The organism is Cohnella cellulosilytica (assembly GCF_042431195.1).
In the GTDB taxonomy this organism is placed as follows: Bacteria; Bacillota; Bacilli; order Paenibacillales; family Paenibacillaceae; genus Cohnella; species Cohnella cellulosilytica.
In genome coordinates this window covers 1-52,591 of record NZ_JBHMDN010000036.1, presented here as the reverse complement: position 1 = coordinate 52,591, position 52,591 = coordinate 1, and the positions used below count along the sequence as shown (strand labels likewise).

40 protein-coding genes, 1 rRNA gene and 1 riboswitch are annotated in these 52,591 nt (G+C 59.1%); of the genes, 13 read left to right on the top strand and 28 right to left on the bottom strand.

The window, feature by feature from the left end:
- Positions 1–200: ribosomal RNA gene (locus ACFFT4_RS25480) — 16S ribosomal RNA — on the bottom strand; the annotation flags it as partial.
- A gap of 1,523 nt (positions 201–1,723) precedes the next feature.
- Between ACFFT4_RS25480 and ACFFT4_RS25475 the strand changes: the two genes are divergently transcribed.
- Positions 1,724–3,307, top strand: a complete 1,584-nt coding sequence (locus ACFFT4_RS25475; RefSeq protein ID WP_378051803.1) for an amidase — start codon at positions 1,724–1,726, stop codon at positions 3,305–3,307.
- A gap of 94 nt (positions 3,308–3,401) precedes the next feature.
- Here the strand turns inward: ACFFT4_RS25475 and ACFFT4_RS25470 are convergent, their stop codons facing one another.
- On the bottom strand, positions 3,402–4,361 hold the full coding sequence (locus ACFFT4_RS25470) for a phytanoyl-CoA dioxygenase family protein (protein WP_378051802.1): 960 nt from the start codon (positions 4,359–4,361) through the stop codon (positions 3,402–3,404).
- Positions 4,362–4,491: 130 nt separating this feature from the next.
- On the opposite strand from ACFFT4_RS25470, the gene ACFFT4_RS25465 reads away from it, so the two are divergent.
- Both ACFFT4_RS25465 and ACFFT4_RS25460 read left to right on the top strand, forming a co-directional pair.
- The gene (locus ACFFT4_RS25465; protein WP_378051801.1) at positions 4,492–5,349 is read left to right on the top strand and encodes an AraC family transcriptional regulator; all 858 of its coding nucleotides are present in this window, start codon (positions 4,492–4,494) and stop codon (positions 5,347–5,349) included.
- Positions 5,350–5,419: 70 nt separating this feature from the next.
- On the top strand, positions 5,420–5,836 hold the full coding sequence (locus ACFFT4_RS25460; protein ID WP_378051800.1) for a DUF4395 domain-containing protein: 417 nt from the start codon (positions 5,420–5,422) through the stop codon (positions 5,834–5,836).
- Between the two features lie 211 nt (positions 5,837–6,047).
- Here ACFFT4_RS25460 and ligA read toward each other — a convergent pair whose 3' ends face one another.
- The 10 genes from ligA to ACFFT4_RS25410 all read right to left on the bottom strand — a co-directional run bounded on the left by ligA (position 6,048) and on the right by ACFFT4_RS25410 (position 21,133).
- Positions 6,048–8,066, bottom strand: coding sequence for an NAD-dependent DNA ligase LigA (gene ligA, locus ACFFT4_RS25455; RefSeq protein WP_378051805.1), 2,019 nt, complete (start codon positions 8,064–8,066; stop codon positions 6,048–6,050).
- A 43-nt stretch (positions 8,067–8,109) separates the two neighbouring features.
- A complete protein-coding gene (pcrA, locus tag ACFFT4_RS25450; RefSeq protein ID WP_378051799.1) occupies positions 8,110–10,530 on the bottom strand; it encodes a DNA helicase PcrA in 2,421 nt (806 codons plus the stop codon).
- Positions 10,520–11,239, bottom strand: coding sequence for a heptaprenylglyceryl phosphate synthase (pcrB, locus tag ACFFT4_RS25445; protein WP_378051798.1), 720 nt, complete (start codon positions 11,237–11,239; stop codon positions 10,520–10,522). The genes pcrA and pcrB overlap by 11 nt, the downstream gene beginning before the upstream one ends.
- A gap of 217 nt (positions 11,240–11,456) precedes the next feature.
- Complete coding sequence (locus ACFFT4_RS25440) at positions 11,457–12,383, bottom strand: hypothetical protein (RefSeq protein ID WP_378051796.1); 927 nt, start codon at positions 12,381–12,383, stop codon at positions 11,457–11,459.
- 205 nt (positions 12,384–12,588) lie between these two features.
- On the bottom strand, positions 12,589–15,030 hold the full coding sequence (locus tag ACFFT4_RS25435; protein ID WP_378051795.1) for a glycoside hydrolase family 95 protein: 2,442 nt from the start codon (positions 15,028–15,030) through the stop codon (positions 12,589–12,591).
- A complete protein-coding gene (locus ACFFT4_RS25430) occupies positions 15,014–15,745 on the bottom strand; it encodes a response regulator transcription factor (protein ID WP_378051794.1) in 732 nt (243 codons plus the stop codon). The genes ACFFT4_RS25435 and ACFFT4_RS25430 overlap by 17 nt, the downstream gene beginning before the upstream one ends.
- A complete protein-coding gene (locus ACFFT4_RS25425) occupies positions 15,723–17,477 on the bottom strand; it encodes a sensor histidine kinase (protein WP_378051792.1) in 1,755 nt (584 codons plus the stop codon). Before ACFFT4_RS25425 ends, ACFFT4_RS25430 begins: the two co-directional genes overlap by 23 nt.
- Positions 17,478–17,609: 132 nt before the next feature.
- Complete coding sequence (locus ACFFT4_RS25420; protein ID WP_378051790.1) at positions 17,610–19,190, bottom strand: extracellular solute-binding protein; 1,581 nt, start codon at positions 19,188–19,190, stop codon at positions 17,610–17,612.
- Positions 19,191–19,259: 69 nt separating this feature from the next.
- Positions 19,260–20,135 (bottom strand): carbohydrate ABC transporter permease, encoded by an 876-nt coding sequence (locus ACFFT4_RS25415; protein ID WP_378051789.1) that lies wholly within the window; start codon positions 20,133–20,135, stop codon positions 19,260–19,262.
- 23 nt (positions 20,136–20,158) lie between these two features.
- Complete coding sequence (locus ACFFT4_RS25410) at positions 20,159–21,133, bottom strand: ABC transporter permease (RefSeq protein ID WP_378051788.1); 975 nt, start codon at positions 21,131–21,133, stop codon at positions 20,159–20,161.
- A gap of 199 nt (positions 21,134–21,332) precedes the next feature.
- On the opposite strand from ACFFT4_RS25410, the gene ACFFT4_RS25405 reads away from it, so the two are divergent.
- Positions 21,333–21,704, top strand: a complete 372-nt coding sequence (locus ACFFT4_RS25405; protein ID WP_378051787.1) for a hypothetical protein — start codon at positions 21,333–21,335, stop codon at positions 21,702–21,704.
- 289 nt (positions 21,705–21,993) lie between these two features.
- Here ACFFT4_RS25405 and ACFFT4_RS25400 read toward each other — a convergent pair whose 3' ends face one another.
- Positions 21,994–23,013 (bottom strand): Gfo/Idh/MocA family protein, encoded by a 1,020-nt coding sequence (locus tag ACFFT4_RS25400; RefSeq protein WP_378051785.1) that lies wholly within the window; start codon positions 23,011–23,013, stop codon positions 21,994–21,996.
- A gap of 433 nt (positions 23,014–23,446) precedes the next feature.
- Between ACFFT4_RS25400 and ACFFT4_RS25395 the strand changes: the two genes are divergently transcribed.
- Positions 23,447–24,310, top strand: a complete 864-nt coding sequence (locus tag ACFFT4_RS25395; RefSeq protein ID WP_378051783.1) for a helix-turn-helix domain-containing protein — start codon at positions 23,447–23,449, stop codon at positions 24,308–24,310.
- A 301-nt stretch (positions 24,311–24,611) separates the two neighbouring features.
- Here the strand turns inward: ACFFT4_RS25395 and galU are convergent, their stop codons facing one another.
- The 4 genes from galU to ACFFT4_RS25375 all read right to left on the bottom strand — a co-directional run bounded on the left by galU (position 24,612) and on the right by ACFFT4_RS25375 (position 29,984).
- A complete protein-coding gene (galU, locus tag ACFFT4_RS25390; RefSeq protein ID WP_378051782.1) occupies positions 24,612–25,487 on the bottom strand; it encodes a UTP--glucose-1-phosphate uridylyltransferase GalU in 876 nt (291 codons plus the stop codon).
- Positions 25,488–25,509: 22 nt separating this feature from the next.
- Complete coding sequence (locus ACFFT4_RS25385; protein ID WP_378051781.1) at positions 25,510–26,865, bottom strand: UDP-glucose dehydrogenase family protein; 1,356 nt, start codon at positions 26,863–26,865, stop codon at positions 25,510–25,512.
- Positions 26,866–27,057: 192 nt separating this feature from the next.
- On the bottom strand, positions 27,058–29,583 hold the full coding sequence (locus ACFFT4_RS25380) for a U32 family peptidase (protein ID WP_378051780.1): 2,526 nt from the start codon (positions 29,581–29,583) through the stop codon (positions 27,058–27,060).
- Between the two features lie 191 nt (positions 29,584–29,774).
- Positions 29,775–29,984 carry a hypothetical protein gene (locus ACFFT4_RS25375; RefSeq protein ID WP_378051779.1) on the bottom strand — a complete coding sequence of 70 codons (210 nt, stop codon included), beginning with the start codon at positions 29,982–29,984 and terminating at the stop codon, positions 29,775–29,777.
- Positions 29,985–30,384: 400 nt separating this feature from the next.
- On the opposite strand from ACFFT4_RS25375, the gene ACFFT4_RS25370 reads away from it, so the two are divergent.
- Positions 30,385–30,537: a hypothetical protein gene (locus tag ACFFT4_RS25370; RefSeq protein WP_378051778.1), complete on the top strand. Its 153-nt coding sequence runs from the start codon at positions 30,385–30,387 to the stop codon at positions 30,535–30,537.
- 82 nt (positions 30,538–30,619) lie between these two features.
- Positions 30,620–31,144 carry a hypothetical protein gene (locus tag ACFFT4_RS25365; RefSeq protein WP_378051776.1) on the top strand — a complete coding sequence of 175 codons (525 nt, stop codon included), beginning with the start codon at positions 30,620–30,622 and terminating at the stop codon, positions 31,142–31,144.
- Positions 31,145–31,342: 198 nt separating this feature from the next.
- Here the strand turns inward: ACFFT4_RS25365 and uvrA are convergent, their stop codons facing one another.
- Positions 31,343–34,201 (bottom strand): excinuclease ABC subunit UvrA, encoded by a 2,859-nt coding sequence (gene uvrA, locus ACFFT4_RS25360; RefSeq protein WP_378051775.1) that lies wholly within the window; start codon positions 34,199–34,201, stop codon positions 31,343–31,345.
- A 157-nt stretch (positions 34,202–34,358) separates the two neighbouring features.
- A complete protein-coding gene (gene uvrB / locus ACFFT4_RS25355) occupies positions 34,359–36,359 on the bottom strand; it encodes an excinuclease ABC subunit UvrB (RefSeq protein WP_378051774.1) in 2,001 nt (666 codons plus the stop codon).
- 344 nt (positions 36,360–36,703) lie between these two features.
- Here uvrB and ACFFT4_RS25350 point away from each other — a divergent pair, with 344 nt between their 5' ends.
- From ACFFT4_RS25350 to ACFFT4_RS25330, 5 genes are all read left to right on the top strand, one after another.
- Positions 36,704–37,855 carry an SPFH domain-containing protein gene (locus tag ACFFT4_RS25350; RefSeq protein WP_378051773.1) on the top strand — a complete coding sequence of 384 codons (1,152 nt, stop codon included), beginning with the start codon at positions 36,704–36,706 and terminating at the stop codon, positions 37,853–37,855.
- Between the two features lie 177 nt (positions 37,856–38,032).
- Positions 38,033–39,154, top strand: coding sequence for a TFIIB-type zinc ribbon-containing protein (locus tag ACFFT4_RS25345; protein WP_378051772.1), 1,122 nt, complete (start codon positions 38,033–38,035; stop codon positions 39,152–39,154).
- Positions 39,155–39,493: 339 nt separating this feature from the next.
- Positions 39,494–39,781, top strand: a complete 288-nt coding sequence (locus ACFFT4_RS25340; RefSeq protein ID WP_378051771.1) for an autorepressor SdpR family transcription factor — start codon at positions 39,494–39,496, stop codon at positions 39,779–39,781.
- A complete protein-coding gene (locus ACFFT4_RS25335; RefSeq protein WP_378051770.1) occupies positions 39,765–40,454 on the top strand; it encodes an SdpI family protein in 690 nt (229 codons plus the stop codon). Before ACFFT4_RS25340 ends, ACFFT4_RS25335 begins: the two co-directional genes overlap by 17 nt.
- Before the next feature lie 45 nt (positions 40,455–40,499).
- Positions 40,500–42,164, top strand: a complete 1,665-nt coding sequence (locus ACFFT4_RS25330) for an alpha/beta fold hydrolase (protein WP_378051769.1) — start codon at positions 40,500–40,502, stop codon at positions 42,162–42,164.
- An 18-nt stretch (positions 42,165–42,182) separates the two neighbouring features.
- Here the strand turns inward: ACFFT4_RS25330 and ACFFT4_RS25325 are convergent, their stop codons facing one another.
- The 7 genes from ACFFT4_RS25325 to ftsE form a co-directional block, all read right to left on the bottom strand.
- The gene (locus tag ACFFT4_RS25325) at positions 42,183–42,503 is read right to left on the bottom strand and encodes a DMT family transporter (RefSeq protein WP_378051768.1); all 321 of its coding nucleotides are present in this window, start codon (positions 42,501–42,503) and stop codon (positions 42,183–42,185) included.
- Positions 42,503–42,841, bottom strand: a complete 339-nt coding sequence (locus ACFFT4_RS25320; protein ID WP_378051766.1) for a DMT family transporter — start codon at positions 42,839–42,841, stop codon at positions 42,503–42,505. Before ACFFT4_RS25320 ends, ACFFT4_RS25325 begins: the two co-directional genes overlap by 1 nt.
- A 125-nt stretch (positions 42,842–42,966) precedes the next feature.
- A riboswitch (guanidine-I (ykkC/yxkD leader) is annotated at positions 42,967–43,076 on the bottom strand.
- A gap of 46 nt (positions 43,077–43,122) precedes the next feature.
- Positions 43,123–44,544, bottom strand: coding sequence for a PDZ domain-containing protein (locus ACFFT4_RS25315; RefSeq protein ID WP_378051765.1), 1,422 nt, complete (start codon positions 44,542–44,544; stop codon positions 43,123–43,125).
- A gap of 222 nt (positions 44,545–44,766) precedes the next feature.
- Complete coding sequence (locus tag ACFFT4_RS25310) at positions 44,767–46,242, bottom strand: S41 family peptidase (RefSeq protein WP_378051763.1); 1,476 nt, start codon at positions 46,240–46,242, stop codon at positions 44,767–44,769.
- Positions 46,243–46,418: 176 nt separating this feature from the next.
- Positions 46,419–47,588 carry a murein hydrolase activator EnvC family protein gene (locus ACFFT4_RS25305; protein ID WP_378051761.1) on the bottom strand — a complete coding sequence of 390 codons (1,170 nt, stop codon included), beginning with the start codon at positions 47,586–47,588 and terminating at the stop codon, positions 46,419–46,421.
- A gap of 45 nt (positions 47,589–47,633) precedes the next feature.
- Positions 47,634–48,551: a permease-like cell division protein FtsX gene (gene ftsX / locus ACFFT4_RS25300; RefSeq protein ID WP_378051759.1), complete on the bottom strand. Its 918-nt coding sequence runs from the start codon at positions 48,549–48,551 to the stop codon at positions 47,634–47,636.
- Complete coding sequence (ftsE, locus tag ACFFT4_RS25295) at positions 48,541–49,227, bottom strand: cell division ATP-binding protein FtsE (RefSeq protein ID WP_378051758.1); 687 nt, start codon at positions 49,225–49,227, stop codon at positions 48,541–48,543. The genes ftsX and ftsE overlap by 11 nt, the downstream gene beginning before the upstream one ends.
- A 423-nt stretch (positions 49,228–49,650) precedes the next feature.
- Here ftsE and ACFFT4_RS25290 point away from each other — a divergent pair, with 423 nt between their 5' ends.
- Positions 49,651–51,189, top strand: a complete 1,539-nt coding sequence (locus ACFFT4_RS25290) for a VanW family protein (protein WP_378051757.1) — start codon at positions 49,651–49,653, stop codon at positions 51,187–51,189.
- 105 nt (positions 51,190–51,294) lie between these two features.
- On the opposite strand, the gene ACFFT4_RS25285 is transcribed toward ACFFT4_RS25290, so the two are convergent.
- Both ACFFT4_RS25285 and ACFFT4_RS25280 read right to left on the bottom strand, forming a co-directional pair.
- Entirely contained in the window at positions 51,295–51,993 is a 699-nt protein-coding gene (locus ACFFT4_RS25285; protein WP_378051755.1) for an SDR family oxidoreductase, read from the bottom strand.
- Positions 51,994–52,072: 79 nt separating this feature from the next.
- The gene (locus ACFFT4_RS25280; protein WP_378051754.1) at positions 52,073–52,567 is read right to left on the bottom strand and encodes an RpnC/YadD family protein; all 495 of its coding nucleotides are present in this window, start codon (positions 52,565–52,567) and stop codon (positions 52,073–52,075) included.
- Between the last annotated feature and the right edge of the window lie 24 nt (positions 52,568–52,591).

Sequence of the window (52,591 nt, the reverse complement as noted above, 5' to 3'; positions counted from 1 at the left end):
TCATGCGACCAAACCGTTTATCCGGTCTTAGCATCCGTTTCCGAATGTTATCCCGATCTTGAGGGCAGGTTGCCTACGTGTTACTCACCCGTCCGCCGCTAAGTATCAGAGGTGCAAGCACCTCATCAACTCCGCTCGACTTGCATGTATTAGGCACGCCGCCAGCGTTCGTCCTGAGCCAGGATCAAACTCTCCATGAAAGGAGCTTTCACGGCAGGGCTTCCGGAGGAAGTCCCGAGAGTGAAAGTCTCCACAAGAAGTTGATTCGCTCATTTCTTGCTGGTTTTGCTTGTTGTTTCTTACGCTCAATGTTCAGTTTTCAAAGAACAATCGGTGTTGCTTGTCCCGCCCCGTTTCCGACGCAAGGATTTCATCTTACCTCATCCCGCGCCCTCTTGCAACCCTCAATTTTTACCAGAACCATTTTACCAGATTCGATAGTAATCAAGTTTGCCCGACGTATGCAACTTTATTGATTGCGCTCCGTTTCGGCGACAGGAATTAGAATATACCACGGCTCATACCTACTATGCAACAGTTAAATTATTCCATGCAGAACCCTTTACAGCTAAAGCAAATCGGACGACCTGGATACGGTCATCGACGTACATAGCCATCGCTGTTTGAACACCCTCATCTCGATCCTCAGAGCTAGGAAACGCTCGATAGCTTACACGCCTCCATCGCCCCGGAATTCAACCCGGCAGCCATTTGTCGATAACCCCTTCTTAGAGAAGTCGTGCTTTTCGTTCCATTTGCAGGTATCCCCCTCGTTCAGAGAAGTGGCGTTTCCGTCCGATTTGTCGGTATCCCGTTTACTCAGAGAAATGGCGGTTATCACTCTATTTGCCGGTATCCCCTTCGATCAGAGAATGTTCAGATCTTCCAGATTAGAATGAACGTGCCTGAGCGAACGGGATAATGGCTATAAGCGAGGCGAAGGAACAGTACGTACAAAGGGAGAGGAAACTGAGTAATCGGGATAATGACTATAAGTGAGACGGAGGGACAGCGTGTACGAAAAGAGATGAAACTGAGCGAACGGGATAATGGCCATAAGTGAGACGGAAGAACGGTGCATACAAAACGCTGAGGAAACTGAGCGAACGGGATAATGGCCATAAGTGAGACGGAAGAACGGTGCATACAAAACGCAGAGGAAACTGAGGGAGCGGGATAATGATAATAGGAAGAGACTGAGTGAACGGGATAGCGGCAAAAGCGTTGAGGATAAGCATGTTAAGTGGCGAGGCAACGACGACAATGGTAGACAACCGGACAAAGGACAGTACCAAAGAGGCAATGACATGAAGGGACTGCATGGCAAGGGGGACTGACACGATGAGGAAATGAGATCAAGAGACAACATGATAACAGCGATGACATAAGTCCCTTATCGTGCGGCCCTCGCTCCTACCTTCGAAACAAACTCAAATATTTTCCCATGATCCATAATTTAATGTTATTTAACATTACTTATAACTTACATAAATATGAAGTTTTCTGCTTATAAAATCCTTAAAATCCCACTTAACCCTAATTTATATCTTCTAAACGGCATATTTAAGTTATATTATTTAACATAAAGTTATTTCTATTCCCATTTTCAAACTCGTAAAGAAAGGAGGATCGTTCCCGAATTCTGTTCGCCCCTCTCGATCGTACCTCTCATTCGTCTGGCAGCCGTCTATTTCATCCATTAAAAAATAAGGGAGCTGTTACGATGTCCTTATCCGCTTTTTCCCGTCGTACGCTTGCATTGGCGCTTGCCCTCATCGTCGCTTCGACTGCGTTCGCCTCGTTGCCTTACGCCGCAGCCGCTACAAAGTTCAAATTCGAAGAAATTACGCTGTCCGAACTGCAGGCCGGATACAAAAACGGCCAGTATACCGCTGAAGAAGTCGTTAAAGCCTATCTGGATCGCATCGATCAGTACGAGCCGAACTATAATGCATTTACCGTAATGAACGCTCAAGCTCTGGAAAAAGCGCGCGAGATCGATAAACGCAGAGCGGCCGGAGAGCCGCTGGGCGCCCTCGCCGGCGTGCCTATCGTCATTAAAGAAGCAGTGGATATGGCCGGCTTCCCTTCGACGATGGGCTGGGCCCCGCTCAGCAAGGAAAAAGGCGGAATCGAGCTGATTCCCGAATTCGACGCTCCGGTTGTCGCCCGGCTTAAGGAGGCCGATGCGATTATATTGGGCCGCACGAACATTCCCGCCTTCAGCTCTTCCGGAACCCGGGCGACGACAAGCTGGGACGGAGATACTTACAATGCCGTCGATCGCAAGCTGGTGCCGGGAGCGAGCAGCAGCGGCACCGCGACGGCCATTTCCGGAAATATGGCGATTCTCGGAATCGCGGAGGAAACCGGCGGTTCGATCCAAAATCCCGCGGCCGCCCAAGCGATCGTCGGAATCAAGCCGACCTTCGGCCTCGTCCCCAACGCCGGAGTCGTTCCTCTTGGGGGAAGCACCCGCGACGTTATCGGGACGCACGCCCGAACGGTTCGGGACGCGGCCGCCATGCTGGACGTCATTGCCGGCTACAGCTTCGAAGATCCGAAAACGGTCGCCGCGATCGGCAATATCCCGCGCAACGGCTATACTTCCAAGCTCAGCAAGAGCGCTCTGCAGGGCAAGCGCATAGGTCTGTACGGCCCGGGCTGGCGCGATCAGGATTTGACCGAGGAAACGCAGGCGCTGTACGACCGCGCGATCGAAGAGTTGAAGAAACAGGGAGCCGTCGTTGTTCCGGATCCTTTTGCCGGAACGGAATTCGCGGAGTATTTCAAGGCTTCGGGCTCCGTCGGCATCGAATCCGTCATCTACGATATGGAGGCTTATTTGAAACGGCTCGGCAAAAACGCCGCGATCACCTCGGTAGCGGAGCTTCTGGAGAAAACGAACGAGAAGCCGTCCGTTTTCAACCGTTACAACGACGATCTGCCCGATCCGACCTCCGTCGCCGACCTCTCGAACTTCGTTGCCGTCAGGACCAAGCTTCTTCGAATCATTGGCGACGTGATGGACAAAAACGATCTGGACGGCTTCGCCTTCCCTCAGATGTTCAAGGAAACGCCGCTGCTTTCCAGCGAGGACAACATCGGGGCGACGACGGTTTCCGAGATCAACGTGGCCGGCGTACCGCTCGTGACCGTGCCTGCCGGCTACTATAAGAGCGGCTCGCCGTTCGCGCTCGCCTTCTTCGGAAAGATGTGGAGCGAAGCCGACTTGCTCGGCATGGCTTACGACTACGAGCAGGCCACGAAATTCCGGAAAGCGCCCGTCTTGACAGAAAAACGGTAAACGCGGTTTCCGACCGAATAAACGAAGGGGCCGTTCCGAAAGGTCGCAGACCGACCCGGAGCAGCCCCTTCGTTTGGCATCCGCAGCATAAACCTTAACAAATCTTTTCTTTCTGCCAACGGATGGTTTCGTCAAATTCCGTATAACGAAATCCGGCATCCTCCCAATAATGCTGCAGCTCCTTGCGAGTCCAGCCTTCGTACAACTCCTCCCAAGCAAACGGGCCGTGCGGCAGCAGCGAACGAGGCTCGATCGCCGCGCCCGGCTTCAGAGCCTGGTAGCGGAAATCGCAAGACAGCCGTATTTGTCCCGGCACCTGATTGGGCATCGACTTGTGAACGGTGAGACTGTTAAAGGTAAGCACGTCGCCGGCCTCGTAATCGATCGTCTGCCATTCGTAATCCAGCCCGCACAGAATCGTCTCCAGTCCTCCCGCTCCCGGCGCTTCCGTTACGCCCAGCAGTCCGGCCTTGTGGCTGCCCTTCAGAACGGCAAGGCCCCCAATCTGCCGGGGAACGTCGCCGAGCGGAATCCAGGCCGTCCAAGTTTCGGTTTCGCCCTGAATATGAAGAAAATCCTGATGGGAAGGCGTAACCTTGGTGTCGCGATGGGGCAGCATTACTCGGGCGATGTTTCTCGGATGAGGAAAAGGCTCGTAACCGAACAGCTCGCGATACATGGACAGCAGCCGCTCATGATGGGCCAACGCGTGAAAAACCTCCAGCTTCTGAATCGCGAGATAAATGTCGCGCGTGACTCCGACGCCGTTCCAGCGAATGTCCTCGTCGGAAATCCGATTGACCGCCTCCACGTCGGCCATGCCGTCGATCGGCGCGTAACGAGAATCGGTCAAGCCGCGGCTCTCCAGAATTTTTATAACCTCCATCCTCAGCTCCAGCACGCTTTCCCGCGGAATAAGACCTTTGAAGAACAGCAGGCCGTCCTTCTCCGCGCGTTCGCGAAGAGCCTCGGGCGCGGCAAGCAGCGGCGAAGAGTCTTGAAACGTCCCTGCGACCGGACTTAAATTGTTGTCCTTAACCGGTAATCCCGACATGGATCATCTCTCCTTATGCTATCGATTTGAAGCCATGTTATCATAGGAAAAGAAAGAAGGATTTAGCGGCAGCCGGGTCGTATTTGTCATTTATCGGTATTGCCGCTTTATCTGCCGGGAGGAATACGCTATGTCCGACAACGAGCGCAGCTTTAATCCGATCGTTCATTACGCGAACCGGCTCGCCTGCCGGCCGGGGGAAACTTTTGGACCTCGGGTGATCGACGATTATCAGTGGCTGTACGTGGAAAAAGGAAAGGGCGAAATTATGATCAACGGCCGGACGCATTCCGTGGAGTCCGGCTGCCTGCTCGGATACGGCCCGGAGGTCCCGCACCGGATCGCCGCCGATCTCGACGATCCCTTCGTCCTGTTCGGCCTGCACTTCGCTCCCGATGAATCCGAATACGTCGCCCGGCCGCAGCATCCTTCCGTTCGCAATATCGAGTTTCCTCTGCAGTACGACCAAAGCCTCGTCGCCCCGGACGACGTTCCGAACGCCTTGATCCCCGCCTGCTCGCTTGTCGGGTCATGGGCGCTCCCTTTTTTCGAAGAGCTGGTTAAAGAATTCAACGTTCAGGACGAGTTGGCGCCGCTCGGCCTCCGCGCCGCGATGATCCGGCTCTATGTGCGTCTACGGAGAACGACCGTGACCAGTAGCGCCCCAACGATGGTCGAACGGATTCGTTCCGCGCTCGAAGCGCGGGCGGAAGCCGACTATCGCATGGAATGGCTGGAGGAGTGTACGGGCTATAGTCACGATTACGCATCCAAAACCTACAAGGAGGCCGTCGGGCGTTCTCCCCATGCCGATCATCAGAGGATGAGACTGCAGGCGGCGCAGCGCTATCTTGAAACGACGGGGATGACGGTCACGGAGATCGCGGAAACGCTCCAATTCGGCAGCATTCACTATTTCTGCAAATGGTTTCGCCGCATGTCCGGCCAGTCTCCGAGCGCGTATCGTTCGCGGAAGCGGATGATCTAACCTATTGCTTATGGAGCTCCGATCGATTACGATTAATTACAAGTAAATTCATCGACATTGGGGTGATTGAATGCGCGAAATTCCCATGCGGTATGTGAAGGCCAATCAAGCCGGAATCGTGCTGTCGGTTATTTTGTTTTTCTTGTTCCATCAATTTTGGATTTTGGCGGTTCTGTGGGCGATCCAGTTGGGCGGTCTGCTTACGGAGGGAAAGCTGAACGTGTTCGTGCAAATCGCCAAGCGCGCGCTTAAAAATAAAGGAGAAGAAACGCAGGCGATTGAGCTTCAGCGCTTCAACAACCTGCTGGCCGTCCTGTTCCTGACGCTGGCCCTCGTCTCCTTCGCGCTCGGCTGGGAAATCGCCGGTTACGCCTTGTCGGCGATGCTGCTGCTGGCGGCCGGAGCCGCGCTGGTCGGCTTCTGCATCGGCTGCACGGTCTATTTCTGGATCAAGCAAATTCGCGCGGGCCGGTTTCGCCGGACATGATCGCAATTCCGGACATGATGGCAATTAAGGAAGGACGGTGAGACGCAGTCCGGCGCAATGGCTCACTTGGCCCCTCCCTCGCTTCAAGCGCAAACCCTTAGGCTTATGAAAATATAATTATGCGCGAATATGCACCGTGTACCGCAGCGAAAACAGGGAAGGAGCGTCCCGCGAGTCATCCTGGATGACGGCGGGAACGCTCCTTGATTTTTTATTCCGCGCCGCCGAGCAGACGCACCAATTCTTCCTCGTCCTCCAGTACGGGGACGCCGAGATCGCGCGCCTTGGTCAGCTTGCTGCCGGCGCTCTCGCCCGCGATGACGAGATCGGTCTTCTTGGAGACGCTGCCCGACACCTTCGCGCCGAGCGTCTCCAGCTTCTTCGCGGCTTCATCGCGCGTCATCCGCGTCAGCGTGCCGGTCAGCACGACCGTCTTGCCGAACAGCGGATGATTCGTATCCATGGCAGAAGCAGTCGGGGCGGAGGCTTCCGGCTTCACGCCAAGCTCGCGCATCCGGGCGATGCTCGCCTGGTTAAGCGGATCGCGGAAATATTGATAGATGCTCTCGGCGACAATGCCGCCGACGTCCGGCAACCCGACCAGCTCCTCCACTTCCGCGGCCATCAGACGGTCCAAATCTCCGAAGTAATCGGCCAACATTTTCGTCGTCGCCTTGCCCGTATTCGGAATGCCAAGCGCGTTCAGGAACGAGGCGAGCCCGCGCGACTTCGACTTCTCCAGCGCGTCGAGCAGGTTGGACGCCTTTTTCTCTCCGAACCGCTGCAGTCCGACCAGCTGCTCGAGGGCCAGAGCGTACAGATCCGCCGGCTCGCGAACGCCGAGCTCCTCGTATAGCTGCTCCGCCGTCTTGCCGCTGAACGTCTCGATGTCCATGCAATCGCGCGAAGCAAAATGGGTGATCCGCCCGATGATCTGCGGCTTGCAGCCGAGCCGGTTGTTGCAGAACAGATGGGCGCCGCGCATCTCCAGCGGAGATCCGCAGCCCGGACATACGGTCGGCGCGACGATCGCTCCGCCCTCCTCGTCGTCCGCCTTGCCCAGAATTTCCGGAATGACGTCGTTGGAGCGGCGGATGAAAACCCGCGTTCCGAGAGCGTTCAGCAGGTTCTTCCGCTCGATATCGCCGATGTTGTTGAGCGTGCAGTTCTGCACCGTCACGCCGGCCAGCTCGACCGGTTCGACGCGGGCGAGCGGCGTTACCTTGCCCGTGCGGCCCAGCTCCCAGGACACGGACTCGAGCACCGTTGTCGTCTCCTCCGCCTCGAACTTGAAGGCGACGGCCCAGCGAGGAAACTTGTCCGTATAGCCGAGCACCTCGCGCGTCCTCATGTCGGTCAGCTTGACGACCGCTCCGTCGATCAGGTAATCCAGCCCGGTTCGGCGCGCGACGATCGCCTCCAGCTCCCGGAAAAGCTCCTCGACATTCGAGAAATAAGCGATATAAGGATTCACGGGGAACTTGTTCTCCCGCAGGAACGCCATCATCTCGCGGTGATTGGCGAACGCGATGCCGTCCGAATAGCCGACGTTGTAGAAGAACGCGTCCAGCTTGCGCGACGCCGTCACCTTCGGATCGAGGTTGCGCAGCGCTCCCGCCGCGCCGTTGCGCGCGTTCTTGAGCGGCTCGGCGGCGGTCACGTTGTACTTCTCCAGCACGGACAGCCTCATGAAGCCTTCGCCCTGCACCTCGATCGTTCCGCCGGCATAACCGATCGTCAGCGGCACGGTGCGAATCGTCCGGACCTGCGCCAGAATGCCTTCGCCGACTTCGCCGTTCCCCCGGGTAGCGGCTTGCGCCAGCTCTCCTCCGCTGTAGGTCAGGTTCAAGGACAGGCCGTCGAACTTCAGCTCGACGACATACTCGGGATCGGGCAGCGGCTGCTCCGGATTTTTGGCGTTGTAGTCGGCGATCAGCTTGTTCGCGCGCGCGACCCAGGCCGCCAAGGCCTCGACGTTCTGCGCCTTGTCCAAGCTCCACAGCCGGGACAGGTGGCGATGCGGCTCAAAGCCTTTCAGAATGTCGCCGCCGACTCTGCGCGTCGGAGAGTCCTGCAGCACGATGGCGCTCGCCGCCTCGAGAGCGATCAGCTCGTCGTAGAGGGCGTCGTATTCCTGATCGCTTATCGTCGGATTATCCTCGGTATAGTAACGGTGTCCATGCGCGTTCAGCTCTTCGACGAGCTTCCGCATCCGTTCCAACGAATCCATTTGCGCCATGCACGTTAACCTCGCTTTAATTGATAATCCCAACCTAGATTTTGGTCACGGGGGCGAACGCCGCGAGCAGCCGCTTGACGCCGACCGGCGCCGGGAACGCGATCTGCAGCTCGGCGTCGTTGCCCGTTCCCTTCACCGAGACGACGGTTCCGACGCCCCACTTGGCGTGCTGCACCTTGTCGCCGGCGGCGATCTCCATGCCGTCTCCGACCGGCTTGGCCGCGGAAGGCGTCTGCGGCCGGACGACCGGCGAGACGCCTCCCGCCGCTCCGTTCATCGGCGAGACGGTCGGACGCGCTCCGAAGCCCGACGGAGGATAGCCTCCTCCGCTGCCCGCCGCCGAACCGGAACCGCCGTAGGAGGAGCCGCGCGGATTGCCGTAGCCCGATCCACCATAGGAAGCTCCGCCGCCCAGCCGCGAGCCGTACCCTCCGTAAGAGCCCGGACGAGCGCCGCCCGCCGGGGCGAGCGCTTCCTTCAGCTCGTTCGGAATTTCTCCGAGAAACCGCGAAGGCGCGTTGGAGCTCGTGCGTCCGTACAGCAGCCGCATCCGCGCGCAGGTGAGATACAGCTTCTTCTCCGCGCGGGTAATGCCGACGTAAGCCAGTCTCCGCTCCTCCTCCATCTCCTCGTTGTCCATCAGGGAACGGGTGCCCGGGAAGACGCCCTCCTCCATGCCGACGATGAAGACGATCGGGAACTCCAGCCCCTTGGCGCTGTGCATCGTCATGAGCACGACGGCGTCTCCGGCATCCTCCGCGTCGTCGTCCATCGAATCGATATCCGCGACAAGCGCCAGCTCCGTCAGGAAGCTGAGCAGCGACTTGTCGTCGTTGCGCTTCTCGAACTCCTGCGTTACGGACAGGAACTCCTCGATGTTTTCCAGCCGGGCTTTCGATTCGAGCGTATTCTCGCGCTGCAGCTCCAGCCGGTATTCCGACATCTCCAGCAGCTTCTCGGTGAGCTCCGTCACCGACAGGTAGTCGGTCATCGCGCTTAGGTTGCGAATCAAGTCCCGGAAGCCGCCGAGCGCGATCTTGGCCCGGCCTTGAACGTCGAGATGGTACAGACCGTCGCCGAGCAGCCCGTCCCCTTCGTTCAGCAGGCGGAGAATCGAGATGCCCTTGCGCGTCGCTTCCTCCTGAACCTTGGCCATCGTCGTGTCGCCCAGCCCCCGCTTCGGCACGTTAACGACCCGCAGCAGGCTGTTGTCGTCGTCCGGATTGGAGATTAACCGCAGGTAGGACAGGATGTCCTTGATTTCTTTGCGGTCGTAGAACTTGATGCCGCCGACGATCTGGTACGGAATTTCCGACTTGATCAGAATTTCCTCCATGACCCGGGACTGCGCGTTCGTCCGATACAGGATGGCGTGATCGGAGTAGCGGCGGCCGTTCTGACGGTTTTTGCGGATTTCCCCGGCGACGAAGTATCCTTCCTCATGCTCCGAATCTCCTTGGTACACCGTAATCTTTTCCCCGCCGGATTGGTCCGTCCATAGATTTTTCGCTTTGCGGCCGATATTATTCTTGATGACCGAGTTGGCGGCGTCCAGAATGTTCGAGGTCGACCGATAGTTCTGCTCCAGCAAAATGCTGCGCGCCTCGGGGTAGTCCTTCTCGAAGTTGAGAATGTTCGTAATGTCCGCGCCCCGCCAGCGGTAGATCGACTGGTCGCTGTCGCCGACGACGCAGATGTTGTGATGCTTGTCGGCCATCATTTTACAGAGGGTATATTGCGCTTTGTTCGTATCCTGGTATTCGTCGACATGGATATATTTGAATTTGTTTTGGTAAAAGTCCAATACATCCGGAGCGTCCTTGAACAGCTGGATCGTCAGCAGCAGCAGGTCGTCGAAGTCGAGCGAATTGTTCGCCTTCAGCCGCTTCTGGTACTGCATGTAGACCTTGGCGACGATCGATTCGAAGTAGTCTCCCTGCCGCTGGTCGTACTGCTCCGGGGAGATCAGTTCGTTCTTCGCCGCTCCGATGGCGGCTTGAACGCCTTTCGGCTCGAATCTCTTCACGTCGAGGTTGTTGTCCTTCATGACGTTGCGGATGACCGACAGCTGATCGCCGGAATCGAGAATGCTGAAGTTGGAGCCGAAGCCGATCTTGTCGATGTCCCTGCGCAGAATGCGCACGCACATCGAGTGGAACGTGCTGACCCAGATGTCCCGGCCGGACGGACCGACAAGCTTGGACACCCGCTCCTGCATCTCGCGCGCCGCCTTGTTCGTAAACGTGATGGCGAGTATGCTCCACGGCGCCGCCAGACGTTTGGAGATGATGTAGGCGATGCGGTGCGTCAGCACGCGCGTCTTGCCGCTTCCCGCTCCGGCCATGATCAGCAGCGGGCCGTCGGTCGCGACCGCCGCTTCCTTCTGCCTCGGATTCAATCTGTTGATGGATTCGTCGATATCGATCGAGCTTGCGTTATCTCTTTCAAAGAACATAATTCCGCTCCTTTGCCGCTTGGTTAACCGCCTGAACCGTCGTCAACGCGGCTGCCAAATTATCGTAAATGACGTTGCCTACGACAACCGTATCTGCCCGGAGCGCCGCCTGCGCCGCCTTCTCCGGACCGTCGATGCCTCCTCCGTAGAAGAGATGGGCTTGCTGCAGCCTGCCGCGGATCTTGCCCAGCAGCTCCATATCGCCGAACGTTCCGCTGTACTCCACGTACAGCACCGGCACGTTCCACAGCCGGTCCGCGACCTGCGCGTAAGCGACGGCTTCTTCCGCCCCGATGCGGGCGTCCGCTTCCGTCAGCCGGGCCGCGGTCGAGTCCGGATTAAGCACCAAATACGCTTCGCCGACGATCGATTCCCAAGGCATCAGATGCCCGAAATCCTTGATCGCCGCCGCGTGGTGCCCGATCAGCCATTCGGAACCCCTGGCGTTCAGCACGCTCGGAATAAAATAGCCGTCGAATCCCGGTACTCCGCACGCCGGATCGGACAGCTCGAACGCGCAAGGCACCTCGTACCGGCGGATGCGGGACATCAGTTCAACCGTATTGTCGAAAGTCACCCCGCTCGAGCCGCCGACGAGAATCGCATCCGTGCCCGAGCCGCATACCGCTTCCAGCGCTTCGTCGCCGATCTCCCTGTCGGGATCGAGCTTGAACACATGTTTCCATTCGCTATAAAATGAGGGGCGCATGATGCCTCCGTGATTCCCGAATTGTAAATGTCCGGACAGACGATCCCGCTCTAACGGAGCCCGCCCGACTAGTTAATAGTCTACAGGAAATCGGCGGCTCTTCCAACCTGGAAAAAAGAACTTGTTCCGCCTCGTTAGTCCGGATATAAACGAAACTCCGCCGACAGAAAAAATCCGCGGCGGAGCCAAGAGAAATGCGATCGGTAAAATGGGATCATTACATCATATCATATGCATAGTCGGCTATCTTCTTATATTTCTGGGCTTTGGACGAAGCGTGCTTCACGATTAATTCCTTGTTCTTGATCTCAAACGTATAGTCGTCGCCAACAAGCCGCCCGTCCTTCAAAGCCGCCTTCACGTATATATAATTGTACTTGGGCGTCCTCAAGCCAGTCTCAGTCACTATCCGACCATTCCAACCGTAAAACATAACCTGTACTTTTTGATCCTTGCTCTCCCATACGCCTGAAAAATCAATCATTAACTGTGCGTTTTCCAGATATTCCTCGGTCCTCTTATCATCGTCAATTCTTGTTAACAGCAGCTTCGCATGACGAAATTTTCCGGCTTCATATTGAGCGACGCAGTAAGCGAAATTGACTTCCTTGAGAAACTCCGCGGCCTCTTTATGATCTTGCAGCTCCTTGAGAATGCTGATTGCTTTCGTATATTCGTTGGAAGCCAGATAATTTTTGCTTATATTGAGCTTTGCACGGTAGATCTGCTGTTCATTCTCCGAAGAAGCTCCCAATTCCTCGTATAAGCGTATAGCCTCGACATAATTTCCCTCTTCCATTTGCTGCGTTGCCGCTGCGTATTTCCGCTCCATTTGCTCCGTTTCTCCCTCTGGGAAAAGCCGCATTTCAATAGCAGCGCGATATTTGCCGAAGACTTCCAAGATCTTGGTATCCTTCGACGCGGTATAATCTTGTATCCACGAGACCGCAACGGCAAGCACGGTCACAAGCAGGAACAGGGACACCCCTATGCTTAACTGCCCCGCGTTTGCCGAAGCCGATTGGATATCTCCATAGCTTGTCTCTTCTTCCGCCGCCTCTTCAAGCTCCTCGATACGCGTTCCGCAGAAACTGCAATAGCGGCTCCCATCGGCAACAGGCTGCCTGCATTGGATGCAATTCAACATAGTCCCCCCTACTCAAACATCTATAGAGTAACACGCGCTTCCAATTTCAGACAATGAAAAAGTCGCGATGAGAAACGAACAGTCCATGCGGTGCGATAGCGACAGTGCCGATACGTCCATACCGTTTATAATCCGATACGCAAGCAAACCGCCAGGGAAGCCTCCCCGGCGGTTCGCGGCCTATTCCCGCAATCCTCGCGCATTAAAAGCTAAACGTATACCCGGCTCCCGCTTCCGCCATCCATTCGTACACTCCCGGCTCCGGGGAACCGAAGGGCACGCCCGCGCCGTTCTCCACGCGGACGATCCCCTTCGCCTTGCCGGCCGAAGCGGGCAGACGCACCCGGCACGGACCGGCGCGCTCGGCGCGCAAGCGCACCTGAACCGCTCCGTCCGCGCGCCATTCGATATCGACCTCCCGGCCGCCCCGGGCCCGCAATCCCGATACAGCTCCCGAGGTCCAGGCGGGCGGAAGCGCCGGCAGTATGCCGATCTCGCCGTCATGGCTTTGCAGCAGCATCTCGGCGATACCCGAGGTCAATCCGAAGTTGCCGTCAATCTGAAACACGCCGAAGCCGTTAAACAAATTCGCGTACATCCGCTTGCGAACCTCGTTCACGTAACGCCCCGCTTCCGGCGCGTCGCCCAGACGGGCCCGGAAGTGGATCGCCCAGGCGCCGACCCAGCCCGCCTGGCCCTGGCCGTGATCCCGCCGCCGGTCCAGCGATCTCCGGTAGGCCTCCGCCCGCTCGGCATCTCCCCGCATGTCTACCAGATTGCCCGGAAAAAGTCCGATCAGATGGGAGAAATGACGATGGCCCGGCTCGATCTCGTCGAAATCGATCGACCATTCCTGCAGCTGGCCGTGCCGCCCGATCCTCATCGGAAGCAGGCGCAGATAAGCTCGCCCGATTTCCTCGCGAAAATCGCGGTCCGCGTCCAGCACGCGCGAAGCCTCCATCACATTGAGGAACAATTGGCGAATAAGCGACATATCCATCGTCGCGCCCGGGCTGACGGCCGACTCCGCGCCTTCCGGAGACAGAAACGTATTTTCAGGAGAAGTCGAAGGAGAAGTGACGAGCCAGCCGTCCGCGTCCTCGATCAGCCAGTCGAGACAGAACAGCGCAGCCTCTTTCATAATCGGATACGCCCGATCTTCCAGGAAAGCCCGATCCAGCGTAAAAGCGTACCGGTCCCACAGGTGGAGCGTCAGCCATACGCCGCCCATCGGCCACAGCGACCAGCAGGCTTTGCCTTTGGCCGGCACGGTCGTCCGCCAGAAATCGACGTTGTGGTGAGCCGTCCAGCCTCGGGCTCCGTAGTGAATACGCGCCGTATCCCGTCCGTTCCGGCTGATCTGGTCGATCAGATCGAACAGGGGCTCGTGGCACTCGCTCAGATTGCACGCTTCGGCAACCCAGTAATTCATCTGCGTGTTGATGTTGATCGTGTAATTGCTGCTCCAGGGCGCGCGAACCTCCCGATTCCACACTCCTTGCAGGTTTGCGGGCTCGCTTCCCGGGCGCGAGCTGGCGATGAGCAGATAACGCCCGTACTGGAACAGCAGCGCCGTCAGGTCCGGATCTTCGGCTCCTTCTTCGCGGACGCGCCTCATCCGTTCGTCCGTCGGCAGATCCGCCGTCGATACTGTTCCCTCAGCGTTCGCGGCCACGGAGCTCGGATCGTCCAGCCTCAAGCTTACCCGGCGGAACAGGCCGCGATGATCCTCCAGATGGCGCTCCAGCAGCGTCTCGTACGCGATGCCCCGAATGGCGTCCAGCCTCGCCCGGCAGCGGTCCGCCGGCGTGTCCGCTTCGGCGGTTCCGGCCCTGCGGCTTCGCCCGTCGCTGTCCGCGGCCAGCACGATCGTAACGGAGTCGGCTCCCCGCACGGAGATCCCGCCGTCCGCCGCGCCGATCTCGCCTCCTTCGGCCGTCACTTCGGCGATGGCGCCGAATTTAGTGCTGCTGCCATCGCCGTCGAAATAGACGACCGGCTCGTCGCATTCGGCGTAGTTCGGCTCCACGTGGTCGGGACAGCGTCCCGTCATCTCGATGCGGGCCGGGCCGGACACGCCGCCCGCCGTCGGGAAGGACGCGTGCCGCAGCGGACTGTCGAGCCTCGCCCGCAAGCCGATCGCTCCCGGCCGGCTGGCCGTCAGCCGAACGACGATCGCCCCGGCCGGCGCGGAGGCGAAAACCTCCCGCCGATACGAGACGCCGCCCGCCTCGAACTCCGTCCGAACGCACGCGGAGTCCAGGTCCAGCTCCCGCCGGTAGCCGGACGTGTCGCCGGCAATGTCCAGCGACAGCCGCAAATGCCCGAGCGGCACGTACGATTCGTTCCATTCGCCGAGCAGCTTCTCTTCCGCCAGCGTCTGCGCGGCGACATAACGCCCTTCGGCCGCCAGCCGCCGCGTCTCCTGCAAATTTTCAAGCGCTTGCGGCCGGTTCAATTCCCGGAACGATCCGGACCAGAGACTGTCCTCGTTCAGCTGCAGAACCTCCTCGTCCGTCCCGCCGTAGACCATCGCCCCCAACCGGCCGCTGCCGATCGGCAGCGCCTCCTCCCAGCTTGCCGCCGGACGGCGGTACCAGAGCTTTAACCGTTCCGAATGCCCGCCTTTATTTCGTTCCGTCATCGCGATTCTCCTCTCGGTAAGCTCCCGGGGTCATGCCCGTTTCCTTTTTGAACACCTTGATAAAATGCTGCGGATTCTCGAATCCGACCTGCTGGCCGATACGGTTAACCGACGTTCTGCGCTGCGAGACGAGCAGCTCGCAGGCTTTGCGAACGCGCAGCGAATTCAAATAATGGACGAACGTGTCCCCGGTCTCCTTGCGGAACAGTCCGCTGATATAATTGGGATGAAGACCGGTCAAGGAAGTCAGCGTATCCAGCGACAAGTCTTCGCGATAATTCGCTTCGATATATGGCTTGATCCGGCTCATGTGGCAGTCGGATTCCGCCGCCTCCGCTCCGGAAGCTTCCAGCTGCTCGGCGACGCCGCGGAGCAGCCGCAGCACCTCCGTCTCGTCGATCGGCTTGAGCAGATAGTCGAGCACCCCGGTGCGCACCGCTTGGCGGGCGTATTCGAATTCGTCGTAACCGGTCAAAATGATAAAGCGGTCGCAGTACATCGCCTTGCGCGCGTTGGCGATCAATTCGAAGCCCGATTGCTCCGGCATGTTCAAATCCGTGATCGTAACGTCGGGCATAAATTCCCCCATGATCTCGAGCGCTTCGAACGCGTCCGCCGCTTTCCGGATCCGGACGCGCGACAGATCGGAGCGCTCCACGAGCTTGGCCAGACCGTCCAAAATCAAAGGCTCGTCATCCACCAGCAGCAGATTCACGCCCCATCACCCCGCCTTTGTCTAGATACAGAACGCACGCCGTCCCCGCGCCTTCCTTGCCGTCGATCTCAAGCCGCGAGTTTCCCTTGAAGAACGACTTGATCCGTTCGCTCACGTTAATCAGCCCGATGCCTTCCGTATCCGCCGCGGACGAGGCTCCGCCGCCCGGCTTGCGAAGCTCGGAACGAATCGCCTGCAGCCGTTCCCCGGGAATGCCCGCCCCGTCGTCCGCGATCTCGACGACGATCTCGGACGGCGTCTCCCGCACGGCAATCCGAATGAAGACCGGTCTTCTGACCTTGGACAATCCGTGCACGACGCAATTTTCCACCAGGGGCTGAAGCATAAACCTCGGACAGTAAACGTTTGCAATATCGGCCTGAACGTCGAGCTCGTAATGCAGTCTATCGCGGAACCTCACCTTGTGCACCTTGAGGAAATTGGCGACGATGTCAAGCTCCGCGGCCAATTCCGTGTCCTCCCGCCGGGAGCCGAGACTGTATCTCATGAGCTGCCCGAACGCGAACGAAACTTCGGCCACTTCGGTATCGTCGTTGGCGACGGCCAGCATCCGAATCGATTCGAGCGTATTGTACAGAAAATGCGGCTTTACCTGCGCCTGCAGCACCTTGTACGCAGCTTCCTTATGGCGCAGCTCCGCGCGGTGAACGTTGTTGATCAGCTCGTCGATCCGCCGGATCATCGCGTTGTAGGAGCCGTAGAGCGAGCCGATCTCGTCCTGCTTGCGCGGAACGTCCACCAGACGCAGGCTGTCTTCCCCGACATAGCGCATATGCCGCGACAAGCGGCTGATCCGCCTGCCGATGGACAGGAACATCGTATAATAGATGACCGACAGCGTGAGCAGCAGCAGGACGATGCCGCCGATCAGCAGCACCTCCCGCTCGTTGATCGAACGGAACAGCTCGTTCCCCCGTCCGACGACAACAACCTTCATGTCCAGCTCCTCGAGCGCGAGTCCGTTGGCGATGAAATCTCCGTTGAACAGCACGGCATTGTCGGACGAATCCTTGAGCCGCGCCAGGTCGAACGAAGGGCGCTTCGGATCGGCGTTGCGCGCCTGCAGCGGCTCCCCCGCCCCGGACAGCAGATAGATCTCCCATCCGTCCCTGCTCCCCAGCGCTTCGAAAAATTGATCCAGCATGCCCGGGCGAACCCGAACCTCCATCAAGCCCAGCTTCTCGGTAAACCGGTCGTTATAAATAGGCTGGACGTAGAGCAGCTCCAGCGATTCCGGACTTGCCGCATCGCGAAACCACATGCCCTTGCCGGGAGGCAGGGAACTCGTCTCGATCGCGCGCCGTTCGTCCAACTCCGACAGGTCGATGACCTGATCCACGATCGGGAACACTTCCGGCTTGTTCTTGTACAGCCGGATCGACTGAATTTCCGAGCGCCCCAACATCGGATACGCGAGCAGAGGCCGAATATACTTCAAGAAAGAATAGACGCTGTCGCCTTCCTTCGCATACGTTCCGTCCAGGTACTCGACGACATAAGCGTTGTACTGCAGCAATTGATAGATCGATTCGATGTTGGTCATCTCGACCTGCAGGTTGGAGTAGGCTTGGCGAATAATCTGTTGGCGGCTCTCCCCGAACCGCTGCAGCATATTGTCGTACACCTGGTTATAAAAATAAATCCCGAAAGAGAGGACGGGAACGAATACGATGACAAAGTAGCCGACGACCATTTTTTTCACGATGCTCATGTCGGTTATGCTCCTTCCGGCCGGGGCGTTCCTCATGGCCCACCTTCCTCAGCATAACATGGCGGCAAGCGCGCCGACAGAGGGGGAAGCTTGACGCTTCGCCCCTCCCGGGCGCCGGCTCGGAACGTTCAATTACTTGAACAGTACCTTCTTCTTCGCGTACTCCTCGTTCGCCCACGCGTTTAACCGATCCAGGCCGATCTTCCTGGCGTTGTCCAGCATCGCGTTGTAGTTTTTCTCCACCTGCTCCGGCGAATCGGACAAAATGATCTTGACCCGCTCGTTCTTGATCAGCTCTTCGATCTTCGTCTTGATCGTGCGCTCCTCCGTATCCGCTTTTACTTGAATGAGGCCGAGCTCGGGCTTATACTGCGTGATCTCCTTCGTCTCGATGAGCGCCTGCGTCGTCTGCGTGCCGGGAACGTAGCCCCACAGCCCTTCTACGATGGCGTCGGAGTACAAATACCACCATTTGATGCCGTTCTTGGTAACGAAGTCCGTATCCGCAGGGTTGTACTTCAAGTTCGGATAGCCTTCCTCGTTCCAGGTCCAATGCTCGCCTTCGATGCCGAACATGGTCAGCTTCTTGCCCTCGTCGCTGGCCAGAAACTGCATCAGCTTGATCGATTCCTCGGGATGCTTGTTGTTCTTCGTAATGAATACCCCGGAGAAGCCGACGCCGTCGTTGATGCGCAGCGCGTCGGGCGACAGCTTGGTGGGCAATTGCTTAAAGCGGAACGTCTCGCTTGTCTTCTCCAGAGCCAGGTTGTCGCGATCCGCGATGCTGACCGTGTGCATATGCGCGAAGGCTTTGCCGCTCGTCGCGTACTGATCGTCGATCTGGTCGTTGGCGTAAGCGAAGTTCTCGGCCAAGATCAGCCCTTTGCGGTACAGCTCGTTCATGAACCGATAGTAGTCGAGAATTCGCGGATCGCCGATGCCAAGCTGCACTTGGCCGTCCTGCTCGTGCCACAGATCGGCCGGCGTAACGCCGAATTGCGCCTGGAAGTAAGCCTCCGTCCAGTTGATGTCCAGCACCAGCGGAATCATGTCGGGATGCTTGCTCTTCACCGCTTCCAACAGGGCGACGAAATCGTCGAGCGTCTCGACTTGCGGGTTGCCCAGCTCCTGCAAAATGTCTTCGCGCACGGCGACTCCCGGATTGCCGTCGTTGCCCAGCGCGTATTTGCTCGCGTCCCACTCCTCCTGGGTGGCGAACGCGTTGCGCACCGTGTAGAAATGACCGTCGTCGACCGTATTGATCGCGATTCGGGTCGGATCGATCTGGAAGTCCGGCGCGTACTGGGCGATCAATTCGTCCCACGCGTAGGAGATGTCCGGATTGGACAGCCGGTCGAGCTCCGAAGACGAGAAGATCAGATCCGGAAGATCTCCGGAAGCGATTGCCAGCGGAAGCTGCTTCTCGTCCGTCGCGACGTTCACCTTCAGCTTGACCCCCGTGCGCTTCGTAATCTCGTCGGCGATCGGACCGACCCATTGGTTGATCGGATACCAGGAATGGTTGATGAACAGCGACAGCTCGATCGGTTCGCCGTCCGTCGCCGCCTGCGAGCCCCCCACGCTTGGCGCCAGACTCCCGCTCGCCGCGCCGCCGTTATCGCCGTTGCCGCCGCATGCCGCGAGCAGCCCGCCTATCAGCGTCAAGGACGCCGCGGCCGCAGCCCCTTTTTTCCACGTAAAACGCTTTTCCATGCGATACCCCTCCGTTGCTTGTCGTTTTTTTATATTAAAGCTTAGCGCTCTAATAACCTTCGAAAACTTCTACTCCTTCACCGATCCCAGCATCATGCCGCCGACGAAATGCCGCTGGAGAAAAGGATAGACGCATACGATCGGCACGATCGAGACGACCATCGACGTTACCTGCAGGGAATAGCTCGTCACGTTCGAGGCGCCCGTCGCGAAGGCGACCGCATCGGTCGGAATCTGGCTCTTGTTGATAATCTCCATCATTCGGTAGGTCAGCGTCCTTAACGCGTCGGATTGCACGAAATAGGCGGAATCGAGCCAGGAATTCCACTGTCCGACGCCGACGAACAGCGCCATCGTCGCCAGAAGCGGCGCCGAAACGGGCAGAATGATCCGGCCGAACACTTTAAGCTCGCCGGCTCCGTCGATGTGCGCGGATTCCCTCAGCTCCTGCGGAATTTCGCGGAAGAAGGAAACGGCGATCAGCAGGAAAAACGTGCTGAGCATCGTCGGAACGACGTACACCGCGAACGAGTTCAGCAGCTTCAGCGAACGAAGCACGACGTAATAAGGGATCAATCCTCCGGAAAAATACATCGCGACGATGACGATCGCAAAGTACGTCCGCTTGAACAGCAATTGCCTTTGGGAAAGCCCGTAGGCGACAAGAGCGGTGAGCAGCACGCTCAGCCCGGCTCCGACGACCGTTCTTGCGGCCGTGACGCCCAGCGCCCGGTACCAGTTCGAGTCGGACAGGAAAATGTCGTAATTCTCGAACGTGAGCTTCCGCGGCCAGAAATAAACGCCGCCCAGCACGGAATCCTTGCCTTCGTTAAACGAGATAACGAGCACGTAATAAAATGGATACAACGTGACGCATAAGACGAGGAGCAGCAGGCCGTATACGACGACATCCACCGCAGTATCCTCCGCGCTTCTTCTTAACATGTCGGCCCTCCTTTCCGGGCGAATCAGAACAGACTGGAACCGGACGTTCGCCTGGCGATCGCGTTGCTGGCGAAAATCAGCGTCACAGAGATGATCGACTGAATCAGATCAATCGCGGCGGCATACGAGTACCTGCCGTCGGCGAGCCCGACCTTGAACGCGTACGTCTGCACGATCTCCGACGTCGAATTGTTCAGGTCATTTCCGAGCAAGTAAGCCTGCTCGAAGTTCGAGCCGACCAATCCCCCGCCGAGAATGCTGCCGATCGTCAAAATCATAACCACGACGACCGTTCCCCGGATGCCGGGAAGCGTAATGTGCCAGATGCGCGCCAGCCGGCCGGCGCCGTCGATCTGCGCGGCTTCGTACAGGGAGGGATTGATGCCCGCGATCGCCGCCAGGAAGATGATCGCCCACCAGCCCATCTCCTTCCATACGGCGCTGCCGACGGCCAAGCCCCAGAAGTAATTGGCGCCCGTCAGAATAGCGAGCGGCTTGTCCGTCCAGCCCCAACCAACGAGCAGCTTGTTGACGATGCCGATGTCCGTGGAGAAGAACGAGAAGGACAGACCCACGACGACGACCCAGGAGATGAAGTGAGGCAAGTAGCTGACGGTCTGGACGAAACGCTTGAACAGCATATGCCGCGCCTCGTTCAGCAGAATGGCGAACAGAATCGGCGCCGGGAACGTAAAGACGACCTTCAACAGGCTGAGCGCGATCGTGTTGCGGACGATTTCCCCGAAACGGTAATCGCTTACAAATTCCTTGAAATGAGCGAGGCCGGCCCACGGGCTGGTGAATATTCCGGGAATTCCGCTGACGATGGAATATTTCTTGAACGCCATCAGAATGCCGAACATCGGAATATAGTTGAACACCAGCAGGAACGCGATGCCCAGTCCGACGAACAGATGCATCGCCCTTTCCTTTTTGAAACGCTTTCGAAACGCGGCGAAGGCCGTTAAGGGGCTATCCGCCTTCCTCTCCAGTTCCATGTCCGTCATCCCTCCTGCTTCTCATCTTACCTCCGCCGGCAGGAGGCAGATAGACAACATTCTTAAGATCGGATTGTCATTTTTTAAGCCCGCGTCCGCTCCATTCCAACTGACTCTCTCTATGAACCGACGCGCTGTTGCGGAAGCCAACTCGTACGACCTCCTGCCTCCGACAGACCGTTATCCCGGGGATTCCTCCATGACCGACCCTTTAACGGTCTGGCGGACCGTTATCCCGGGGATTCCTCCGATGATCGGTCCTTTAACGGTCTGGTGGACCGTTATCCCGGGGATTCCTCCGATGATCGGCCCTTTAACGGTCTGGCGGACCGTTATCCCGGGGATTCCTCCGATGACCGGCCCTTTAACGGTCTGGTGGACCGTTATTCCGGGGATTCCCCCGATGATCGGCCTTTTAACGGTCTGGCGGACCGTTATTCCGGCTGTTCCTCCGGTGATCGGTCTTTTAACGGTCTGGCGGACCGTTATTCCGAGGATTCCTCCGATGATCGGCCGTTTAACGGTCTGGCGGACCGTTATTCCGACGTTTCCGTTGACGAGTGGGCTGTAAATAGGCGGCTTCGACTGACTTTGGCGCTCGAAAAGCGGGGAAAAGCACGAAAAAATCGCACATTGGCGCACGGGGCAGAGAGAGCGAAAGAAGAATCTAGAATCTATTTCGTACAGGGGTTACTCCAAGAGGGTTACTCCAAGAGAGGAACTGACGAGTTCATGTACGCCCTGGTCAACCATAGAAAAAACGACGGAGACCGGAGCTCTGCTCCGGCTGCCGCCGTTTTCGCTTATTTCGATATCGGACACTCCATCGTTCCTCGGCCGTATCGCCGTATCGTATCGGATTACAGCATGACCTTCTTGCCCGTTCTCGCGCTCTCCACCGCTCCGAACACCATCTTCATGCTCTTGATGTTATCGCGGCAGTCCGTCTCCGCGGGACGATCCTCCTCGAGGCTGGCGAACATTTCGTCCAGGCAGCCGTCGTGCCCGCTGCGCCCTTCGTAGGCTGCCGGAACGTCCAGCCGCTTAAACGCGTTCATGAAGCCGCCGATTTCCGTCTCATCGACCGCCTCGCCGACAGGCAAATTCGTTCCGTCCCAGACGGCGCTCCCCTTGCTCCCGGTCACCCGCCAATCGGCCTCCCACGAGGTGTTCAGCCCTTCCGCGCACCATGAGCCGTTGTAGCTGAACACGATGCCGTTGTCCATCTCGAAAATACAGACGGCCGAAGCGTCCCCCTTGTACCAGGAGCCGGGCGGATTGTACTCGTGGCAGTAGACGGACACCGGGTCGGCTCCGGTAATGAACCGGGCCTGGTCGAACGTATGGATCGCCATGTCGACGATCAGCGGACTGTCCATCGCGTCCCGGAATCCGCCGAAGTGCGGCCCGAGGAAAAAATCGGCATGGATCGAGCCGATGTCGCCCAGCTTCCCCGACCGGACCAGGTCGCGGTACGCGCGGATCGGCTTCATGTACCGGCGATTCTGCATAACCGCGTACCGCCTGCCGGTCTCCTCGCTGACGCGCACGATCTCCTCGGCGTCCGCGAGCGATTCCGCCATCGGCTTCTCGCCCAGCACGTGAACCCCGGCCCGCAGCGCGGTCGTCACGATCTGCTTGTGGCTGGCCGGAATCGTCACGTCGAACACCAGATTCGCGTCGGTCGCCGCCAGCGCGGCCTCCAGATCGGCGAAGATCGGCACGGTTAACCCGTGGCGTTCGGCCGCCGCCTTGGCTGTATTTTCGAACAAGTCGACCAGCGCCACGATTTCGGCGTTCTCCCGCGCGACCGCGTCCGCGATCCACGCCTGCGACATGCCGCCGCAGCCGGCTACGATAATTTTGTGCGATTTGACCATGCTCCGTCTCCCCCGATTCGACGATCTCGTCCTAGGGCGTGTATGCAAACCCGCTCAGGGGCATCTTTCACCGCCTTTTCGCCCCCTGCTTCGTCATTTTTGCTTGACGTACCTCCGGTGCGCCTTCACAAAAGTTCCATGCATGGAACGATAATTCGGCAATATCTGCTGTCCTCGGAGTAGGCATACACGCCCTGGCCGCGACGGCTTCGCAGCGAAATGTCCTTCTCCGCCCGTCGCGCCGCCAAGTTGGCTGCTGCTCTTATCGTAGCGTAATCCCGCGGACGCCGCCAGAAACGAAATTACCCTCTATTCGTACGATCTTACGCCGTTTATAATCAGATTGTCGCCGTGATGGCGCCGTAGATCCGCTTTTGCGAGAATATCGTGCGAATCCGGCCAGCGGGCCTCGAGGAGGAAGGAGAGCTTCGAAATGACGAGCAGTCCCCACAAAGAGAATACCTGGATTCCCGACCGCACGTTCCCGATCAATATTTTCTTTGTCCGCAACGTGCCGCTTCATTGGCACGATCATATCGAATGGATTTTCGTCAAGGCCGGACAAGCCCGCATCCAGATCGACGCCGATTATCGGGTGCTCGGGCAAGGCGAGGCGGCTTTCGTCAACTCCAGGCAGCTGCACGGAGCCGCCGTGCTCGCGCCGGACTCGGAGCTGGTCTGCATCGTCTTCAACGAAGCGCTCGTACGCGGAAGCGGACTGGATATTACGGAAAGCAACTACTTCCAGCCTTATTTGATCCAGCGTCAGAAATGGCCCGGCTTTATGCGCGCGGACGAGCCGGAGATGAAGGAGATCGGGGCCGCCTTCGAACGGCTCGTGCTGGAATTCGGGCAGAAACGGCCCGGCTACGAGCTGATCGTCAAGGCCGAGCTGCTGCGCGTCTTCGGCCAATATTTCCGCAACGCCAAGCAGTCCGCCGCCATGCAGCGCGCCGCCCCGCCGCCACAGGCCTACGACTTCTCCGGCCTGCTCCACGACTTGCGCAGCCGCTATCGGGAGACGATCACGGTAGAGCAGGCGGCAAAAATCGTCAACCTGAGCCCGAACTACTTCTGCCGCATGTTTAAGCGGGTGACCGGCAGAACGTTGATCGAGTACGTGCATCTGCTGCGCGTCCGGGAAGCCGAGCGGCTGCTGCTCGAGACCGCCAGTCCGGTCACGGAGATCGCCTCGCAGGTCGGATTCTCCAACATGACCTATTTCGGACGGGTATTCAAAAAAATCCGCAACGCCACTCCTACGCAAATTCGCGCCCGGGCGAGCGGCCGTTCGTGAGTCTGTCGGCTCTTCGATGTCCCATAAGCAAAAGAGGCGTACCGAACAATGATCGATGGAAGGTTGCAAGCCGCATCTATCTCCTTCCGATGCTATACGATCCTGAAATCTGATAAGGTTAACCCGTTAAGCGGTGATTTCAGGAACGTATGAGGCAGTCTCCAGGAGACAGATGCTTCTTCTTTTTCATCGATCATCTTGTACGCCCCTGCTGATGGGACAGTCTATCTATAGGCATGGATAATGTCTCGGTCGGTGCTGTTCCACTGAGCCTTGGAGCTTCGTCATACGCGCCGGTCGGTCAACGTCCCAGCTTCTCTTCGAGATAAGCACGGATGTCGTCCTTCAGGTCCGGCCGCTCCAGCGCGAAGTCGATGATCGTCTTCAAGTAGCCGAGCTTCTCTCCCGTATCGTACCTCGTGCCCTGGAACTTGTACGCATAGACGGATTCGTCGCGCATGAGCCGGTAGATCGCGTCGGTCAACTGGATCTCTCCTCCGGCCCCGACGTCCTGCGTCTCCAAAATATCGAAGATCGCCGGCGTCAAAATATACCGTCCGATAATCGCCACGTTGGATGGCGCGCTCTCGGGCGCCGGCTTCTCCACAACGCCGCGAACCTTCATGATCCGGTCCCCGTCGCCTCCGGACGGATCGGGATCGACGATGCCGTACCGCGACACCTCGTCGTCCGGCACCTTCTTCACGGCGAGCACCGAACCTTGAACCCGGTCGTACACCTCGATCATCTGCTTCAGGCACGGCACCTCCGACTGGACGATATCGTCGCCGAGCAGCACGGCGAAGGGCTCGTTCCCGATGAACTTGCGGGCGCACCAGATGGCGTGCCCGAGCCCTCTCGGCTCCTTCTGCCGAATATAGTGAATATCGATCAGCTCGGACGGCTTCTGCACCTCCGACAGCAAATCCAGCTTGCCCTTGCTCAGCAGGTTCTGCTCCAGCTCGTAGGAGCTGTCGAAATGATCCTCGATGGCGCGTTTGCCTTTACCCGTCACGATCAAAATATCTTCGATGCCGGCCGCGACCGCTTCTTCCACGATGTATTGAATCCCGGGCTTGTCGATGATGGGCAGCATCTCCTTCGGCATCGCTTTCGTTGCCGGAAGGAAACGGGTCCCCAACCCCGCCGCGGGAATAATCGCCTTGCGAATCTTCATCTTGCAGGCATCCTCTCTACGGTTACAATGCGAGCTCGCCCGCCTTGCGAGAGGACGGCCCGGGAATGGACGGCAGCCGCCCGACCCCGATGCAGACAACTCCCTGCGCATTCAGGCCCGCGGCGTCCAGAACGTTTCTTCCATCCATAATTATAGGTCGGCTCATCCAATTTTTAAAGTCCTGCGCCTGAATCTGCCTGAACTCGCTCCAACCCGTCACGACAATCGCGGCGTCCGCTCCGCGCAAAGCCGCTTCGGCCGACTCGCATATCGCGACCGCGGCGGGCAGCAGCCTGCGGGCGGCGGCTCCGGCTTCGGGATCGTACGCGGTCAGCGCAATGCCGGGATGGCGGCGGTTCAGTTCCGCGATCAGACGCAGCGACGGTGCGTCCCGCATATCGTCGGTTCCCGGCTTGCAGGACAGGCCGAGCAGCGCCACCTTGCGGCGGGCCGGGTCGGACAGCGCGGCTTCCAGCTTGCGGACCATGCGCAGCGGCAGCATCGCGTTCGCGCGCACCGCGGCTTCCACGAGCGTCTGCGGAGCGCCCGCGTCGTCGGCCATGCGGACGAGCGCATGCGTATCCCGCGGCATGCTGGAGCCGCCGAAGCCGAGACCCGCTTCGAGAAAATAAGGCCCGATCCGCGGGTCCAGCCCCAGCGATTGCGCCACCGAAGGATAGTCCGCGCCGACCTGCTCCGCGAAAGCGGCCATCTCGTTCGCGAACGAGATTTTGACCGCCAGGCACGCGTTGGCGGCCAGCTTGGCCAGTTCGGCGCTTCTGCGGTCGGTGGCCAGAATCGGACCGGGCAGTCTGCGATGCAGCTGCGTCAGTGTGTCCGCGGCCTCGTCGGTCGCCGTTCCGATCACAATCCGCGCCGGCTCGAAGAAATCGCGAACGGCCCTCCCCTCCCGCATGAATTCCGGGATGGCCGCCACCTCCACCTCGCAGCTTGCCGGCAGCCGGGCGCGCAGGCGCGACTCCGCCCTCTCCGCCGTGCCGACCGGCACGGTGCTGGCGATGGCGATCAGCCGCTTGCGGCCGTCGGCCGGCCACGCTTCGATGCGCTCGATCGTCTTCCACAACGCGGCCAGCGACATGTCTCCCCGCTCGTCCGCGGGCGTGGCGACGGCAATGAACAGCAATTCCGCTTCATTCATGACTCCCGACGGATCGTTGCCGAAGCCCAGACGCCCCGCGGCGACGTTCCGCAGCACGAGCGATTCCAGCCCCGGCTCGCGATAAGGAACGAGCCCTTGCGACAGCAACGCCATTTTCCCCGAATCTCCGTCCACGCAGCGCACCGTATGCCCCAGCTCCGCGAATCCCGCGCTTATCGTCAGCCCGGTTACTCCCGCTCCCGCAACCGCTATTTTCATGCTCCGAGCCTCCTCTATTTTCATCGCGCCCATGCGCGTCAAATGTTCTTGAAAACGATTGTAGCATCGAATTGAAAACGAAATTTCGCGTTTGTGTTAAGGGAGTGTAAATTTGTATGGATGCGCGATTTCCAGATACAAGAAAAAAGCCCCGCCCCGCACGAAGCGGGAACGGAGCTTGGTATAATTCGTCTATTTCACCAGTTGGCCGCGCGTAACGCCGAGCTGGTTGATCGCCTTGAGCTTGCGCCATACCTCGGAGCCGGAAATGCGGCCGTCGATGGCGGCGCGGTAAAGGGTAAGCACCTCGTGCACCTTGTCGGCGCTCTCCTCGAGGAATTCGACGCGGTAGGAGCGGACGCCCAGCTCCATGAACAGGTCCAGATATTCCGAGCCGGACTGTTCGATCGCGTTGTACACCGTATTGCGGCAGCCCTCGTCCACGCGCACCGGATGCGACATGCCGATTCGATCCTGCAGCGACGCCCGCTTCTCCTCGCAAGGGCGGCCGCAGTTCGTATAGTTCGTGCCTTCGCTCATGAACGTGCAGTAGACGCAGTGCTCGGTATGGAACATCGGCATATGCTGATGGATGACGACCTCCAGGCGGGACGTATCGGCCCGGCGCAGCATGTCGACCATCTGCTGAATGTTCAGGTCGTAGGAAGGCGTCACCCAGTCGAGGCCCGCTTCGCGGAAAAGATTGACCGTCTTGTGGTTCGCCACGTTCAGCGAGAAGTCCCCGATCAGCAGCGGATGAGCCTCGCCCGGGTTCTCCATCCGATTCTTCATATAATAGTACAGCGCGCCCGTATTGCGGACGAGCACGGCATCCGGCTTCAGGTTCAGAATGTTGCGGTGGTAGCCGTTCTCGCCCGGCATGTGGATGCGCGGCGTGACAAGCGCGATCCGCTTGCCCGCCTCGCGGCACGCTTGAATCGCATCCGGGAACTGCTTGATGAACTCGAAGTCGGCATAGATCAGCTCGACCTCCGTCTGCGCGACCGCCTTCACCTGCTCCAGCGTCCGGCACAGCGCCGTCAGCTTCACCTCGCTCGGCTTTACGCCGACATCGGCCGCATCGGAATCGAACGCGTCGGCGAACTCGTCGATCTGCCGCTTGATATATCGGGGCGGCAGCTCCCGCATCGCCTCCAACTGCTCGACCGCTTCGCGCCGCATCCGGTTCAGCTCGCTCTTGGGCACGATGACGTCGCCCTTCAGCCCGACTTCGAGCTGATCGAGCCGGTACAGCGTCCCGCCGAGACGGCCGAGCTGCTCACTCAGCACCTCATGACCGAGCGGGCGCTTCTCCGCGCGCTCCAGCTGCATCTCCGACTCGACGGCCACGGTCGTCTCCTTGCGAACGTCGGTCCAGATCGTCCGCAGCGGCACGCCCTCCTGGCCGAATACGGAGACGGCGAGCGGGAACGTCCGGTACGGCTTCTCCGTCTCGAAGCTGGCGCGCAGACGCCGGTCCAGCGCCGGATCGCTCGTTTTCCAGATGCGGTCGCCCTCGTGCACGCGGTTGAGATCGATGTCGTTGCGACCCGGCACGATCTCGATCCGCAGCCCTTCCGCCGCTTCCCCCTCCAGCTTGGCTCCGGACACCCGCACGTCGTAGACGCGTCCGCCTTCTTCCTTCTTCGTCGGATCGCCCGCGTCAAAGACGATGCCGTCGCCGCGCTTCAGCGGAGCCTCCAGCTTGCAGATCACCGCGTCGCGCAATATTTTCTCCACCTTGCCCAAGTATACGCCGCGGCTCTTCGGGAACGTTCCTTCCACAAGCTGCTTGTTGTTCGTCCCTTCCAGAAAGCCGTGCGTAAAGCCGCGCGAGAAGCTCTGCTGCAGCTCCCGAACCTCCTCCTTCGAAGGCCCGTTCTCGTCTCCGGCGAAATATTTGTCAATCTCTTTAGTGTACTTGCTGACGACGTTAGCCACATACTCGGGGCTCTTCAGCCGCCCTTCGATCTTAAACGAGGCGACGCCCGCCTCGATCAGCTCGGGCACGATGTCGATCGCGGCCAAGTCCTTGGGGGAGAGCAGGTACGCGATATCGCCCATCGGCTGCTGCACACCGTCGACCATCAGATCGTACGGCAGGCGGCAGGCCTGCGCGCATTCGCCCCGATTCGCGGAACGGCCGCCCCACACCTCGGAGGTAAGACATTGCCCGGAATAGGACACGCACAAGGCGCCATGCACGAAAACCTCCATCGGAAGCTTCGCCTGCTCGCCGATCTTGCGAATCTGCTTCAGATTGTTCTCGCGGCCGAGCACAACCCGTTCCATCCCGAACGGCTTCGTAAATTCAACCGCCTCGGGAGAGGTGATCGTCATCTGCGTCGAGCCATGAATCGGAAAATCGGGCGAAATCTCACGGATCATTTTCACCAGGCCCAAATCCTGAACGATCACCGCATCCACCCCGGCGTCGATGCACGCTTCAATCAGCTTGCGCGCTTCCGGCAGCTCGTCCTCGAATACGAGAATATTAAAGGTAAGAAAACCTTTCACACCGTACTTATGCAGGAAAGCCATAATTTCCGGCAGCTCGTTCGTCTGAAAATTGTGCGCTCGGGCCCGCGCGTTAAACTTCTCCACACCGAAGAATACCGCGTCGGCCCCGTTGGCCACCGCGGCCCTCATACATTCCCAGTCGCCTGCCGGCGCCAGCAGCTCGATATCTTCACGCCGCAAGGCGGCTTTGTCCACCATAGCTGTTCATCCTCCAAACCGCTTCTGTCAAGCGGTATTCGCTGTTCTCATTATTGCGCTTAAGACGGGACAGGTCAAGGAAATTGGGTTTCCATCTCCGCTGCGCGGCCGTTCGCGGGCTTGCCGGCGGCAGCACAAAAAAACAAGCCCAAGGCATGGCCCCGAGCTCGTTTATGTATAGTCGTATCCTCTTACCAGCCGCTAATCATCTTATAATCCGCCGCAAGGAATACGAGAAGACAGACCGTGGCAAATCCGATTGCAAGCACGTTTTTACGAGGCCTCTGCATCAGCAGACGCACTAAACCGATTGCAATGAGAACCGTGAACACCAGCATGAAAATATCGAAGTGCGAGTATGTGCTCTCCACAGCTTCCGTTGCCGCTTCGGCTAGAAACATAAAGGGGACCTCCTTTATCTGACCTAATGAACCCATCTTTACCTATGTTAGCTTCTGAACGCCGCGGTTGCAAGTCCGAAGTTGCTGTCGTAACAACTTTGTCACACATTCGTAGAACGAGTTCGTTCAGCATAGCCTCCCCCAGGGCGTGTATGCATACTCCGAGGACAGCAGATATTGCCGAATTTTCGTTCCATGCCAGGAACTTTTGTGAAGGCGTACCGGGGGTACGTCAAAGGGTCGCAGCAGGGGGCGAAAAGGCGGTGATAGATGCCCCTGAGCGGGTTTGTATACACGCCCTAGTATCCGTAAGCGACCGGGATCGTATTCCCCTGTTCGGACGGCGATTGGAGCGGCCCGCGTTGTCCCATACTATACGAAAAGGAGAGGAGGTCCTCGCATGGAGCAGCCGAATTTTACCCTCGCCGTCCTGAAGCCCGAGGAACTTGAAGAGGTCAGAAAGACGGAACGCAAGCTGTCCGATAGCGTCGGCCACACGATCAGCCTGATCGCATACGAAGCCGATCCGGAGAGCCCGGAATCGAAAAGCTGACGTTTTTTGCCCGGTTCCAAAGAATGGAAAGCTTCGTTTTGACCATACTAAAGGAGAATCCATGAACTGGGAGGACCACAAGATGAGACGTTTCCTGTACGCATTGCTGACGCTTACCGCCCTGGCCGTTGCCGTTCCGACGCTTGCCTCCGCCCATCCCGGCGAGCCTCACCGCCATGAGCGGTCGGACAAGCCGAGCATCGATTGGAGCGCGCTGCCTGCAGATATTCAAGCGCTGAAGACGCAGCTCGATCAGATCAGAACGGAGCAGAAAAATCTGTTCCGGCAGATGAAATCCCAGAACGAGCAGATCAGGGAAGCACGCAAGACTCTGACGACGGAGAAGCGCAATTCGCTGAAAAAGCCGGCCAAGCAGCTGATCGACAAAATGAGGGTGTCCAAGGAAGCGATCCACGACATGCGGGACCGCAAACGCGAATCCTGGGACAGCTTTCGGGAGCATTCGGAGAACAAGCAATGGGTCGACGCCAAAAGCGATCTGGAGGCGATCGTAAAGCAGAAGCGGCAAATTCTCCAGAACCAGCAAAATATCGTCAGGCTGCAAAAGCAGCTTCTGACGCTGATCAGCCCTTCGGCTCAATCCTAGTCGTTGGTCGGCAAGCAAAAACGCCTGCGGCGTCCATAGGACGGCGCACGCGTTTTTGTCGGAGACGCTACAGACAAGGATAAGGGTGAAACTTATACATTCTGTATCGTGGACAAAAGAGAGCAGGCGCGCGGCCTGCTCTCTTTTGTGTTCTCTCCATTCCATGCGCTTTGCTCTCTATTTCCATAAAACATGGGCTCAAGCCTTCGACATAGCCGCTTCCGTGCGGGCGCGGTCCCGCTCCAGAACCGGGCCTAGATACTTGCCCGTGTACGACTTCTCGACCTTGGCCACCTCCTCCGGCGTGCCGGTGGCGATGATGGTGCCGCCGCCGCTGCCGCCTTCGGGGCCGAGGTCGACGAGATAGTCCGCCGTCTTGATGACGTCGAGGTTGTGCTCGATGACGAGCACGCTCTCCCCGGAATCGACGAGGCGGTGCAGCACCTGCAGCAGCCGGTCGATGTCGTCGACGTGAAGTCCCGTCGTCGGCTCGTCGAGAATGTACAGCGTCTTGCCGGTGCTGCGGCGGTACAGCTCGGCCGCGAGCTTGACGCGCTGCGCTTCGCCGCCCGACAGCGTCGTCGCCGGCTGGCCGAGATCCATGTAGCCGAGACCGACGTCCATCAGCGTCTGCAGCTTGCGGTGGATGCGCGGAAGATTGACGAAAAACTCCGTCGCGTCCTCGATCGTCATCTCCAGCACATCGGCGATGTTCTTGCCCTTGTACTTGACTTCCAGCGTCTCGCGGTTATAGCGCTTGCCCTTGCAAATCTCGCACGGCACGTAGACGTCCGGCAGAAAATGCATCTCGATCTTGATGATCCCGTCGCCCTTGCACGCCTCGCAGCGTCCGCCCTTGACGTTAAAGCTGAAGCGGCCTTTCTTGTAGCCGCGAACCTTGGCCTCGTTCGTCATCGCGAACACGTCGCGGATGTCGTCGAATACGCCGGTGTACGTCGCCGGATTGGACCGCGGCGTCCGTCCGATCGGGGACTGGTCGATATCGATCACCTTGTCCAGATGCTCCAAACCGACGATTTCCTTGTATTGACCGGGACGCACTCTCGCCTTGTTCAAGTCGCGCGCCAGCGTCTTGTACAAAATCTCGTTGACGAGCGTCGACTTCCCGGACCCGGACACGCCGGTGACCGCCGTGAATACGCCGAGCGGGAACTTGGCGTTCAAATTCTTCAGGTTGTTCTCCTTCGCGCCCTTGATCTCGACCCACTTGCCGTTCGGCTGGCGGCGGTTCAGGGGAACGGGAATAAACTTGCGGCCGCTCAGATAAGCGCCCGTCAGCGAGTTCTCGATCTCCATCACCTCCGAAGGCGTTCCTTCGGCGATGACGACTCCTCCGTGCTTGCCCGCTCCCGGTCCGATGTCGATGATCCAGTCGGCGGCCATCATCGTGTCTTCGTCGTGCTCGACAACGATCAGCGTGTTGCCCAGATCGCGCATATGGTTCAGCGTCTGAATGAGCCGATCGTTGTCCCGCTGATGCAGGCCGATGCTCGGTTCGTCCAAAATATACAGCACGCCCATCAGACTGGAACCGATCTGCGTCGCAAGCCGAATCCGCTGGGCTTCGCCGCCGGACAGCGTGCCGGCCGCGCGCGACAGCGTCAAATATTCGAGACCGACGTTAACGAGGAAGCCGAGCCGATTGTTAATCTCCTTAAGAATCAGGTTGGCGATCGACAGCTCCTTCTCGGTCAGCTCGAGACCGGTGAAGAAGCGCTGCGCCTCGCCGATGGACAACGAGGTGACGTGGGCGATGTTCTCCCCGCCGACCGTTACCGCCAGCACTTCCTTCTTCAGACGGTGGCCGCGGCACTTGCCGCAAGGCTTGGCGGACATATAAGCCTCGATAAACTCGCGGATTCCTTCCGAACCGGTCTCGCGATATCTGCGCTCCAGATTGTGGACGATGCCCTCGAACGGAACCTGGGCATCGCGCGTGTGGCCGAATTCATTCTCGTAGCGGAAGCGGATGCGCTCCCCGCCCGTTCCGTACAGAATGAGCTGCATGTGCTTGTCCTGCAATTGCTCGACCGGTACGTCGGTCGGAATGCCATAGTGCGCGCACACCGCGCCCAGAAACTGCGGGTAGTAGTTGGACGTGCTGCCCGCCCAGGCTTCGAAAGCCCCTTCCTCGATGCTCTTCGAGCGGTCGGGAACGAGCAGCTCGGGGTCGACGATCATCTTGACGCCGAGACCGTCGCACTCCGGACACGCGCCGAACGGCGAGTTAAAGGAGAACATCCGCGGAGCCAGCTCATCCATCGAGAAGCCGCACACCGGGCAGGCAAGATTGGAGTTGAACATCAGCTCTTCCTTGTCCATGACGTCCACGAGCACCTGACCGCCGGACAGCTTCAGCGCCATCTCCAGCGAGTCGGCGAGCCGCGTCTGCACGTCTTCCTTCACGACGATCCGGTCGACGACGACCTCGATCGAATGCTTCTTGTTCTTCTCCAGCTCGATCTTCTCGGAGAGATCGCGGATCTCTCCGTTCACGCGAACGCGCACGAAGCCCTGCTTCTGAACGTCGGCCAGCAGCTTCGTATGCTCGCCCTTGCGGCCCGATACGATTGGCGCAAGAATCTGCAGGCGGGTGCGCTCGGGATATTCCATAATGCGGTCGACCATCTGCTCGACCGTCTGGGATGTAATCTCGATGCCGTGATCCGGGCAATGCGGCTTGCCGACCCTGGCGTACATGAGACGCAGGTAGTCGTAAATCTCCGTCACCGTGCCCACGGTCGAACGGGGGTTGCGGCTTGTCGTCTTCTGGTCGATGGAAATCGCCGGAGACAGGCCGTCGATGGAATCCACGTCGGGTTTGTCCATCTGGCCGAGAAACTGGCGGGCATAAGCGGACAACGACTCGACGTATCTGCGCTGCCCCTCGGCATAGATGGTGTCGAAAGCGAGCGAGGACTTGCCCGAACCGGACAGCCCGGTCAGCACGACGAACTTGTCGCGTGGAATCGTAACGTCGATATTCTTCAAGTTATGGGCGCGGGCGCCCTTGATGACGATCTTCTCGTTAGCCAAAACGAAAAAGCCCCTTTCGCGACAAGGCGGGGGCTGCTCTTCCAGCTTGGCCGTCCGCAGTCGCACTCCGAATAGGAATATACGTTCCCGTATATTATACCGGACTGCGGGCAGCCTTGCAAATAGATTTGTAAGGAAATTGCAGGAGCGGCTTCTCCTACATCGAGGCCTTCAGCTCGAGCAGCGCGTCGCGAAGCTCTGCCGCGCGTTCGAACTGCAGGCTCTTCGCCGCCTCCTTCATCTCGAATTCCAGGCGTTCGATGACCGATGCGCGATCCTTCTTCGACAGCTTGCTCAGATCCTCGGCGCCGGCCAGATAAGAACGCTTCGATTCCACGGCTCTCGTAGCCTCGATAAGGTCCCGCACCTTCTTCACGACCGTCTGCGGCGTAATGCCGTGCCGCTCGTTGTACTCGAGCTGGATCGCGCGGCGGCGTTCGGTCTCGCTGATCGCCCGATCCATCGAATCGGTGATCTGATCGCCGTACATAATGACCCGGCCTTCCGCGTTCCGCGCCGCGCGTCCGATCGTCTGGATCAGGGAGCGCTCCGAGCGCAGGAAGCCTTCCTTGTCGGCGTCGAGAATCGCGACAAGGCTGACCTCCGGCAAGTCGAGACCTTCCCGAAGCAGGTTGATGCCGACGACGACGTCGAACGTGCCGAGACGCAGGTCGCGCAGGATCGCCATCCGCTCCAGCGTCTTGATGTCGGAGTGCAGATAATTGACCTTGATGCCGACTTCCTTCATATAGTCAGTCAAATCCTCGGACATTTTCTTGGTGAGTGTCGTCACGAGCACGCGCTCGTCCTTGGCGATCCGGTCGCGGATCTCGCCGAGCAGGTCGTCGATCTGCCCCTTGGTCGGGCGCACCTCGATGATCGGATCGATCAGCCCCGTCGGCCGGATGATCTGCTCGACGACGGTCGGACAATGCTCCAGCTCGTACGGTCCCGGCGTCGCGGAAACGTAGATCAGCTGCTTCGCCTTCTGCTCGAATTCCTCGAAGCGAAGCGGCCGGTTGTCCTTGGCCGAAGGCAGGCGGAAGCCGTGGTCGACGAGCACCGTCTTGCGGGCCTGGTCGCCGTTGTACATCGCCCGGATCTGCGGCAGCGTCACGTGCGACTCGTCGATAACGACGACGAAATCGTCCGGGAAGAAGTCCATCAGCGTATACGGCGTCGCTCCGCGTTCGCGGAACGTCATCGGTCCGGAATAGTTCTCGATGCCGGAGCAGAAGCCCATCTCGGACATCATCTCCAGATCGTAGCGCGTGCGCTGCTCCAGCCGCTGCGCCTCCAGCAGCTTGCCCTGCTCCCTCAGCTCGACCAGCCGCTCCTCCAGTTCGCGCTCGATGTTGACGAGCGCGCGCTTCATTTTCTCCTCGCCGGTTACGAAGTGAGAACCCGGGAAAATGACGACGTGCTCCCGCTCGCCCGTAATCTCGCCCGTCAGCACGTCGATCTCCGTGATGCGCTCGATCTCGTCGCCGAACATCTCGACGCGGATGGCCGAATCTCCCCGCGACACGGGGAAAATCTCGATAACGTCGCCGCGCACGCGGAACGTGCCCCGAACGAAGTTGAGATCGTTGCGCTCGTATTGAATATCGATCAGCTTGTGCAAAATCGCGTTGCGCGACTTCTCCATTCCCACCCGCAGGCTGAGCCGGAGATCCCGGTACTCCTCGGGCGAACCGAGACCGTAAATGCAGGACACGCTGGCCACGATAATGACGTCTCTTCTCTCGAACAGCGACGCCGTAGAGGAGTGCCGCATTTTATCGATCTCGTCGTTGATGCTGGAGTCCTTCTCGATATACGTATCGGTGGACGGAATATAAGCTTCGGGTTGGTAGTAATCATAGTAACTGACGAAATATTCCACCGAGTTTTCCGGAAAAAATTCCTTGAATTCGCTGCACAGCTGCATCGCCAGCGTCTTGTTGTGCGCGATCACGAGCGTCGGACGGTTCACCTTGGCGATCGTCTGGGCGATCGTATACGTCTTCCCCGTGCCCGTCGCCCCGAGCAGCGTCTGATGCCTCTTGCCCGCCAGAACGCCTTCCGCCAGCTGTCCGATCGCTACCGGCTGGTCGCCGGAAGGCGAATATTCCGATACCAGCTTAAACGGTTTGTTCAACAGCTCCGTTTCTGCCATCTGCTTGTTGCTCCTTTCGCATCCGCAGCCGTGCCCGACCGGACGTTCCGCTCGCTCGGCTGTTCGAATCGTTTGCCTGCCCGTTCCGTCATCAGAATGTGTGTTCCCATCCATTATATCGGTTTGCCCGCGCACCGTCAAAAGGGACCGAAGCCCCTCCTCGCGGACGCGCATTTTGACGATTTTGCGACAGAAGTCCGCTTATTTATGATAGGATAAAAGCATATGCATAGACGGCTCGCGCCTCTTTACGATCGGGCGCCGCGACGTTTATGACCGCTAACGATTCGCATCGTTAAAGATATCGCCGCCCGCGCGTCGGGGGCAGATTGGGAGTGTGGCGCATGGGTTTGTTTGATTTCATTAAAGGACAATTTATCGAAGTGATCGAGTGGCTGGACGACAGGGGAATTCTCGTCTACCGCTTTCCCGCCTACGATAACGCGATCAAGATGGGCGCGAAGCTCATCGTCCGCGAATCCCAGGCCGCGATCTTCGTCAACGAAGGGCAGATCGCCGACGTGTTCGGTCCGGGCACCTATACGCTAAGCACGCAAAACCTGCCGGTGCTCACCGCGCTCAATTCGTGGAAGCACGGCTTTAACTCTCCGTTCAAATCGGACGTATATTTCCTTAATATGACGACCTTTACCGATCAGAAATGGGGCACGACGAATCCCGTCATTATGCGCGATCCCGAGTTCGGGATGATCCGGATGCGCGGCTTTGGCAACTACTCGTTCCGGGTTCAGGACCCGGTCGTGTTTCTACGGGATATTTTCGGTACGAAAAAAGAGTTCACGACCGCGGGCATTACCGGCTTCCTGAAAGCGGCGGTCGTGTCCGGCATCAGCGATCTGGTCGGCGAAGCGCGCATTCCGGTGCTGGATCTGGCCAGCTCCTACGACGAGCTCGGACGGATGGCGGCGGAGAAGCTGCAGCCAAATTTCGCGGCGATCGGGCTCGCGTTGACGAACGTGACGATCGAGAACCTGTCGCTGCCGCCGGAGGTCGAACAGATGATCGATCGCAGGTCGTCGATGAACATCGCCGGCAACCTCGATCAATATATGAAGTACCAGACGGCGGAAGCGCTCCGCGAAGCCGCCAACAATCCGGGCGGCGGCGCGGCCGGAGCCGGCGCCGAATTGGGCGCGGGCATGGCGATGGGGCAGATGATGGGACAGATGTTCCAGCAGATGAACAACCGTCCGGCGGAGCAGCAGCAGGGCTCGGGCGGCGGCGCGGCATCGTCGGGAGCTTCGGCGGCATCGTCGGCGGGTCAGGGCCCGACAGGGCAAGGCTCGGGAGCTGGGGCTTCGGGGCAAGGCTCTATGGGGCAAGGCTCGGCGGCTTCGGGAGCCGGAGGGTCGGATCAAGGTCCGGCGGGGGAAGCTGAGGGGCAAACGTCGGGCGGCAAGAAATTCTGCTCGGAATGCGGCAGCCGGCTGAACGAAAACGCGAAATTCTGTTCCGAATGCGGAAGTAAAATCTAGGGCGTGTATGCAACCTCCGAGGACAGCAGATATTGCCGAATTTTCGTTCCATGCAAGGAACTTTTGTGAAGGCGTACCGGAGGTACGTCAAGCAAAAGTGACGCAGCAGGGGGCGAAAAGGCGGTGAAAGATGCCCCTAAGCGGGTTTGCATACACGCCCGAGCCGGAGGCGCACCGATGAGCGACGCAACGACTGCAATCCGCTTCCCTTGCGCGAACTGCGCGGGGCCGATGGTCTTCGACGCGGAAAGCCAAAACCTGAAATGCCAATACTGCGGCGCAACGCAGCAGATCGAGAAGGTGCTCGACGAGCCGGTGGAGCATCCTTTTCGCGATGGCCGCGAGGAGGACCTGGACCGCTTGCAGGATTGGGGCACCCGGCAGCAGGCGATTCACTGCGAGACGTGCGGAGGGGAAACGCTGATTCCGGCGGGACAGACGACCTCCACGTGCGTCTTCTGCGGTTCCCCCAAGGTGCTGAGCCAGGAGAACGTCCGCAGCATCCGTCCGGAATCGCTCGTCCCGTTCCAGGTGTCGCGCGACGCGGCTCTCTCCTCTTTTGCCCGCTGGAAGAAAAAGAAGCTGTTTATGCCCAACGATTTCAAGAGAGCGGACGTCGATTCGCAGCTGAACGGAATCTACATCCCCTACTGGACCTACGATACCGACACTTACTCCGTCTACTCCGCGGAGGTCGGCATTTACCATTACCGCCAGGTGACCCGGACAAGGGTCGTGAACGGCAAGAGAGAAACGTATACCGCCACCGAGAGATATACCGTCTGGCATCCGACTCGCGGCGATTACGGCAGAAGCTTCGACGACATTCTCATCCCGGCGTCGGGGCACTACAACTCGGACTTGCTGAAGAAGCTGGGGGATTTCAGACTGAAGGAGCTGGAGGGCTACAAGCCGGAGTACCTGAGCGGGTACATCTCGGAGCGATATTCCGTCACCCGCGAGGAAGGCTGGGAGAAGGCGCAGAGCCGGGCCGACTCGACGATCCAATCGGAGATCCGGACGGTAATCGGCGGCGACGAGATTCGCAACCTTCGCATACGGACGACCTACGACGCCATCACGTATAAGCATCTTTTGCTGCCGGTGTGGAACGCCAACTATATCTACAAATCGAAGACTTACTATTATATGGTGAACGGCCAGACCGGCACCGTCTCCGGACGCGTTCCGCGCAGCGCCTTCAAAATCACCCTGTTCACGCTGCTCTGCCTGGGCGTCGCCGGCGTCGTCATCTGGTTCATCGCAAGCCACCCGGAAATATTCGCTTCAACCTCATAGTGACCTCGGGCAACGCCCGCAAAACGCGAATTCGGCTCAAACGCCGAGCCTCGCGTTTTTTTGATGTGCCTGGAAAAAGATGTGACAGCGGGAAGTTTGCCGAAGATTAGCTCGTGGGGCGGTGCTATGGCGGCTCGACTTTATCTCATTCCAGTCCCTTCCCCTTCCCCCTTCACCCATCTGCACTTCACTCAGGGAGACGGAATTTGCGATACTTTTGCGCCGGACGGTTGACTCATTTTAATATTTAGCTTATCATCTAAATATAAGATTTAGATAATGGTCTAAATATCGATCCACACACACCCACATGCCCTTCACGGAAGGAGGGAACCGCCCATGAACGACGCCTTCAAGGCGCTGTCGGACCCGACACGACGGAAAATTTTGCAGCTGTTGAAGGACCGCGACCTGTCGGCCGGCGATATCGCCGAACATTTCGACATCTCGAAGCCGAGCATCTCGCATCACTTGAACATTCTGAAGCAGGCTCGACTCGTACAGGACGAACGGCAAGGCCAGAGCATCATCTACTCCATCAATATGACCGTAATGCAGGAAGCCATGGGTTGGTTTCTCGGCATGATCGGCGCTAAAGGAGAGAATCCCCATGACGAATCTCACTGACAACAACGACAACAAACCGGGCATCTGGTCGAAAAACGACTGGATTCTGCTCGCGGCCAACGCCGCGATCTTCATCGCGCTGTTCCTGGCGTTTAACCACAGGCTTCCCGAGATCGTAGCGTCCCACTACAATGTAAACGGCGAAGCCGACCGCACGATGGCCAAATGGAGCTTCTGGCTCCTGAACGCCGCGCTGACGATCGCGCTGCCGGCGCTGCTGTCCGTCATGCGATACGTGGACCCCCGCAAACGCAACTATGCCCGGTTCGAGAGCTACTATTACGTGATGCGCTGGGCGATCAGCCTTTTCCTCCACTCCGTGCTGGTACTCATGATTTTGGACAATATCGGGTATACGCTGCCGATGCTCAATCTGCTCGTTGGCGGAATGGGTCTGCTGTGGATCGTCATCGGCAATCGGATGGGGCAGGTGCGCAGCAACTTTTTTATCGGAATCCGCACGCCTTGGGCATTGATGGACGAACGCAACTGGCGCTTGACCCATCGGCTGGGAGGGCGCATCTGGTTCGTCGCCGGCATCGTCATGTTTCTGTCGGCCTGGCTGGCACCGGAAGGCTGGTCGATCGGAATTCTGCTGACGTGCGCCCTGGTCAGCGCGCTGGTGCCCGCTTTCTACTCTTACCTGATCTTTCGCAAGAATTCCCGGGATTAAGCTGGACCGCACGCCAAATCCACTATACGGAGGGTACGATAAACCATGAAGAAAACCGCCTTGCTCGCAACCGCAGCCGCCCTGATTCTGTCCTCGATGCCGTTGTCGGCATCCGCGGCGGAGACCGCCGCCTACAAGTTGAGCATCGACAATCGGACGATCTCATTCCCCGATGCCCAGCCGTATAAGCTCGGCAGCGATGTGATGCTGCCGCTCCGTCAGACGGCGCAGGCGCTCGGCCTCAAGGTCGAATACCTTCCCGCTTCCAAGGAAGCCGCGCTTTATGGCCCCGCCGGAACGGCAATCGTTAAGTCCGGCAGCAACCAAGCGCGCCTCGCGGACGGAAGCCCGATTGAATTCGGCGCCGATGCGGCCGTCAAGTCGAACCGCATGTTCGTCCCGCTATCCTTCTTCGAACGCGCTCTCGGCTTGCGCACCGCCGTTCAGGAAGATACCGCGACCGCCGCTATTTTCACCCCCGAGCAAACAGAAGCCGTCGTGCGCGCGATCGTCGAACGGCTCGTCGCGGGCGAATATCAGCAGTTATCGGATCTTTACTTCGACGATACGATGAAACAATCCGTACCGGTCGAAGCGCTGAAAGCCGGCTGGGAGCAGACGACGGCGACCTCCGGAGAGCTGACCGGAACGCAGGTGAACCAGGCAACCTCCGAAACTCCCGACCAGCAACAATTCGTCGTTCAGCTCTCGTTCGCCAAGGCGAAAGCGATTCTGAGCCTTAACCTTAACGCCGACAACCAGGTATCCGGCTTATGGTTGAAGCCTATAGCGGAACAAGCCGAGACTCCGGCCAGTCTGATCGAGGAAGAGGTTATCGTCGGAGAAGGCACGAAATATCCGCTGCCCGGCACGCTGACGCTGCCGAAAGGCGCTTCCGGCCCTCTGCCGGCCGTCGTCCTCGTACATGGCTCCGGCCCGAACGACCGCGACGAAACCGTCGGACTGGCCAAGCCGTTCCGCGATCTCGCATGGGGACTTGCCGAGCAGGGCATCGCCGTTCTCCGTTACGACAAGAGAACCTACGTTCACGGACAGAGCCTGACTCCGGACATGCTCGCGTCGTTCACTGTGAAAGACGAGACGATTGACGACGCCGTCGCGGCGGCAAAGCTGCTGAAGGCCGACAGCCGGATCGACGCGTCGAAGGTGTACGTGGTCGGACACAGCCTGGGCGGCATGCTGGCGCCCCGCATCGACGCCGACGGCGGAGATTTCGCCGGGCTCGCCATTCTCGCCGGTTCTCCGCGGACGTTATGGGAAATCATCGCGGATCAGAACGCGGCGTTAATCGCCGCGATGGACGACGGCGATCCGGCGAAGGCCGCCAACGAAGCGCTGGTCGCCGCCGAATTCGAGAAGGCGCTGGCCCTGGCCGGCCTAACCGACGAAGAGGCCAAAGCGCAAACCGTGTTCGGCATTCCGGCCTACTATTTCAAGGAAATGGACAGCCGCGGTGCCGACCAGATCGCCGCCAAGCTGACCAAACCGGTGCTCGTGCTGCAAGGAGAAGCCGATGTTCAAGTATACGCGGATAAGGATTACGTTCAGTGGCAGGAAGCTTTGAAGAATAACGATAAAGCCTCGTTTAAGCTGTATCCGGGCTTGAACCACTTCTTCGCCAAGAGCGCGGACGGCAAGGTCGAAGCGCAGGTCGTTCAGGATATCGCCGATTGGATCAACCGCCCTTAACCTTAACGGAACGGATTGCTATTCGTCGCCAAGCACCTTTAATCCGACGACGGCAACGACGACCACCGCGAGAAAAAAGATTCTCCGGGCCTGGCGGGACTCTCCGTACAGCAGCATGCCGACGAGCGTCCCGCCGACCGTGCCGATCGCGGTCCATACCGCGTAGGCGGTGCCCATCGATATCGTCCTCATCGCCACGGACAGCAATCCGAAGCTGACGATGAAGCCCAAGACAAGCAGGAGGAAGCTCAGCTTGTCTTTTTTCTCTTTTAACCGATTCATGGCCAGCACGCCGACCACCTCGAACAAACCCGCGAAAACAAGCGCGATCCAGGCCATTATTCGCTCGCCTCCTTCGGTTTGGCATCCGTCGTCATTTTCAGCCCGCCGATGCCGACGATCAGCACGGCGATCAAGACCAGCTTGATCGCATTCCATTCGGCCCCGAAAAACAAAGATTCGGCCAGCACCGTACCCGCCGCGCCGATGCCGGTGAACACGGCGTATACCGTGCCTACGGGCAAGTCTCTCGTTGCCCGCAGCAGCCCCGCGAAGCTAAGCACGATTCCGAGAGCGGTCAAAGCCCATTCTCCCGCGTTCGACGCGTGCTTCAAGCCGGACACCCATCCGACCTCGCACAATCCCGCGGCCAGAAGCAGCAGCCAAGAACGATTCATGATTCCAAGCACCTCCGAATATAGTGTGTCCCGCCGACGCGCCCGGGCGCGCCGCAACGACAAAAAAAGCCCGGAGCATCGCAGGACCTTCGCGAGCCTTCGCAGGCGTCGCGGGTCGTCATCGATACTCCCGGGCTTTTATCCCTCCGTGTCCATCCTGCCCCGGCGGGCGGATGCGCTCCCTCTCGGACCGAACCGGCGCCGTCCGCGCCGTGGAACCCTAGGGACCCTATTCCTGATGATTATTATCAAAATACTAGACCCTCGGGCCGCTGTCAAGGTCAGGATTTCATGCGCGCTTGAGCCCGCGGAGGAAGTCCGGCCTCCTGCTCGGCCCGCTCTCTCTCCGCTCTCGCGGCCTCCTCCGCCGCGGCTTGCGCAGCCGCCGCCTGCTCCGCGGCCGCGAGCTCGGCTTCGCGGCGCGCTTCCTCGTATCTCATCGTGGGAGAATTGCGCAGCCGGCGCGCTCCCGCTCCCTTCAGTCCCTGCCAGATCGACGCGGAACGCGGCGAAGCGACGAATTCGACGTCGTCGGGAGCCGGAATGACGCCCAGCTGATAATGCTCTCCCTCGTAACGCGCCCGCTGCAGAAACTTGACGTGACCTTCCCGGTTAACGACCTCCAGCTTGCAGTAAGCCGATTGAAGCTGCAGAGCGGCGTGCAGCTCCTCTTTGTTTCTCACGAACGTCCCGTTAACCTTCTTGATGACTTCGCCGGCCTGCAGACCCAGCTCTTCCGCAGGCGTGCCGGGCAGGACCGCCAGCACTTTTACCCCCGTGCCGTCCTGGGAATACAGCGGAGCTTTGCCCGCTTCCGCCAGCCTGCCGATCCAGAGCAAGCCTTCGTGCAGCAAGAACGCCGCCGCCGAAGCGATCGCGACCAGAGGCGGCCAATAGAGAGCGCAGACGGCCAAAGCGGCGATGATCGCTCCGTAGAGCATGAGCCAATTGCCGGACGTCTTCGCTTTGCGCTCCGCCCAATAGGCCGACGTCCGGTCGCCAAAGCCGATCAGCACCGGGAAGGCCAGCAGGCTCCAGGCCGCCGCGTCGCCTCCGAACAAGGGCGCCCAAGGCAGGGAGAAGCCTCCGTCCGACGAAGGAACGAGCCACAGCAGCGGAACGGGCCAGACTCCGGCGACGGCGTAAGCGCCCATCGCTTTGCCCCTTTTCCCCTGCAGAAACAGCGGAATCGCCAGCGTCTTGTTCTGCAAGCGGACGAGCAAGCCTTCCGCAATATGGAGAAGTCCGGCTATGAAGAGCAGCGCGGGAACATCGATGGCCAGCAGAATGCGCAGCGCCTCGGCCGCCGTGCCTTCGGCGACGCCGAAGCCCGTCCATTCCGCCGCGCTTTGCAGCAAGCCCAGCGCGCCGGCCGCATAAGCCAGACAAATATACCGGAAGCGGAACAACGCCAGCACGCCCAGCGCGATCCAGACGAACATCAGCGTCTCGCCGTTCAGCGCCGCGCCGGCCCCCAGCCCCGCCAAGGACAGGGCCGCTCCTGCGGCAAGTCCCGCTCCGACCCTCGTCAGCGTCAACCGCAAGGTTCCGTAGAGCCGGACGTGATACAGTCGGCGCTGCAAATTAACCGTATGGCGGGCATGCCACCACACAAGCGCGATCGCAATATAGAAATAAGGGAAAGTGAACAGGCCGATTGCGGCTTGCCCGGCTTCCCTCAGCACATCCAGAAGATCTGCCACGCTTCTCTCCTCCTTCCTTCGCGCAAGCAAAAACGCCTTCGGCGTCCTCTCGACGCAGAATCGCGTTTTGGTCGGAGGTGATTCGGAAAAGGATAACGAACTTCATGCTGGCCGAATCACCGAAAAAAGGAAGCTGACCAGGGGTCAACCTCCTAATTGGTATTCGACGGCGGCCGGTAAAATCCTTCTCGCGATCTCGCTGCGAGCGCTGCCGATTTATGGTTATTCCGACGAACCGGCCAGCTTGCGGGCTTCGGCAAGCGCCTTCTGCCATTGGGCGTCGTTGGCGCGGTCCTGAATGGCGGAGTACAGCCTCTCCTCCAGCCGCTGCGCCGTCCCGGCGTCGACCTCTCCGGTCGCCGGCAGCGATTCGTCCAGCTGGAAGCGTTCGACGGCCTCCTTCGTCCGCTGGCTGAAATAGCCGTCCCGGCGATCGGCGGGGTAGCCGACGCCCTCCAAGATCGTCTGCAAATTCTCGACGTCCCCGCCGGTCGAGTCCAGCTTCAGCACCCGGTCCCGCGGCAGCCGCCAAGCGAGGAAATAAGCGGGCTGGTCGACCGGGATGTCCGGCTCGATCCCCTGCTCGTTAATCCACGTTCCGTCCGGAAGCAGCCATTTGTACACCGTCAGCTTGAGGATGCTGTCGTCGCCCAGTTCGCCGTTGAAATGAACCTGAACCGTACCTTTGCCGTAGGTCGTATCGCCAACCAGCAGCGCGCCCGCCGACTGCTTCAGCGCGCCCGCCAAAATTTCCGAAGCGCTGGCGCTGCCCTGATTGATCAGCACGACAAGCGGATACAGCTTGCCGTGCTTCGCTCCGTTCTCGGCAACGTCCACTTTGCGCCGGCCGTCGCGATATTCCGATTGTACGATCGGCTTGCCCTGCTCCAGCAGCTGATCGGCGACTTCGACGACCGACTGCAGATACCCGCCCGGATTGTTCCGGACGTCGATGACGAGCGCCTTCATCCCCTGGCGCTCCAGCGAGGCAAGCTCTTCCGCCACCTGCGCGGCCGTCTCGCTCGTAAACTGATTGATGAACAGATGCCCGACGCCGTCCTCTCTGATCTCCGAGCTCACCGTCTCCGGATCGATTCGGTCGCGGACCAGCTCCAGATCCAGAGGCGTCGTCCGCCCCGCTCTCTGCACTTTCAGCTTCGCTTTCGTGCCCTTCGGTCCCCGGATCTTGGCGACCGCCTCACTCAGAGACAGGCCGTACAAGCTCTCGCCGTTAATGGACAGCAGCACGTCCCGCGGCTGGAGGCCCGCTCTCTCGGCCGGCGAGCCGCGAATCGGCGATTCGACGATGACCGCGCCGTTCTCGACTCTCAGCTCGGCGCCGATGCCGGTAAACGCTCCCTGCAGAGCGTCCATATACTCCTCCGCCTCGTCCTCCGGCTTGTAGACGGAATACGGGTCCTTCAGCGATTCGACCATGCCCTGCAGCGCTCCGTCAAGCAGCTTCTTGCGGTCCGCAGGATGAAGATAACGCTGTTCGATCAGGTTCATCGCTTTATTAAGCTTCTCGAGCTCCTCCTGGCGCAGGCCTCCCTGCCCTTGTCCGAGGTCTCCGCTCGCCAATTGTCCTCCCGCCCCGCGGCTCCGGCTCGGGAATTCAAGGACGGCATACGTCGCGACGCAGGCGGCAATCGCCGTCAGCGCCAGCATCGCCGCGACCGTGCGGCCTTTGAACAACACGCAACCCACTCCCCGAAAAATCGCCATTATCACTAGATTATGACAAGCTTAGTTCATCTAGACGAACATCGTCAACCCAAGCACAAGCGCCTGAGGCGTCCATGGGACGATGAACCCCGGGCAGAAGAACAGCCGATCCCCGACGACTCGTCGGAGGATCGGCTGCCTCTGGTCCGTTACTTCAAGTAAGGCGCGGGATCGACCGGTTCGGAGTTTTTGCGGACTTCGAAGTGCAGGTGATTGCCCGTCGATTGCCCCGTTGAGCCGACCAGTCCGATTTTCTCTCCGCGCTTCACCGTATCGCCCTTCTTGGCCAAAATCTCGCTCATGTGGCCGTACAGCGTCCACAAGCCGCCGCCGTGGTCGATAATGACGCAGTTGCCGTACCCGCTCCAGGATTGGGCCACGATAACGACGCCCGTCTCGGCCGCGTAGATCGGCGTTCCTTTCGGCGCGGCCATATCCATGCCGGCATGAAGCTTTTTCTTGCCGGTAATCGGGTGAATCCGATATCCGAAGGGGGAGGACAGCCGGTATTCCGACTTCAGAGGCATGCCCAGCTTGCCGCCCGTGTAATAGGTTTTGATTCGATTCTTCTTCGCTTCCAGCGCCGACGCCTGTTTCGCCAGCTCCGTGAGCTGCTTGGCCGACTCCTCGCTGATCTCCTCCAGCTCCTCGATCTGCACCGAGAGCTTGGCGATCAGCACTTCCTTGTCTTTCTCTTCCTGCTCCAGAGACGCCTTGTGCTGCTCGATCTCCTCGTACAGCAGGCGAATCTCTTCCAGTTCCTGCTCGCTCTGCAGCTTCAAAGCGGCGACTTCGTCCGCGTACTTCTGCTTCTCGTCGAGGATGCTGCGGTCCTGGGCGGCAATCGCCTCCACCGCGTCGAACCGGTCCAGGAAATCGGAGAAGCTCGCCGCGCTGAGCAGTACGTCCAGGAACGAAACCGGACCGGCCGTATAAGCCATCTTGACCCGCGAAGCCATCAGCTGGTCGCGATTGTCGCGCTGCTTGATCGCGTTCTCCAGCTCCACTCCCGTCTGGATGAGCCTTTCCTCCGCCTGGGCAATTTTCAATTGCGTATTTTGCAGCCTCAGCTGCACCGCCTCGATCCGGGCCAACAGCTTCTCGATGTCTCCCTGCGTCGCTTCCTGCTTGCCCGTCAGCTCTTGAACCGTCTTCTCCGCGTATCTCTGGTTATGGGCCGCGCGATCCATGTCGTTCTTGAGCTGCTTCAGATCCTGCTCGATCTTGTCCAGCTCCGACTGGGCTTGTCCGTCATAGGGCCGAACGGCTATCCCGACAACCAACAGCATCGCGATCAACAGCAACAGCTTCTTCTTCACTAGGCTCCTCCTCCGGAAATGGTGGACATATTCCCGATTATCGTTTTATACCCTTAAGTATCTGCGAACCGAAATCGTGCTTCCGAATATCCCGAGCAGCGTTCCCAGGCCGACGATCGCCCCGCCGACACTGCTGAAAACCTCGTCCATCGTCGCAAACTGAATCATATACAACCCGATCGTCGCGCTCGTCGACTCGACCAGCTGCGAATATCCGAACATCAGAATAGCCGCGCTCAGCAGCGAACCGAAAAATCCGATAATCGCCCCTTCGATAAAAAACGGCCACCGGATAAAGCTGTTCGTCGCCCCGACCAGCTTCATGATCGAGATTTCCCGGCGCCTCGCGATAATCGTCATCTTGATCGTCGTCGAGATGAGGAACATCGCCATTACGGTCAGGCCCAGCACGATCACGATGCCGATGTTGCGGACCGCGTTCGTGATGCTGAACAGCTTCTCGATCGTGTCCTTCCCGTATTTCACCCGCTCGATCGCCTTCTCCGGATCGGTCAGGTTGATCGCTTCGATCTGCTTGGCGATGTAGGAAATCTGCTGGGGATCGAACGCTTCGACCTCGAAGGAATCCGGCAGCGGATTGTTCTCCTCGTCGTAGCCGTCCAGCGCGGCGCGCCCCTCTTCGCCCATGCTGTCGCGAAAGCGTTCCAGGCCTTCCGCCTTGGAGACGAAGGTGACGGTCTTGACTTCAGGAATGCGCTTGATCTGCCTCTCGATCTCCTCCGCCTTCGCCTCCGTCGTATCGGTCTGCAGGTAGACGTTGATCTGCACCTGGCTGTCCAGTTGATCCGCCAGCTTGTTGATATTCATCGTCAGCAGCATAAATACGCCGAGAATGAACAGCGAGACGGCGATGGAGCTCATGGACGCGAAGGTCATCCAGCCGTTGCGGCCGACGTTCTTGAAGCCTTCCCGAATATGCCGGAGAATCGTGCTAAATTTCATAGCCGTATTCTCCTCTCGCCTGGTCGCGTACGATCGTTCCCCGCTCGATGGCGATGACCCGCTTGCGCATGGTGTTCACGATTTCCTTGTTATGCGTAGCCATTACGATTGTCGTGCCGCGAAAATTGATCTCCTCCAGCAAATTCATAATGCCCCAGGACGTATCGGGGTCCAGGTTGCCCGTAGGCTCATCCGCCACGATCACCGCGGGATTGTTCACGATCGCGCGAGCGATCGCGACCCGCTGCTGCTCTCCCCCGGACAGCTGGGCCGGAAGGCTGCCCGCCTTGTGCTTCAAACCGACAAGCTCCAGCACTTCCATCGTACGGCGGCGAATGAGCCGGCGCGGCGTCTCGATGACTTCCATCGCGAACGCTACGTTCTCGAACGCCGTCAATTTGGGCAGCAATTTGTAATCCTGGAAAATAACTCCGATGTTGCGCCTGACGTAAGGGATTTTGCGATGCTTGAGCTTTCCTATATTAAAGCCGTTGACCGAGATCTGTCCTTTCGACGGGTATTCCTCCCGGTAAATCAGCTTCATGAAGGTCGATTTGCCCGCGCCGGACGGACCCACGATGTAAACGAATTCGTTCCGGTCGATCACCAGGTTGATGCTTTGAAGAGCCGTCGTGCCGTCCGGATAGGTCTTCCAGATGTCATGCATTTCAATCACGGTATCACTTCCTGTTAAGATTCAGACTTAAGATACTTCGACATCATGCCTGAATTTCCTCTCTTTGTCGATCAATTGCCCGGGAAATCTGTCGAAGTTTCCGGCGCGCGAGACGCCGGGAACCTTATTGGAAGCGGTCTTTAGCTATTTTTTAGAAATTTTTAATTTTTGACGGCAAGCCAAAACGCCTTCGGCGTCCTCTCGGCGCTCCATCGCATTTTTGTCGGAGACGTTTCAAAAAAGGACAGCGAATTTTATACGGTCCGAATCAAGAACAAATCGGAAAAATCGCCGTATAAAGGGTTAGAAACATTTTACAGTCGCTCGCAAAGCCTCCAATCCGACGAATAGCGGGTAAAAAACGGCGTGGACGCAGAAGCTTCTAATAAGAAGCCTGTGCTCTGAAGCAAAAGGAGTTGCGGCATGAAAAAGGCAGGATGGATTATTCTCGTTATGTTGCTGCTGATCGGGGCCGGAGTCGGCGGCGCGATGAGCTACGGAAGCGACGAATCGCTGCCGGAAGGCTTCAGCGTCGGCGGTCTCGAGCTCGGCGGCCGTTCGCCCGAGGAAGCGCTGGCGACGATCCGCTCCCGACTGACCGCGATGGAATCGATCGCCGTCTCGCTGGACCCGGACAGCCTGGGAACGTCTTCCGACGGGTCCCTTAGCGCGAGCTCGGCCGGCGATGCGGACATTCCGGCTTTGACGCTCGGGGAACTCGGCTTGCGGGTCGGCGCCGACGAGGCGATCCGGGCCATCGAACGCTATAAAAACTTTTCGTGGTGGGAGCGGGCGAAGCGGCGGGCATACGGTGAGCGGGGCCCGGCGTTCGAGCTCGTTCGGACCTGGGATTCGGCGCTGCTGGAGAAGGCGGCCAGGCAGGCTTGGGGAGCGCTCGTTCGGGAACGGGCGGCGGACGCCAGCCGGACGATCGACGAAACGGACCATGTCGTCTACAGGGCGGAAAAAATGGGAAGGGGAATCGAGCTGTCCGCCGCTTTGCGGAAAATCGAAAGCCTGGCGCCGTCTTCGCTTGCGGACATCGACGGATCGGTACGGCTCGTCCGGGCGGACATCGTCGAGACCCCGCCCGAAATTACCGTCGCCAAGCTGAAGGAGGACGGACTCGAGCGCAAAATCGCCGAATTCGCCACCTCATTCGCCACGAGCGGAGAAGGCCGCTCCCACAACGTGACCGCGGCCGCGCTCGCGCTCAACGACACGCTGCTGCAGCCGGACGAAGTGTTCGAATACGGCAAAATCGTCGCCAAAGCCGAGAAGGAATACGGCTACATGGAAGCTCCCGTCATTCTGAACGGCAAGCTGACGCCCGGAATCGGCGGCGGCATCTGCCAGGTGTCGAGCACGCTGTACAACGCCGCGCTGCTGGCCGGTCTCGAGATCGTCGAGCGCCGCAACCACTCCCTGCCGGTCAGCTACCTGCCGCGCGGACTCGACGCCACGTTCGCGGACGGCTACGTCAACTTCAAGTTTCGCAACTCCACCGGCAAACAACTGCTCATCCGCACCGTCGTCGCCGACAAAACGGTTACGGTAAAGCTGTTCGGAACGATGGACGAACGGGTGTCCTACCAGACGGAAACCGACCAATTGAAGATCAATCCGCCGAAAACGGTTTACGTCGCCGACCCGACGGTCGCGCTCGGCGAGCAGACACTGCTGCAAAAGGGCGAAAACGGCTATGTCGTCGAGGCGTTCCTGGTGAAGCTGGTGGACGGGAAATTCGCGGAGCGCAAAAGGCTGTCCAAGGATACGTATCGCACGCAGGACGCGCTGATCGCCGTTCATCCGGACGATCCGCGGCTGCTGCCTCCGGGCGCCGGCCAAGCGCCGGGCGGACCCGATGCGGGCCCGGTTCCCGCTCCGGACGCCCCGGCTCCGGAAGAGACGCCCATTCCCGGCGACGGCGTCGAGGACGGCGCGCTTGTCGAGCCGGTGTGAGCGCGAAGGGACTGGTTCCTCGCGGAGCCAGTCCCTCTCAAAACAGCTGTTTTAATCGCCGGAAGCCCGGCTCGATCGCCGCTTGCCGCTCCGAAACGCCTTGCCTCAGAACGGAAGGCTGGAGCCGTCGGCGTGAATAAAGAAGCCTTCGTGATCCGGCTTGCGCAGTCCGGCGGCGAGCTCGTAAATTTGCCGGGCCGGCTCGGAGACGTCCAGCGGAGCCTCCGGTCCGCCCTGGTCGGTGCGAACCCAGCCGGGGTGAATCGCGTAGACGGTGATGCCGGTGCCGCTCAGCTCGTGCCGCAGCTTGCCGGTGAACATGTTGAGCGCAGCCTTGGACATCCCGTAGGAGTAGTCCGGGCTTCGGACGTCCTGAATGATTCCGGAAGCGGACGACATATTGAGGATCATCGCCCGCTCGCTCTTGCGGAGGAGCGGAATGAAGTGCTTGCACACTCGCACGGGACCGAACACGTTCGTCTGAAACGTCGCTTCGTAGTCGTCCAGCGCGGCGTTCTCCACGCCATCCTTCCGGCCGATCGCGATGGCGGCGTTGTTGATAAGGACGTCCACATGACCATGGGACGCCTCCACCCGCTGCGCGGCCGTCCGAACCGAACTCTCGTCCGCAACGTCGAGTTCGACAACGCTTATTTTGCTGCCGCATGCCGACTTCAAGCTCGCAAGCTTGTCCGCCGTCGCTGGATTGCGCACAGCCGCGATGACGTCGTGCCCCTGCTCGGCAAACTTCTTCGTCAACTCCAATCCGATTCCTCTGCTTGCTCCGGTAATCAATATCTTCATCGTTGTCTCTGCTCCCAACTTGTTGTTATGTCAATTACCTTCATCGTTTTCCTGTTGGCGCTGGCTCAACCCGGCCTGCTCATTCCCGATCTTGGACAGCAGCTTCAGCCAGACGAAGCTTCTCCACTTCGACTAGCGGAATTTCGAGGGTATCCGCCACTTGTCCCGGAGTAAATCCTTTGGCGATCATCCGACGGACAATCGAGGCGCGCTCCTCGGCAATTCCTTCGGCAATTCCCTCGGGTTTTCCTTTTTCCAAGCCTTCTTGAATCCCTTCCTCGTACCCCCAACGCTTCCAATCGGGCATGAGCTCCATCATCTTCACCCTTTCCTCCGGATAGTCTTTCAATATTTCGTCCAACAGCTTCTCGTCCTCGGCCTGATTAGGCTCGAAATATAAATCCGCCACCGACATCAAAAGCGCCATTCGCGCGTCGTCGAGTTTGTATCTGAGCCGTAAAAGCATTCGCAAATAGGCCGAACGCATTTCTCTTTTATAGGAATAGGTAAGGAGAATCTTCGACATTACTCGGTCAGTTCTCCTTTTCCCCTCCTTCACGCCGTGCGGGAACATTTCTGTTCACACGGTGCTCCATCA

Coding starts and splice junctions, on each gene's coding strand:
- galU (WP_378051782.1), bottom strand. CDS start 25,487: ATGAAGATTCGCAAGGCGATTATTCCCGCGGCGGGGTTGGGGACCCGT.
- ACFFT4_RS25375 (WP_378051779.1), bottom strand. CDS start 29,984: ATGTTTCTAGCCGAAGCGGCAACGGAAGCTGTGGAGAGCACATACTCG.
- ACFFT4_RS25475 (WP_378051803.1), top strand. CDS start 1,724: ATGTCCTTATCCGCTTTTTCCCGTCGTACGCTTGCATTGGCGCTTGCC.
- ACFFT4_RS25340 (WP_378051771.1), top strand. CDS start 39,494: ATGAACGACGCCTTCAAGGCGCTGTCGGACCCGACACGACGGAAAATT.
- uvrB (WP_378051774.1), bottom strand. CDS start 36,359: ATGGCAGAAACGGAGCTGTTGAACAAACCGTTTAAGCTGGTATCGGAA.
- ACFFT4_RS25385 (WP_378051781.1), bottom strand. CDS start 26,865: ATGAAAATAGCGGTTGCGGGAGCGGGAGTAACCGGGCTGACGATAAGC.
- pcrB (WP_378051798.1), bottom strand. CDS start 11,239: ATGCGCCCCTCATTTTATAGCGAATGGAAACATGTGTTCAAGCTCGAT.
- ACFFT4_RS25400 (WP_378051785.1), bottom strand. CDS start 23,013: ATGGTCAAATCGCACAAAATTATCGTAGCCGGCTGCGGCGGCATGTCG.
- ACFFT4_RS25290 (WP_378051757.1), top strand. CDS start 49,651: ATGAAAAAGGCAGGATGGATTATTCTCGTTATGTTGCTGCTGATCGGG.
- ACFFT4_RS25330 (WP_378051769.1), top strand. CDS start 40,500: ATGAAGAAAACCGCCTTGCTCGCAACCGCAGCCGCCCTGATTCTGTCC.
- ACFFT4_RS25380 (WP_378051780.1), bottom strand. CDS start 29,583: ATGGTGGACAAAGCCGCCTTGCGGCGTGAAGATATCGAGCTGCTGGCG.
- ACFFT4_RS25350 (WP_378051773.1), top strand. CDS start 36,704: ATGGGTTTGTTTGATTTCATTAAAGGACAATTTATCGAAGTGATCGAG.
- ACFFT4_RS25435 (WP_378051795.1), bottom strand. CDS start 15,030: ATGACGGAACGAAATAAAGGCGGGCATTCGGAACGGTTAAAGCTCTGG.
- ACFFT4_RS25460 (WP_378051800.1), top strand. CDS start 5,420: ATGCGCGAAATTCCCATGCGGTATGTGAAGGCCAATCAAGCCGGAATC.
- ACFFT4_RS25470 (WP_378051802.1), bottom strand. CDS start 4,361: ATGTCGGGATTACCGGTTAAGGACAACAATTTAAGTCCGGTCGCAGGG.
- ligA (WP_378051805.1), bottom strand. CDS start 8,066: ATGGATTCGTTGGAACGGATGCGGAAGCTCGTCGAAGAGCTGAACGCG.
- pcrA (WP_378051799.1), bottom strand. CDS start 10,530: ATGTTCTTTGAAAGAGATAACGCAAGCTCGATCGATATCGACGAATCC.
- ACFFT4_RS25415 (WP_378051789.1), bottom strand. CDS start 20,135: ATGTTAAGAAGAAGCGCGGAGGATACTGCGGTGGATGTCGTCGTATAC.
- ACFFT4_RS25320 (WP_378051766.1), bottom strand. CDS start 42,841: ATGAATCGTTCTTGGCTGCTGCTTCTGGCCGCGGGATTGTGCGAGGTC.
- ACFFT4_RS25420 (WP_378051790.1), bottom strand. CDS start 19,190: ATGGAAAAGCGTTTTACGTGGAAAAAAGGGGCTGCGGCCGCGGCGTCC.
- ACFFT4_RS25335 (WP_378051770.1), top strand. CDS start 39,765: ATGACGAATCTCACTGACAACAACGACAACAAACCGGGCATCTGGTCG.
- ACFFT4_RS25395 (WP_378051783.1), top strand. CDS start 23,447: ATGACGAGCAGTCCCCACAAAGAGAATACCTGGATTCCCGACCGCACG.
- ACFFT4_RS25345 (WP_378051772.1), top strand. CDS start 38,033: ATGAGCGACGCAACGACTGCAATCCGCTTCCCTTGCGCGAACTGCGCG.
- ACFFT4_RS25405 (WP_378051787.1), top strand. CDS start 21,333: ATGACCGACCCTTTAACGGTCTGGCGGACCGTTATCCCGGGGATTCCT.
- ACFFT4_RS25465 (WP_378051801.1), top strand. CDS start 4,492: ATGTCCGACAACGAGCGCAGCTTTAATCCGATCGTTCATTACGCGAAC.
- ACFFT4_RS25280 (WP_378051754.1), bottom strand. CDS start 52,567: ATGTTCCCGCACGGCGTGAAGGAGGGGAAAAGGAGAACTGACCGAGTA.
- ACFFT4_RS25410 (WP_378051788.1), bottom strand. CDS start 21,133: ATGGAACTGGAGAGGAAGGCGGATAGCCCCTTAACGGCCTTCGCCGCG.
- ACFFT4_RS25425 (WP_378051792.1), bottom strand. CDS start 17,477: ATGAGCATCGTGAAAAAAATGGTCGTCGGCTACTTTGTCATCGTATTC.
- ACFFT4_RS25325 (WP_378051768.1), bottom strand. CDS start 42,503: ATGGCCTGGATCGCGCTTGTTTTCGCGGGTTTGTTCGAGGTGGTCGGC.
- ACFFT4_RS25285 (WP_378051755.1), bottom strand. CDS start 51,993: ATGAAGATATTGATTACCGGAGCAAGCAGAGGAATCGGATTGGAGTTG.
- ACFFT4_RS25370 (WP_378051778.1), top strand. CDS start 30,385: ATGGAGCAGCCGAATTTTACCCTCGCCGTCCTGAAGCCCGAGGAACTT.
- ACFFT4_RS25365 (WP_378051776.1), top strand. CDS start 30,620: ATGAGACGTTTCCTGTACGCATTGCTGACGCTTACCGCCCTGGCCGTT.
- ftsX (WP_378051759.1), bottom strand. CDS start 48,551: ATGAAATTTAGCACGATTCTCCGGCATATTCGGGAAGGCTTCAAGAAC.